Source organism: Neorhizobium sp. 05N33, from assembly GCF_056397445.1.
The window spans coordinates 224,346-278,551 of record NZ_JBFTNK010000003.1; the positions used below are offsets into that span (position 1 = coordinate 224,346).

59 protein-coding genes and 1 pseudogene (2 of these 60 cut by a window edge) are annotated in these 54,206 nt (G+C 61.8%); 35 read left to right on the top strand and 25 right to left on the bottom strand.

Features of this window, described 5'->3' with window-relative positions; genetic code table 11:
- On the top strand, nt 1–89 hold the 3' portion of the coding sequence (locus AC1DLT_RS09845; protein ID WP_038545412.1) for a glutathione peroxidase. 454 nt of this gene lie to the left of the window's left edge; only the last 89 of its 543 coding nucleotides appear in the window; its start codon lies beyond the left edge, outside the window; the stop codon is at nt 87–89.
- Nucleotides 90–127: 38 nt separating this feature from the next.
- On the opposite strand, the gene AC1DLT_RS09850 is transcribed toward AC1DLT_RS09845, so the two are convergent.
- From AC1DLT_RS09850 to AC1DLT_RS09865, 4 genes are all read right to left on the bottom strand, one after another.
- The gene (locus AC1DLT_RS09850; protein WP_172724028.1) at nt 128–490 is read right to left on the bottom strand and encodes an HVO_A0114 family putative DNA-binding protein; all 363 of its coding nucleotides are present in this window, start codon (nt 488–490) and stop codon (nt 128–130) included.
- Entirely contained in the window at nt 487–774 is a 288-nt protein-coding gene (locus AC1DLT_RS09855) for a toxin-antitoxin system TumE family protein (protein ID WP_247135840.1), read from the bottom strand. Before AC1DLT_RS09855 ends, AC1DLT_RS09850 begins: the two co-directional genes overlap by 4 nt.
- Before the next feature lie 74 nt (nt 775–848).
- The gene (locus AC1DLT_RS09860; RefSeq protein ID WP_247030989.1) at nt 849–1,616 is read right to left on the bottom strand and encodes a TerC family protein; all 768 of its coding nucleotides are present in this window, start codon (nt 1,614–1,616) and stop codon (nt 849–851) included.
- 98 nt (nt 1,617–1,714) lie between these two features.
- Nucleotides 1,715–2,416, bottom strand: coding sequence for a TetR/AcrR family transcriptional regulator (locus AC1DLT_RS09865; protein ID WP_038545406.1), 702 nt, complete (start codon nt 2,414–2,416; stop codon nt 1,715–1,717).
- A 134-nt stretch (nt 2,417–2,550) separates the two neighbouring features.
- Here AC1DLT_RS09865 and AC1DLT_RS09870 point away from each other — a divergent pair, with 134 nt between their 5' ends.
- From AC1DLT_RS09870 to AC1DLT_RS09925, 12 genes are all read left to right on the top strand, one after another.
- Nucleotides 2,551–3,765 (top strand): HlyD family secretion protein, encoded by a 1,215-nt coding sequence (locus AC1DLT_RS09870; RefSeq protein ID WP_477486913.1) that lies wholly within the window; start codon nt 2,551–2,553, stop codon nt 3,763–3,765.
- 21 nt (nt 3,766–3,786) lie between these two features.
- On the top strand, nt 3,787–5,379 hold the full coding sequence (locus AC1DLT_RS09875) for a DHA2 family efflux MFS transporter permease subunit (protein ID WP_477486629.1): 1,593 nt from the start codon (nt 3,787–3,789) through the stop codon (nt 5,377–5,379).
- Nucleotides 5,380–5,522: 143 nt separating this feature from the next.
- Nucleotides 5,523–6,563 carry a LacI family DNA-binding transcriptional regulator gene (locus AC1DLT_RS09880; RefSeq protein WP_477486630.1) on the top strand — a complete coding sequence of 347 codons (1,041 nt, stop codon included), beginning with the start codon at nt 5,523–5,525 and terminating at the stop codon, nt 6,561–6,563.
- 25 nt (nt 6,564–6,588) lie between these two features.
- Nucleotides 6,589–8,043, top strand: a complete 1,455-nt coding sequence (gene xylB, locus AC1DLT_RS09885; RefSeq protein WP_477486631.1) for a xylulokinase — start codon at nt 6,589–6,591, stop codon at nt 8,041–8,043.
- 199 nt (nt 8,044–8,242) lie between these two features.
- Nucleotides 8,243–9,553, top strand: a complete 1,311-nt coding sequence (gene xylA, locus AC1DLT_RS09890; RefSeq protein WP_477486632.1) for a xylose isomerase — start codon at nt 8,243–8,245, stop codon at nt 9,551–9,553.
- A 381-nt stretch (nt 9,554–9,934) separates the two neighbouring features.
- Complete coding sequence (locus AC1DLT_RS09895) at nt 9,935–11,458, top strand: sugar ABC transporter ATP-binding protein (protein ID WP_477486633.1); 1,524 nt, start codon at nt 9,935–9,937, stop codon at nt 11,456–11,458.
- Complete coding sequence (locus AC1DLT_RS09900) at nt 11,458–12,459, top strand: ABC transporter permease (RefSeq protein WP_477486634.1); 1,002 nt, start codon at nt 11,458–11,460, stop codon at nt 12,457–12,459. The genes AC1DLT_RS09895 and AC1DLT_RS09900 overlap by 1 nt, the downstream gene beginning before the upstream one ends.
- 102 nt (nt 12,460–12,561) lie before the next feature.
- The gene (locus AC1DLT_RS09905) at nt 12,562–13,512 is read left to right on the top strand and encodes a substrate-binding domain-containing protein (RefSeq protein WP_477483296.1); all 951 of its coding nucleotides are present in this window, start codon (nt 12,562–12,564) and stop codon (nt 13,510–13,512) included.
- Nucleotides 13,513–13,729: 217 nt separating this feature from the next.
- Entirely contained in the window at nt 13,730–14,782 is a 1,053-nt protein-coding gene (locus AC1DLT_RS09910) for a sugar phosphate isomerase/epimerase family protein (protein WP_038545383.1), read from the top strand.
- A 212-nt stretch (nt 14,783–14,994) separates the two neighbouring features.
- The gene (locus AC1DLT_RS09915) at nt 14,995–15,222 is read left to right on the top strand and encodes a DUF4160 domain-containing protein (protein WP_247039332.1); all 228 of its coding nucleotides are present in this window, start codon (nt 14,995–14,997) and stop codon (nt 15,220–15,222) included.
- Nucleotides 15,215–15,628 carry a DUF2442 domain-containing protein gene (locus AC1DLT_RS09920; RefSeq protein WP_247039333.1) on the top strand — a complete coding sequence of 138 codons (414 nt, stop codon included), beginning with the start codon at nt 15,215–15,217 and terminating at the stop codon, nt 15,626–15,628. The genes AC1DLT_RS09915 and AC1DLT_RS09920 overlap by 8 nt, the downstream gene beginning before the upstream one ends.
- A 46-nt stretch (nt 15,629–15,674) precedes the next feature.
- Nucleotides 15,675–16,847 (top strand): Gfo/Idh/MocA family protein, encoded by a 1,173-nt coding sequence (locus tag AC1DLT_RS09925; RefSeq protein WP_038545375.1) that lies wholly within the window; start codon nt 15,675–15,677, stop codon nt 16,845–16,847.
- Nucleotides 16,848–17,032: 185 nt separating this feature from the next.
- Here AC1DLT_RS09925 and AC1DLT_RS09930 read toward each other — a convergent pair whose 3' ends face one another.
- The gene (locus AC1DLT_RS09930) at nt 17,033–17,593 is read right to left on the bottom strand and encodes a hypothetical protein (RefSeq protein WP_477486635.1); all 561 of its coding nucleotides are present in this window, start codon (nt 17,591–17,593) and stop codon (nt 17,033–17,035) included.
- Between the two features lie 307 nt (nt 17,594–17,900).
- On the opposite strand from AC1DLT_RS09930, the gene AC1DLT_RS09935 reads away from it, so the two are divergent.
- From AC1DLT_RS09935 to AC1DLT_RS09965, 7 genes are all read left to right on the top strand, one after another.
- Nucleotides 17,901–19,304, top strand: coding sequence for a GH1 family beta-glucosidase (locus AC1DLT_RS09935; RefSeq protein ID WP_477486914.1), 1,404 nt, complete (start codon nt 17,901–17,903; stop codon nt 19,302–19,304).
- Between the two features lie 318 nt (nt 19,305–19,622).
- Nucleotides 19,623–20,663 carry a methionine ABC transporter ATP-binding protein gene (locus tag AC1DLT_RS09940; protein WP_038549616.1) on the top strand — a complete coding sequence of 347 codons (1,041 nt, stop codon included), beginning with the start codon at nt 19,623–19,625 and terminating at the stop codon, nt 20,661–20,663.
- Nucleotides 20,653–21,321 carry a methionine ABC transporter permease gene (locus tag AC1DLT_RS09945; RefSeq protein WP_038545365.1) on the top strand — a complete coding sequence of 223 codons (669 nt, stop codon included), beginning with the start codon at nt 20,653–20,655 and terminating at the stop codon, nt 21,319–21,321. The genes AC1DLT_RS09940 and AC1DLT_RS09945 overlap by 11 nt, the downstream gene beginning before the upstream one ends.
- A gap of 74 nt (nt 21,322–21,395) precedes the next feature.
- Entirely contained in the window at nt 21,396–22,172 is a 777-nt protein-coding gene (locus tag AC1DLT_RS09950) for a MetQ/NlpA family ABC transporter substrate-binding protein (RefSeq protein WP_038545362.1), read from the top strand.
- 116 nt (nt 22,173–22,288) lie between these two features.
- Nucleotides 22,289–24,487, top strand: coding sequence for a bifunctional diguanylate cyclase/phosphodiesterase (locus tag AC1DLT_RS09955; RefSeq protein ID WP_477486636.1), 2,199 nt, complete (start codon nt 22,289–22,291; stop codon nt 24,485–24,487).
- Nucleotides 24,488–24,667: 180 nt separating this feature from the next.
- On the top strand, nt 24,668–25,402 hold the full coding sequence (locus tag AC1DLT_RS09960; RefSeq protein ID WP_477486637.1) for a phosphotransferase enzyme family protein: 735 nt from the start codon (nt 24,668–24,670) through the stop codon (nt 25,400–25,402).
- 151 nt (nt 25,403–25,553) lie between these two features.
- A complete protein-coding gene (locus AC1DLT_RS09965) occupies nt 25,554–25,793 on the top strand; it encodes a hypothetical protein (protein WP_477486638.1) in 240 nt (79 codons plus the stop codon).
- Between the two features lie 59 nt (nt 25,794–25,852).
- Here the strand turns inward: AC1DLT_RS09965 and trhO are convergent, their stop codons facing one another.
- The 3 genes from trhO to AC1DLT_RS09980 are packed head-to-tail and all read right to left on the bottom strand — an operon-like array spanning nt 25,853 to nt 28,291.
- Nucleotides 25,853–26,794, bottom strand: a complete 942-nt coding sequence (trhO, locus tag AC1DLT_RS09970) for an oxygen-dependent tRNA uridine(34) hydroxylase TrhO (protein WP_477486639.1) — start codon at nt 26,792–26,794, stop codon at nt 25,853–25,855.
- A 38-nt stretch (nt 26,795–26,832) separates the two neighbouring features.
- Nucleotides 26,833–27,819, bottom strand: a complete 987-nt coding sequence (locus tag AC1DLT_RS09975; protein ID WP_038545348.1) for a CHAD domain-containing protein — start codon at nt 27,817–27,819, stop codon at nt 26,833–26,835.
- Entirely contained in the window at nt 27,794–28,291 is a 498-nt protein-coding gene (locus AC1DLT_RS09980) for a CYTH domain-containing protein (protein WP_477486640.1), read from the bottom strand. The genes AC1DLT_RS09975 and AC1DLT_RS09980 overlap by 26 nt, the downstream gene beginning before the upstream one ends.
- A 164-nt stretch (nt 28,292–28,455) precedes the next feature.
- On the opposite strand from AC1DLT_RS09980, the gene AC1DLT_RS09985 reads away from it, so the two are divergent.
- Nucleotides 28,456–29,094, top strand: coding sequence for a 2-dehydro-3-deoxy-phosphogluconate aldolase (locus AC1DLT_RS09985; protein WP_477486641.1), 639 nt, complete (start codon nt 28,456–28,458; stop codon nt 29,092–29,094).
- Nucleotides 29,095–29,182: 88 nt separating this feature from the next.
- Nucleotides 29,183–29,899, top strand: coding sequence for a tellurite resistance TerB family protein (locus tag AC1DLT_RS09990; protein WP_247135860.1), 717 nt, complete (start codon nt 29,183–29,185; stop codon nt 29,897–29,899).
- Between the two features lie 102 nt (nt 29,900–30,001).
- Here AC1DLT_RS09990 and AC1DLT_RS09995 read toward each other — a convergent pair whose 3' ends face one another.
- On the bottom strand, nt 30,002–30,502 hold the full coding sequence (locus AC1DLT_RS09995; protein ID WP_477486642.1) for a YbjQ family protein: 501 nt from the start codon (nt 30,500–30,502) through the stop codon (nt 30,002–30,004).
- Nucleotides 30,503–30,644: 142 nt separating this feature from the next.
- Between AC1DLT_RS09995 and AC1DLT_RS10000 the strand changes: the two genes are divergently transcribed.
- From AC1DLT_RS10000 to AC1DLT_RS10010, 3 genes are all read left to right on the top strand, one after another.
- The gene (locus AC1DLT_RS10000; RefSeq protein ID WP_477486643.1) at nt 30,645–31,355 is read left to right on the top strand and encodes a GNAT family N-acetyltransferase; all 711 of its coding nucleotides are present in this window, start codon (nt 30,645–30,647) and stop codon (nt 31,353–31,355) included.
- Nucleotides 31,352–31,558, top strand: a complete 207-nt coding sequence (locus AC1DLT_RS10005) for a hypothetical protein (RefSeq protein ID WP_046604504.1) — start codon at nt 31,352–31,354, stop codon at nt 31,556–31,558. Before AC1DLT_RS10000 ends, AC1DLT_RS10005 begins: the two co-directional genes overlap by 4 nt.
- A gap of 128 nt (nt 31,559–31,686) precedes the next feature.
- Nucleotides 31,687–32,772: an acyltransferase family protein gene (locus tag AC1DLT_RS10010; RefSeq protein ID WP_051899810.1), complete on the top strand. Its 1,086-nt coding sequence runs from the start codon at nt 31,687–31,689 to the stop codon at nt 32,770–32,772.
- Between the two features lie 14 nt (nt 32,773–32,786).
- Here the strand turns inward: AC1DLT_RS10010 and AC1DLT_RS10015 are convergent, their stop codons facing one another.
- The 3 genes from AC1DLT_RS10015 to AC1DLT_RS10025 form a co-directional block, all read right to left on the bottom strand.
- Entirely contained in the window at nt 32,787–33,842 is a 1,056-nt protein-coding gene (locus tag AC1DLT_RS10015; protein ID WP_477483285.1) for a nickel/cobalt transporter, read from the bottom strand.
- Nucleotides 33,836–34,480 (bottom strand): DUF1007 family protein, encoded by a 645-nt coding sequence (locus tag AC1DLT_RS10020; protein ID WP_477486644.1) that lies wholly within the window; start codon nt 34,478–34,480, stop codon nt 33,836–33,838. The genes AC1DLT_RS10015 and AC1DLT_RS10020 overlap by 7 nt, the downstream gene beginning before the upstream one ends.
- Nucleotides 34,481–34,705: 225 nt before the next feature.
- Nucleotides 34,706–35,356 carry a LysE family translocator gene (locus AC1DLT_RS10025; protein ID WP_038545324.1) on the bottom strand — a complete coding sequence of 217 codons (651 nt, stop codon included), beginning with the start codon at nt 35,354–35,356 and terminating at the stop codon, nt 34,706–34,708.
- Nucleotides 35,357–35,464: 108 nt separating this feature from the next.
- On the opposite strand from AC1DLT_RS10025, the pseudogene AC1DLT_RS10030 reads away from it, so the two are divergent.
- Nucleotides 35,465–35,774: pseudogene (locus AC1DLT_RS10030) on the top strand (transposase); the annotation flags it as partial.
- On the opposite strand, the gene AC1DLT_RS10035 reads toward AC1DLT_RS10030, so the two are convergent.
- Together AC1DLT_RS10035 and AC1DLT_RS10040 are read right to left on the bottom strand one after the other, a co-directional pair.
- Nucleotides 35,771–36,946 carry a glycosyltransferase gene (locus AC1DLT_RS10035; RefSeq protein WP_247135867.1) on the bottom strand — a complete coding sequence of 392 codons (1,176 nt, stop codon included), beginning with the start codon at nt 36,944–36,946 and terminating at the stop codon, nt 35,771–35,773. The pseudogene AC1DLT_RS10030 and the gene AC1DLT_RS10035 sit on opposite strands and share 4 nt — an antisense overlap.
- A 157-nt stretch (nt 36,947–37,103) precedes the next feature.
- On the bottom strand, nt 37,104–37,997 hold the full coding sequence (locus AC1DLT_RS10040) for a LysR family transcriptional regulator (RefSeq protein ID WP_037077328.1): 894 nt from the start codon (nt 37,995–37,997) through the stop codon (nt 37,104–37,106).
- Between the two features lie 527 nt (nt 37,998–38,524).
- On the opposite strand from AC1DLT_RS10040, the gene odc2 reads away from it, so the two are divergent.
- The 3 genes from odc2 to AC1DLT_RS10055 all read left to right on the top strand — a co-directional run bounded on the left by odc2 (nt 38,525) and on the right by AC1DLT_RS10055 (nt 41,297).
- Nucleotides 38,525–39,658, top strand: a complete 1,134-nt coding sequence (gene odc2 / locus AC1DLT_RS10045) for an ornithine/lysine decarboxylase (RefSeq protein ID WP_037078156.1) — start codon at nt 38,525–38,527, stop codon at nt 39,656–39,658.
- A gap of 121 nt (nt 39,659–39,779) precedes the next feature.
- Entirely contained in the window at nt 39,780–40,349 is a 570-nt protein-coding gene (locus AC1DLT_RS10050; protein ID WP_038545317.1) for a GNAT family N-acetyltransferase, read from the top strand.
- Nucleotides 40,350–40,607: 258 nt separating this feature from the next.
- The gene (locus AC1DLT_RS10055) at nt 40,608–41,297 is read left to right on the top strand and encodes an OmpW/AlkL family protein (RefSeq protein ID WP_247033644.1); all 690 of its coding nucleotides are present in this window, start codon (nt 40,608–40,610) and stop codon (nt 41,295–41,297) included.
- A 169-nt stretch (nt 41,298–41,466) separates the two neighbouring features.
- On the opposite strand, the gene AC1DLT_RS10060 is transcribed toward AC1DLT_RS10055, so the two are convergent.
- Both AC1DLT_RS10060 and AC1DLT_RS10065 read right to left on the bottom strand, forming a co-directional pair.
- Nucleotides 41,467–41,685, bottom strand: coding sequence for a tautomerase family protein (locus AC1DLT_RS10060; protein ID WP_477486645.1), 219 nt, complete (start codon nt 41,683–41,685; stop codon nt 41,467–41,469).
- 33 nt (nt 41,686–41,718) lie between these two features.
- Complete coding sequence (locus tag AC1DLT_RS10065) at nt 41,719–42,459, bottom strand: SDR family oxidoreductase (protein ID WP_477486646.1); 741 nt, start codon at nt 42,457–42,459, stop codon at nt 41,719–41,721.
- Nucleotides 42,460–42,559: 100 nt separating this feature from the next.
- On the opposite strand from AC1DLT_RS10065, the gene AC1DLT_RS10070 reads away from it, so the two are divergent.
- Nucleotides 42,560–43,453 carry a LysR family transcriptional regulator gene (locus AC1DLT_RS10070; RefSeq protein WP_477486647.1) on the top strand — a complete coding sequence of 298 codons (894 nt, stop codon included), beginning with the start codon at nt 42,560–42,562 and terminating at the stop codon, nt 43,451–43,453.
- A 6-nt stretch (nt 43,454–43,459) separates the two neighbouring features.
- Here the strand turns inward: AC1DLT_RS10070 and AC1DLT_RS10075 are convergent, their stop codons facing one another.
- Both AC1DLT_RS10075 and AC1DLT_RS10080 read right to left on the bottom strand, forming a co-directional pair.
- A complete protein-coding gene (locus AC1DLT_RS10075; protein WP_247033649.1) occupies nt 43,460–43,699 on the bottom strand; it encodes a hypothetical protein in 240 nt (79 codons plus the stop codon).
- On the bottom strand, nt 43,699–43,965 hold the full coding sequence (locus tag AC1DLT_RS10080) for a hypothetical protein (protein ID WP_037077316.1): 267 nt from the start codon (nt 43,963–43,965) through the stop codon (nt 43,699–43,701). Before AC1DLT_RS10080 ends, AC1DLT_RS10075 begins: the two co-directional genes overlap by 1 nt.
- Before the next feature lie 422 nt (nt 43,966–44,387).
- Between AC1DLT_RS10080 and AC1DLT_RS10085 the strand changes: the two genes are divergently transcribed.
- Together AC1DLT_RS10085 and AC1DLT_RS10090 are read left to right on the top strand one after the other, a co-directional pair.
- A complete protein-coding gene (locus AC1DLT_RS10085; RefSeq protein WP_477486648.1) occupies nt 44,388–45,419 on the top strand; it encodes a serine hydrolase domain-containing protein in 1,032 nt (343 codons plus the stop codon).
- A gap of 89 nt (nt 45,420–45,508) precedes the next feature.
- On the top strand, nt 45,509–46,666 hold the full coding sequence (locus AC1DLT_RS10090) for a GGDEF domain-containing protein (RefSeq protein ID WP_477486649.1): 1,158 nt from the start codon (nt 45,509–45,511) through the stop codon (nt 46,664–46,666).
- 399 nt (nt 46,667–47,065) lie between these two features.
- On the opposite strand, the gene AC1DLT_RS10095 is transcribed toward AC1DLT_RS10090, so the two are convergent.
- The 5 genes from AC1DLT_RS10095 to AC1DLT_RS10115 form a co-directional block, all read right to left on the bottom strand.
- Nucleotides 47,066–48,052: a WD40 repeat domain-containing protein gene (locus AC1DLT_RS10095; protein WP_247135875.1), complete on the bottom strand. Its 987-nt coding sequence runs from the start codon at nt 48,050–48,052 to the stop codon at nt 47,066–47,068.
- Nucleotides 48,052–49,173: a CobW family GTP-binding protein gene (locus AC1DLT_RS10100; RefSeq protein ID WP_477486650.1), complete on the bottom strand. Its 1,122-nt coding sequence runs from the start codon at nt 49,171–49,173 to the stop codon at nt 48,052–48,054. The genes AC1DLT_RS10095 and AC1DLT_RS10100 overlap by 1 nt, the downstream gene beginning before the upstream one ends.
- 142 nt (nt 49,174–49,315) lie before the next feature.
- A complete protein-coding gene (locus tag AC1DLT_RS10105) occupies nt 49,316–49,714 on the bottom strand; it encodes a type II toxin-antitoxin system VapC family toxin (protein WP_477486651.1) in 399 nt (132 codons plus the stop codon).
- Nucleotides 49,711–49,968 carry a type II toxin-antitoxin system Phd/YefM family antitoxin gene (locus AC1DLT_RS10110; protein WP_038589646.1) on the bottom strand — a complete coding sequence of 86 codons (258 nt, stop codon included), beginning with the start codon at nt 49,966–49,968 and terminating at the stop codon, nt 49,711–49,713. The genes AC1DLT_RS10105 and AC1DLT_RS10110 overlap by 4 nt, the downstream gene beginning before the upstream one ends.
- 57 nt (nt 49,969–50,025) lie before the next feature.
- A complete protein-coding gene (locus AC1DLT_RS10115; RefSeq protein ID WP_477486652.1) occupies nt 50,026–50,823 on the bottom strand; it encodes a creatininase family protein in 798 nt (265 codons plus the stop codon).
- 83 nt (nt 50,824–50,906) lie between these two features.
- On the opposite strand from AC1DLT_RS10115, the gene AC1DLT_RS10120 reads away from it, so the two are divergent.
- Nucleotides 50,907–51,407, top strand: coding sequence for a MarR family winged helix-turn-helix transcriptional regulator (locus AC1DLT_RS10120; RefSeq protein ID WP_247033657.1), 501 nt, complete (start codon nt 50,907–50,909; stop codon nt 51,405–51,407).
- Nucleotides 51,408–51,517: 110 nt separating this feature from the next.
- A complete protein-coding gene (locus AC1DLT_RS10125) occupies nt 51,518–52,540 on the top strand; it encodes a LacI family DNA-binding transcriptional regulator (protein WP_038545280.1) in 1,023 nt (340 codons plus the stop codon).
- On the opposite strand, the gene AC1DLT_RS10130 is transcribed toward AC1DLT_RS10125, so the two are convergent.
- Nucleotides 52,537–53,607, bottom strand: a complete 1,071-nt coding sequence (locus tag AC1DLT_RS10130) for an FUSC family protein (protein ID WP_477486653.1) — start codon at nt 53,605–53,607, stop codon at nt 52,537–52,539. The genes AC1DLT_RS10125 and AC1DLT_RS10130 overlap by 4 nt on opposite strands.
- Nucleotides 53,608–53,665: 58 nt before the next feature.
- On the opposite strand from AC1DLT_RS10130, the gene AC1DLT_RS10135 reads away from it, so the two are divergent.
- Nucleotides 53,666–54,118, top strand: coding sequence for a MarR family winged helix-turn-helix transcriptional regulator (locus AC1DLT_RS10135; RefSeq protein WP_477486654.1), 453 nt, complete (start codon nt 53,666–53,668; stop codon nt 54,116–54,118).
- 49 nt (nt 54,119–54,167) lie between these two features.
- Here the strand turns inward: AC1DLT_RS10135 and AC1DLT_RS10140 are convergent, their stop codons facing one another.
- Nucleotides 54,168–54,206: the 3' portion of a gamma-glutamyl-gamma-aminobutyrate hydrolase family protein gene (locus AC1DLT_RS10140; RefSeq protein WP_477486655.1), read on the bottom strand. Its footprint extends 735 nt past the window's final position; the window shows 39 of its 774 coding nt (coding positions 736–774); its start codon lies off the right edge, out of view; its stop codon occupies nt 54,168–54,170.

Below are 54,206 nucleotides of genomic sequence, written 5' to 3' on the forward strand. Positions count from 1 at the left end.
GCGAGATCAAGGCCCGCTTCGCGCCCGATGTCGACGCGCAGGACAGCCGGCTGGTCGAGGCGGTCGAAAGGGAACTGGCGAAGAGCTGAGCGGCCCGGCAAAGCCGGAGCAATTCTTTGCCTTCCAACTAGGCCGCTTCAGTGATCGCCATTTCTGCCGTGATGCGATCCCAGGGAACCTTGACCAGACCCTCCGCGGTCTTTTCGATTAGACCGACCTCGGCCAGGGCGACCACGTCGGCATGGACCCCGCGATAATCCCGCTTCAGGGAATGAGCGAGCTGGCGGATCGAGGAGGTGCCAGCCGCTTTCAGGGCGCGCAGAAGCCGCCAGCGATTGGCGGTCAGCACCTTTAAGAGAAGATCCATGCTTTCGAAGGCAATCTCGCCCGGCTGCAGGCTGAAATCGCCGGCGTCGATCCGCGCTCCAGCCCTTGTCGCGTTTTCGAAAAACGCGTCCATATTAGAAACGTGAATCCGAACTTCGCTCATACCTTCAACTCCCGGCGGACATCGTCTTCGAAATCCCCGATCATCCGTTCGAGGCTCTCGAAACGATAGGGTTCCTCATGATCGCGATAATGGCGGTGATCGCCTTTCCCAAATTCGTTGTCGTAGCCAATAATTCGCTCTCCCGGGCGTCCGAAGAAAAGCGAATATTTCAATCCATGTGGACGTTCCGCGTTGGGATCCGGAAGCTGCCAGACCTTCATCTGGATGATCCTTCCATCATCCAGATGAAATTTCCGATCCATGATTAAGGTCGCTCGCGCCATTTGATGCTTTATCTAGCATATGCTGAATATGGCATCAAGGCGATGCTCGACTTGACGGAAGGGAAACGTCACCATCAGTGCAGCGTCGTCCCGCTGCCCTTTTTCTTCTTGCGGGCGTTGCGCGCCACCATGTTGAGCACCTCGACGCCGGCGGAAAAGGCCATGGCGGCGTAGATATAGCCCTTGGGCACGTGCACGCCAAAACCTTCGACGATCAGGGTGCCGCCGATCATCAGCAAAAAGGCGAGCGCCAGCATGACGATGGTCGGGTTCTTCTCGATGAAATTGGCAAGCGGAGTGGCGGCGATCAGCATCACCGTGACGGCGGCGATGACGGCGACGACCATGATCGGCAGGTGAGGGGTCATGCCGACGGCGGTGATAATGCTGTCGATCGAGAAGACGAGATCGAGCAGCAGGATCTGGCCGATTGCAGATGCGAAGCTCATCTTGAGCACGTCCTTGCCGGCGCCGACCAGGTCTTCCTTGTGGTCGTCGACATCGACGGAGTGGTGGATTTCCTTGGTCGCCTTCCAGACAAGGAAAAGGCCGCCGGCGATCAGGATCAGGTCCTTCCAGGAGAAACCATGGCCGAAGGCCTCGAAGATCGGGTTGGTAAGCTGGACGATCCAGGCGACGGTGCCGAGCAGGGCGAGACGCATGACGAGCGCCAGGCCGATGCCGATCCTGCGGGCGCGTTCGCGGCTTTCGGGTGGCAGCTTGTTGGTGAGGATCGAGATGAAGATCAGGTTGTCGATGCCGAGCACGACTTCCATGACGACGAGGGTGACGAGCGCCACCCAGGCGGCCGGATCCTGAACCAGCGCGACGATATCCTGCATCAACATTCCCTTCTTTCAATCGCAAGGCGTAATTGCCGTCCCGATTTAAGGACTGGAGATGCAAAGACAAGAGGAGGTTGCGTTACAACCTCCTGAAATCAGGCATGTTCTTTGGTTTTTGTCGTCACGGAAGCGTTATGCAGGCCGTAGGCTGCCATGAATACCCGGATCGCCCCCGTAACAGCACGGTCGATTTCGCGGAAGGGCGGCACGTCATCGAGATCGCCAAACAGGCGGAACTTGAAAAATGTGCCGCTCGACATATCGATGAACTGACGCGCCGCCAGGTCCGTATCCTCGATCTTCAGATTGCCGAGCGCGATATGACGCTTAAGGAAATCCTCAAGAACTGTGCGTACGTTTTGAGACGGTGAGTTGAAGAAGTGATGACAGATGTTTGGAAGACGATCGACGACGCCGATGACGGTGCGCATCGCGCCGATCACCTGCGGAGAGGTGATATGGGTCACAAATCCCATCCCGAAGCGGTAGAGACCGTCCTCGACTTCCTCACTGCCTGCGAGGATGTCGCGCATACGCAGGGTGATCCGCTCGCGTTCGCGCGCCACGATCGCCCCGAACAGGTCTTCCTTGTTCTGGAAGTAAACGTAGATCGTGCCTTTAGAAACGCCCGCCTCGCGGGTGATGTCGTTCATGCTCGCCGCGTCGAAGCCGAGCTTCATAAAGACGCTCTTTGCCCCGTCGATAATCTGTTCGCGTTTCGCCGGGTCTTCGCCCGCTGCGAAACGTCCGGCGGCAATCGGATCGTTTTTTTCCAGTTTCCTTGTCTGCCTGGCCATTTCGATGCCCTTTTTTAACCTTTTCGAACCGAGCGGTTCGATTGCTCTTGATATGTGTCATCGAAAGGTCTAAGTCAAGGTCGCTGAACCGATCGGTTCGATGAAATAAGACGCTCCCAAGACGGTATATGAAGATGACGGCCTCTCACAATACCGGCGCATTGCGCGCCGTGACGACGGAAAATGTCGACCTTTCGGAGGCTGAAGCCCGCAAGGCTTCGCCTGCGGCTGAACAGCCTGCGGCTGCCGAGGCGATTGCGGCCCCGGCCGCTGCCAAAGCGCCGGAAAAGAAGAAGCGCCGCGGTCTCCTGCTGCCGATCATCGCGCTTGCCCTCCTTGGTGGCGCCGGCTGGTACGGCTATAACTGGTGGATCGACGGCCGGTTCCTGGTTTCGACGGACGATGCGTATGTCGAAGGCGATATCGCGGTCATCTCGCCGAAGGTTTCCGGTTACGTCGCCAAGGTGAACGTCGTCGAGAACCAGGCCGTCAAGGCCGGCGATTCGCTCGTCACGCTGGACGACGGCGACTACCAGCTCGCACTTCGCAAGGCGCAGGCCGCCATAGAATCCGCCAATCTCGCAGTGTTGCGGATCGACGCGCAGATCGTCGGCGGCGAAGCGGCGCTGAAGCAGTCCCAGGCCCAGCAAGGCGCTCTCGAAGCTGCTGTCCGCGGCGCCGAGATCATCCAGAAGCGCGCGACGAGCCTGCAGGCAAGCGCCGTCGGCACCGCCGCCGCGCTCGACAGCGCCCAGATTGCGCTCGAACAGGCCCGCGCCAATCTCGTCGCCGGCCAGGCCGCGGTTGCCTCGGCTCAGGCCAATATCGGCCTTCTGCATGCGCAGCGCGACGAAGCGGTCAACACGATCCGCACCCAGGAGCTCGCCCGCGACCAGGCCCAGCGCGATCTGAACTTCACGGTCCTGAAGGCGCCTTATGACGGCGTCATCGGCAATCTCTCTGTCCAGACGGGCGATCTCGTCTCGACGGGCAAGCGGCTCGCGTCGTTGGTGCCGCTGACCGAGCTCTATATCGAGGCGAATTTCAAGGAAACTCAGCTTGGCCATCTGCAGCCGGGTTCCAAGGTTCGCGTGCATGTCGATGCCTATGACGATCACAACATCACCGGCACGGTCGTGTCGATCGCGCCGGCTTCCGGTGCCGTCTTCTCGATGCTGCCGCCGGAAAATGCGACCGGCAACTTCACCAAGGTCGTGCAGCGCGTTCCGGTGCGCATCTCGATCCCCAAGGAAGACCTGGAGCGTCAGCATCTTCGCGCCGGCCTGAGTGTCGTCGTCGACGTCGACACCCGCACTGCGCCTGGCATCGGCGCTGTCGCTGCCAAGTAAAGAGAACCAAGGAGAGCGGCCATGGCAGGAGCAACAGCCACGGCGGGCGCATCCCCTATGGCGATGCCCGCCGACCAGCCGATGGACAGACGCAAGCTCATCGCCTTCTTCGCGATGGTCTTCGGCATGTTCATGTCGATCCTCGACATCCAGATCGTCTCGGCTTCGCTCGCGGAAATCCAGGCCGGCCTTTCCGCCGGTTCGGATGAAATCGCCTGGGTGCAGACCTCCTACCTGATCGCCGAAGTGATCATGATCCCGCTGTCGGGAACGCTGGCGCGTATCATCTCGACGCGCTACCTCTTCGCCATCTGTGCCGCGGGCTTTACGCTGTCCAGCATCCTTTGCGCCACCGCGACGAATATCGACCAGATGATCGTCTACCGCGCCATCCAGGGCTTCATCGGCGGCGGCATGATCCCCTCTGTCTTCGCTGCGGCCTTCACCATCTTCCCGCCGTCGAAGCGCAGCATCGTGTCGCCGATCATCGGACTTGTCGCGACGCTCGCGCCAACCATCGGCCCGACGGTCGGCGGGTACCTTTCCAATTCCTTCTCCTGGCATTGGCTGTTCCTGGTCAACGTCATCCCCGGCATCATCGTGACGGCCGTCACCTTTACGCTGATCGACTTCGACAAGCCGCAGCTTCAACTGATGAAGAAATTCGACTGGTGGGGGCTTGCTTCCATGGGTGTCTTCCTCGGCGCGCTGGAATACGTGCTGGAAGAGGGCAACAACAAGGACTGGTTCAGCGACGACAAGATCGTCGTCGGTGCGGTCCTGGTCACTGTTGGTGCGGTGGTGTTCTTCTGGCGGGCCTTCAAGGTCGAGTTCCCGATCGTCGATCTCCGAGCATTCAGCAACGCCAATTTCGCCTTCGGATCGCTGTTCTCCTTCATCATGGGCGTCGGGCTTTACGGGCTCACCTATCTCTATCCGCTTTATCTCGGCCGCATCCGTCATTACGATTCGCTGATGATCGGCGAGACCATGTTCGTCTCGGGTATCGCCATGTTCGTCTCCGCGCCGCTCGTCGGGAGGCTATCGAGCAGCGTGGACCTGCGCATCCTGATGGCGGTCGGTTTCGGCGCCTTCGCGATGGGCACCTACCTGATGACCGGCATTACCGCCGACTGGGATTTCTACGAACTGCTTCTGCCGCAGATCCTGCGCGGGTTCGGGATGATGATGTGCATGGTGCCGATCAGCAATATCGCGCTCGGAACGCTCACACCGCAACGTATCCAGGGCGCTTCCGGTCTCTTCAACCTGACGCGTAATCTCGGCGGCGCGGTCGGTCTTGCGATCATCAATACGGCTTTGACCCAGCGCTCCGACGAGCATTATGCCCGGCTTTCGGAGCATGTGAACTACGGCAATCCGGCTGCGCTGAGTTGGCTCGACAACGTCGGCGCCAATTACAATGCCTTGGGTCTCGACGGCGGCGCCGTGGCGCTCCAGAAGATCTCCGGCATCATCACCCAACAGGCCCTGCTGCTGTCCTTCATGGATGTGTTCTTCATCCTGACGGCGCTGTTCGGAAGCCTGATCTTCTTTGTCTTCCTCATCGCCAAGCCAGGCCGCCCCGCGGGCGCCGGTGGCGGCGGGCATTAAATTCCAGCATTCCACCGCCGGGAAGAGGGCCGCCACACACGTGACGGCCTTTTTCTTTGGCGTCCAGCGTTGTTGAAACACGTACCTCAAATTTTGATTTACGTACCTCAGAATTTCCGCTAACACGGTCGGCGGAGGAATTCATGAAGCCCACAGTTCATGACATCGCAAAGATTGCGGGCGTCAGCCTTGCGACCGTCGACCGGGTTCTCAACGGCCGGCCGGGCGTGCGTTCCGTCACCCGCGGCAAGGTGGAGGAGGCAATCGCCTCGCTCGGTTATGTGCGCGATCTCGCCGCCGCCAACCTTGCCAAAAGCCGGACCTATTCCTTCGTCTTCATCCTGCCGGCCAACGACAATTCCTTCATGATCGGCCTCACAGAGGAGGTGCGCGGCGCGGTCGCCCGGTCCAGCTTCGAGCGCACCGATATCCGCATCGTCGACGTACCGCCCTTCGACCCTGACGCGCTGGTAGCAGCCCTTGAGGCCGTGCTTGCCGAAAAACCGGCGGGCGTTGCCTTCGTTGCGATCGACGCGCCGGAAGTCCGCACGGCCGCCGAGCACCTGCGTCAGGCCGGCATCCCGATGGTGACCTTGGTCTCCGACCTGCCGGATTCCTCCCGCGACCATTATGCCGGCATCGACAATATTGCAGCCGGCCGCACTGCGGGCAGCCTGATGGGGCGTTTCCTCAACGGGCCTTCCCTCGGCGAACGAGGGGCGACCGTCGCGGTGCTCGCCGGTTCCATGCTGGTGCGCGACCATCGAGAGCGGCTGGAAGGTTTTTCGACCGTGATCGCCCAAGCCTATCCGAACGTCCGTATCCTGCCCGTCCTCGAGGGCCGCGACGATCCGGTGCTCGCCGAGACGATGATCGCGGAGGCGCTGCGTCGTAATGCGGACATCGCCGGCATCTACAGTCTCGGTGCCGGCAACCGCGGCCTCATCCGCGCGCTGCAGGCGGCGCACGGCCCCAGCCGGCCGCTCGTTATCGCGCACGAACTGACCGCCTCGACCCGCGCAGCACTTGCCGACGGCACCATTGACGCGGTGCTGAACCAGGATGCGGGCCACGAAGTCAGAAGCGCCATCCGAGTGCTGAAGGCCAAGGCGGACGGCCTGCCGGTGCTCGCCGCCCAGGAACGCATCCGTATCGACATATTCTTGAAAGACAATCTGCCCTGAAGGGCGGAGCATTAGGAGAAACACCATGTATCTCGGTCTCGATCTCGGCACTTCGGGCGTCAAGGCGATGCTGATCGACGGCGATCAGAAGATCATCGGTTCGGCGAGCGGCTCGCTCGACGTCTCGCGTCCACATTCGGGCTGGTCGGAGCAGGATCCGGCGCACTGGATCCGCGCCACCGAAGAGGCTGTCGCCGGCCTCAAGGCAAAATTCCCGAAGGAACTCGCGGCGGTGAAGGGCATCGGCCTTTCCGGCCAGATGCACGGCGCGACGCTGCTGGACAGCGAAGACAAGGTGCTACGCCCCTGCATCCTCTGGAACGATACCCGTTCGCATCAGGAAGCCGCAGCCCTCGATGCGAACCCGATTTTCCGCAAGCTCACCGGCAATATCGTCTTCCCAGGCTTCACTGCTCCGAAGCTCGTCTGGGTCGCCAAAAACGAACCCGAGATTTTCGCGAAGGTCGCCAAGGTGCTGCTGCCGAAGGATTACCTGCGCCTGTGGCTGGCCGGCGAGCATATTTCGGAAATGTCGGATTCGGCCGGCACGTCCTGGCTCGATACCGGCGCCCGCAAGTGGTCGTCCGAACTGCTTTCCGCCACGGGCCTTACCGAAAGCCAGATGCCGTCGCTGGTCGAGGGAACTGAGCAGGCCGGCAAGCTGCGCGGCGAGCTCTCCTACAAATGGGGCATGGGCGAGGGCGTCGTGATTGCCGGCGGGGCAGGGGACAATGCGGCGTCGGCCTGCGGCATGGGCACGGTGGCGGAAGGCCAGGCCTTCGTGTCGCTCGGCACGTCCGGCGTGCTGTTTGCCGCCAACGCCTCCTATCTGCCGAAGCCGGAAAGCGCGGTGCATGCCTTCTGCCACGCGCTGCCGAAAACCTGGCACCAGATGGGCGTCATCCTGTCGGCGACCGACGCGCTCAACTGGTATTCGCTCATCACCGGCAAGACCGCCGCCGAGCTCACTCAGGAACTCGGCGATACGCTGAAGGCTCCCTCCAGCGTCACCTTCCTGCCCTATCTCTCCGGCGAACGCACGCCGCATAACGATGCGGCCATCCGCGGCGCCTTCATCGGCCTCGAACACGAAAGCAGCCGGTCGGTGCTGACCCAGGCGGTCCTGGAAGGGGTGACCTTTGCGATCAGGGACAATCTCGAAGCCCTGAAATCCGCCGGCACCTCGATTTCCCGCGTTACCGCCATCGGCGGCGGTTCGCGCTCGCGCTATTGGCTGCAGTCGATCGCCACGTCTCTCGGCGTGCCGGTGGATATTCCAGCTGACGGCGATTTCGGCGCGGCCTTCGGTGCTGCGCGCCTAGGCCTCATCGCCGCCACCGGCGCCGACCCGCTTTCCGTCTGCTCGGCACCGAAAACCGACGAGACCATCGAACCGGTCGCAGCACTCTCGGAAGCATACGACACAGCATACGCCCGCTACCGGGCGCTCTATCCGGCGATCAAGTCGCTGGCGCATTGAATATGCTTACACATGGAGGTGCGTTGAAAGACCCCTCCCCAACCCCTCCCCACAAGGGGGAGGGGCTTTATTGCCCCGAATTCCGCTTTTCCGATTAGGCAGGGCGGTGCCACCAGCGTTCTCCCCCCTTGTGGGGGAGATGCCGGCAGGCAGAAGGGGATCTTTGTCGCTCTCAAATACTCGATAGGAGGAAACGACCATGAGCACAGGCTTTTTCGGAGACATCCAGAAAATCAAATACGAAGGCCCGGACAGCACCAATCCGCTGGCCTTCCGCTTCTACAACCCGGATGAGATGATCGCGGGCAAGCGCATGGAGGATCATCTTCGGTTCGCCGTCGCCTACTGGCACTCGTTCACCTGGCCGGGCGGCGACCCCTTCGGCGGTCAGACTTTCCAGCGCCCGTGGTTCTCGGACACGATGGAAGCGGCGAAGATGAAGGCCGATGTGGCGTTCGAATTCTTCTCTCTGCTCGGTACTCCATTCTATTGCTTCCACGACGCCGACGTGCGTCCGGAAGGCAATAATTTCGCCGAGAACACGAAGAATCTCAACGAGATCGTCGACTATTTCGAGAAGAAGCAGGCCGAGACTGGCACCAAGCTCCTCTGGGGCACGGCGAACATGTTCTCGAACCGTCGCTACATGTCGGGCGCCGCCACCAACCCGGACCCGGATGTCTTTGCCTTTGCGGCGGCGACCGTGAAGACCTGCCTCGATGCTACCAAGAAGCTCGGCGGCGCCAACTATGTGCTGTGGGGTGGCCGTGAAGGCTACGAAACGCTGCTCAATACCGATCTGTCGCGCGAGCTCGACCAGATGGGCCGTTTCCTCAACCTGGTGGTCGAATACAAGTACAAGATCGGCTTTAAAGGCACGATCCTGATCGAGCCGAAACCGCAGGAACCGACCAAGCACCAATACGATTACGACGTCGCGACCGTCTACGCCTTCCTGCAGAAGCATGGGCTGGACAAGGAAGTGAAGGTCAATATCGAGCAGGGCCATGCGATCCTCGCCGGCCATTCCTTCGAGCACGAACTGGCGATGGCGAACGCGTTCGGCATTTTCGGCTCGATCGACATGAACCGCAACGACTACCAGTCCGGCTGGGATACCGACCAGTTCCCCAATAATGTGCCGGAAATGGCGCTGGCCTATTACCAGGTTTTGGCCGGCGGCGGTTTCGTCAACGGCGGCACCAATTTCGACGCAAAGCTGCGTCGCCAGTCGCTCGATCCCCAGGACCTGCTGATCGGCCATATCGGCGGCATGGATTGCTGCGCCCGTGGCCTCAAGGCGGCGGCGAAGATGCTCGACGACGGCGCACTCAAGAAGCCGCTCGACGAACGCTACGCCAAGTGGGACAGCCCGGAATACCAGAAGATGCTGCGCGGCGAATACAAGCTCGACGACATCGCCTCCTGGGTTGAAAAGCAGGACATCAACCCGGAACCGAAGTCCGGCCGCCAGGAATACCTGGAAAACGTCGTCAATCGTTACGTTTGATGCCTTTGCGTTTGATGGGCTTGCTCCGCCCCTCACCCTAACCCTCTCCCCGCTTGCGGGGAGAGGGGACGTGCCACGAGCGGCGTTGGAGAGTGAACGGGTACGGAGCGGCATATCCCTTCTCCCCGCAGGCGGGGAGAAGGTGGCGGCAGCCGGATGAGGGGCGGGACGCTGCCGTCGTCAACCGGAAGATGATCTGCACAAAACCTTCCTGCACGTCCCCGCTTGACTTACGGAAATCTGCTTTACGTACCTCAGAATCTGGGCTAGCGTTCTCATGGGAGGAGCTTGGGTGCAGATTATCATATACAGGCGTGCTGTCGGTAACGCAGCGGTTCGCTGTCGGGCCGCGCGTTGCCTTATGGTCATGGGTGCTGTGCGATGAGTTCTGCGGAGGCGAGCCCCGCCGTGCCGCTCTTCGAAGCGACCGGCCTTTCCAAGACATTCGGCATCGTCGAGGTCCTCAAGGACATCAATCTCACCGTCCGCGCCGGCGAGGTTCACGCGATCATCGGCGAGAACGGCGCCGGCAAATCGACCTTGATGAAGATCATCGCCGGCAATCAGCCGCCGACCCGCGGTGAGATGAGGATAGACGGCGAGACCGTCACCTTTTCCGGTCCGGTCGATGCGGAACATCGCGGCATCGTGCTGGTGCACCAGGAAATCCTGCTGGCGCCGGACCTGACGGTCGCCCAGAACATCTATCTCGGCCGCGAGCTGCACAAGGGCGTTTTCATCGACGACCGCGCCATGAACGAGGGCGCCGCAAAAGCGGTCCGAGGGCTCGGCAGCGACATCGACCCGAACACCATCGTCAGCCGCCTGTCGATCGCCCAGCGCCAGCTGGTGCAGATCGCCCGCGTGCTGCTCGTGCCGCACCGGATCGTCATCTTCGACGAGCCGACGGCGTCGCTGACGCCGCACGAGACCGATGCGCTGCTGAAGGTCATCCGGCAGATCCGCGCCAAGGGTGTCGGCGTCCTCTACATTTCCCACCGTCTGCCCGAGGTGAAGGAGATTGCCGACCGGGTGACGGTGCTGCGCGACGGAAGGCTTGTCGCCAGCCATGACGTCAGCGAGTTGCAGTCCGCCGACATGGCGCGGCTGATGGTCGGTCGCGATGTCGCAAAACTCTATCCGGACCGCCACGCAGCCGAGGCGCGCGAGACGGTGCTCGAAGTCGAGCATCTCAACGTTCCCGGTTATGTGCAGGATGCCTCGTTCCAGCTGAAAAAGGGCGAGATCCTCGGTTTTGCCGGCCTCGTTGGCGCCGGCCGCACCGAGTTGATGGAGGGCATGGTCGGCCTTCGTACCAGCCGCGGCGTGGTCCGCCATCTCGGCAAGCCGGTCAATTTCAAGGATGTGCATGCGAGCCTCAAGGCCGGCATCGTCTATCTGTCCGAAGACCGCAAGGGCAAGGGCCTGCTGCTCACCAAGGACCTGATCGTCAACCTGACGCTCGCCTCGCTCGGCAAGTTCATCGGCGCACTGCAGATCGACCGCAAGCGCGAAAGCGCCGCACTCGACAAGGCGATCCGCGATTTCGACATTCGAACCGGCCGCAAGGACATCCTCGCCGGCCAGCTATCCGGCGGCAACCAGCAGAAGCTGCTGCTCGCCAAGATGATGCTGCTCGATCCGTCGATCGTCATCATCGACGAGCCGACGCGCGGCATCGATATCGGCAACAAGGAACAGATCTACAAATTCATCGCCAAGCTGGCAGAGGAGGGGCGTTCGATCATTGTCGTTTCCTCCGAAATGCCGGAACTGATCGGCATCTGCGACCGCATCCTCGTCATGCGCTCCGGCCGGATCGTCGGCGAGGTGACGGGGGACCATATGAACGAAAACGAAATCGTCGTGCTGGCGACAGGCGCCACTAAAGAGGAGGCCGCGTGATGGCGAATGTCGCTACCGAGACGGCCAAGACGCCGAAGACCTCCAAGGACTGGGACATGGCGGCGATCGCGCCCTTCATCGCGCTCACCCTTCTGCTGGTGCTCGGCTATTTCGCCAACCCGAATTTCATGACGTCCGCCAACCTGTTGAACGTCGTGACGCGCAGTTCCTTCATCGCAGTCATCGCGCTCGGCGCGACCTATGTGATCACGTCGGGCGGTCTCGACCTTTCGGTCGGCGCGATGCTCGCCTTCGTCGCCAGCCTGATGATCCTGTTCCTGAATTCGGGAACGGTCGCCGATCCGGCGCTGGCGCTGGTTGCCGGAATGGCGCTGGCGATCGCGATCGGCGCCGCCTGCGGGCTCGCCAACGGCCTGATCACCACAATTGGCAGGATCGAGCCCTTCATCGCCACGCTCGGCACGATGGGCATCTATCGCGGCCTCACCACCTGGCTCAGCCAGGGGGGCGCCATCACCGTGCGCGACCGCGATATTCTGGTGCTTTACCGGCCGGTCTATTCTGGCTCGCTCGTCGGCGTGCCGATCCCGATCATCGTCATCTTCGTTACCGCCGCCATCGCCGCCTTCGTGCTTTACCGCACCCGTTACGGCCGACATGTCACCGCGGTCGGCTCGAACGAGGACGTAGCCCGTTATTCCGGCATTTCGATCAACCGGGTGCGCACCATCACCTATGTCATCCAGGGGCTCTGCGTCGCAGTCGCCGTGCTGCTCTACGTGCCGCGCCTCGGCTCGACGTCCGCCACGACCGGCAGCTTCTGGGAACTGCAGGCGATTACCGCCGTCGTCGTCGGCGGAACGGCACTCCGGGGCGGGGTCGGCCGCATCTGGGGCACGATCTGCGGCGCCTTCATTCTGGAAATCGTCGGCAACATCATGCTGTTGTCCAATTTCGTCAGCGAATACCTGATTGGCGCCATCCAGGGCGCGATCATCATCATCGCCATGCTGGTTCAAAGGTCGCTGATGCGGAGGTAGGCCGCTGAAGCGGATTTGGGTCACGACGTAAATTGACCGGGCTGATGGGTCGCGCCCGGTCCTGAAATACTAAAGACCCTGATATTGTGGGAGAGAGAAACAATGCGCAGACAAATTTTGGGACTGGCCGTGGCGTCGCTGGCACTTCTTGCCGGCACTGCCTTCGCACAGGACAAGAAGGTGACGATCGGCGTTTCCATTCCGGCCGCCGACCACGGCTGGACCGCCGGCGTCGTGTTCCATGCCGAACGCGTCGCCAAGCTGCTGATGAAGGAACATCCGGGCCTCAACGTCATCGTCAAGACCTCGCCGGATGCAGCAAGCCAGGCGAACGCCGTGCAGGATCTCGCGGTCCAGGGTCTCGACGCGCTGGTCATTCTGCCGTCCGATCCGGATCCGCTGGTCAACGCCATCCAGCAGGTCAAGGACAAGGGTACGTTCGTCGCGCTCGTTGACCGCGCGCCCTCCGTCAACGACAGCACCATCCGTGACCTCTATGTGGCCGGCAACAACCCGGCGCTCGGTCAGGTCGCCGGCGAATATATCAAGAAGACCACGCCGGAGGCACAGGTCGTCGTCATCCGCGGCCTGCCGATCCCGATCGACCAGCAGCGCCAGGACGGTTTCGACAAGGGCATTGCCGGCTCCAAGGTGAAGGTGCTCGATCGCCAGTTTGGCAACTGGAACCGCGACGACGCGTTCAAGGTCATGCAGGACTTCCTGACCAAGCACCAGAAGATCGACGTGGTCTGGTGCCAGGACGACGACATGGCAGTCGGCGTTCTCGAAGCCATCGCCCAAGCCAAGCGCACTGATATCAAGTATATCGTGGCCGGCGCCGGCTCCAAGGACATGGTCAAGAAGGTCATGGACGGCGACAAGATGGTTCCGGTCGACGTTCTCTATCCGCCGGCAATGGTGGCGACCGCCATGGAACTCACTGCCGGCAATTTCTACGACAAGGTCCCGGTCAGCGGCACCTACATCCTCGACGCCACACTGGTGACGAAGGACAATGCCAAGAACTTCTACTTCCCGGATTCGCCGTTCTGATAATCAACACGGCCGTGCCCGCCTTTATTTTTTGGCGGACACGGCCATAACCTCACCCTCATTCCTGTGCTTGTCACAGGAATCCAGCCACGGCGCGTCTGCGCCGTGAAAAGGCTCTTCCGCGCCCAAGGACTTGGGCGCACTGGATTCCTGTGACAAGCACAGGAATGAGGGAGGAGGAGAAATCCAGGCACGCCATGTTCGAAGAGGAAAAACCATGAAGACGATCAAGGGCCCGGCCATCTTTCTCGGCCAGTTCGCGGGCGATGCGGCACCGTTCAATACCTGGGACGGGATCACCAAATGGGCGGCCGACAAGGGTTACGTCGGCGTGCAGGTGCCGACCTGGGCAGGCCAGCTCATCGACCTCAAAAAGGCTGCGACCTCCAAGGATTATTGCGATGAATTTGCCGGCGTGGCCCGCGCCAACGGCGTCGAGGTGACGGAGCTTTCCACTCATCTCCAGGGCCAGCTCGTCGCCGTGCATCCGGCCTATGACGAGGGATTCGACGGGTTTGCAGCGCCCGAGGTGCGCGGCAATCCGAAAGCACGCCAGGCCTGGGCGGTCGAGCAGGTGAAGATGGCGCTGACGGCGTCGAAGCACCTCGGCATCAAGGCGCATGCGACCTTTTCCGGTGCGCTCGCCTGGCCCTATATGTATCCGTGGCCGCAGCGACCGGCCGGCCTGGTCGAGACCGCTTTCGACGAGCTTGCCAAGCGCTGGACGCCGATCCTCGACCATGCCGATTCCTGCGGCGTCGACGTGTGCTACGAGATCCATCCCGGCGAAGACCTGCATGACGGCGTCACCTTCGAAATGTTCCTGGAACGGGTGAAAAACCATCCGCGCGCCAACATGCTCTACGACCCGTCGCATTACGTGCTGCAATGCCTCGATTATCTCGACAACATCGACATCTACAAGGACCGGATCAAGATGTTCCACGTCAAGGACGCGGAATTCAACCCCACCGGTCGGCAGGGCGTCTATGGCGGCTACCAGGGCTGGGTCGGCCGCGCCGGCCGCTTCCGCTCGCCCGGCGACGGCCAGGTGGACTTCGGTTCGATCTTTTCGAAAATGGCCGCCAACGATTTCGACGGCTGGGCCGTGGTCGAATGGGAATGCGCGCTGAAGAACTCCGAGGACGGAGCCCGCGAAGGCGCCGAATTCGTAAAGGCGCACATCATCCGCGTCACCGAAAAGGCATTTGACGACTTTGCCAGCGGCGGGACGGATGAAGCGGCGAACAGGCGGATGCTGGGGCTTTGAGCGACAACGCTCCGCGGGCGCTGCCTCTCACCCTAACCTTCTCCCCGTTTTGACGGGGAGAAGGGACGTGCCCCATAAGGCCGAGGCACCGAGAGGCGGCGTCTTGCGTCCTTCTTCCCGCGAGCGGGGAGAAGGTAGCGGCAGCCCGGTGAGCGGACAATCTTTTGTGAGGAGACAAGCTTGAGATACCTAACAAGTTGGGTTATTGATCTATGGTCACCGTCCTGCGGCAGCACGGCCTGCGGTTTATCATCTACACGGCGGACCATGAGCCCCCTCATGTGCATGTCTATGGCGACGGCGAAGCGCGGATCGATATCGAGACACTGAAGGTCCTGACCCAGGGCGGGATGTCCGACCGAGACGTTCGCCGAGCTGCCGAGGTTATCGCGGCCAACCGGCAGTTATTCCTGGAGACGTGGAGAAAGTACCATGGTTGAGATCACGGATGCCGAACTCACCCAGGCAAAACGACGGTGGGAAACGGAGCGGGCACAAAGGCCCGTTCCAGTCTCCGTGCGGTTCGATTCTGCTTCCGGCCGTATCGTCGTGGAGTTCGCCAACGGGGCCGCTTTCATGGTCCCCGCCCGTTCTCTCGAAGGCCTGGCGGAGGCAACGAATGAACAACTGGCCGAAGTCGAACTTCTCGGGGAAACCGGCCTGCATTGGGAAAGCCTCGATGTGGACTATTCGATTTCTGGTCTCATGAGCGGCGTCTTCGGCAGCCGGACCTTCATGGAGGCACAACGCCGCGGCGGACAATCCAAGTCGCCGTCAAAAATTGCCGCAAGCCGCGCCAACGGCGCCAAGGGCGGCAGGCCCCGCAAGGCTGCAAAGAACTCGTGACTGCCCGGCAGTCGCCACATATTTAATCTTTTCGAGGAGAAACATCATGGCAATCGAAGGCAAGGACGAACAGGCGCGGGAGCCGCGCATCCGGCTCGGCATGGTCGGCGGCGGGGCGGGGGCGTTCATCGGGGCGGTGCACCGCATGGCGGCGAGGCTGGACGACCAGTTCGACCTGGTCGCCGGCGCGCTCTCGTCGACGCCGGAAAAGGCGATCGCGTCGGGCCGCGACCTCGGTCTCGATCCGTCGCGCACCTACGGTTCCTACAAGGAGATGGCGATCCGCGAAGCGCGGCTGAAGGACGGCATCGAGGCGGTGTCGATCGTCACCCCGAACCACGTGCATTACGAGGCTGCCAAGGAATTTTTGAAGCGCGGCATCCACGTCATCTGCGACAAGCCGCTGACGTCCAATCTTGCTGACGCCAAGAAGATGAAGAAGGCGGCCGACGAGAGCGGTGCGCTGTTTATCCTCACCCACAATTATACCGGCTATCCGATGGTGCGGCAGGCCCGCGAAATGGTCGCAAACGGCGATCTCGGAAAGATCCGCGTGGTGCAGGTCGAATATCCGCAGGATTGGCTGACCGAGGCGGTCGAGCAGACGGGTGCCAAGCAGGCCGTCTGGCGCACCGATCCGGCCCAGTCGGGTGCCGGTGGTTCGACTGGCGATATCGGCACGCATGCCTATAACCTCGCCGCCTTCATCACCGGCCTGACGCTCGAAAGTCTCGCCGCCGATCTCGACAGTTTTGTCGAAGGCCGCCGTCTCGACGACAACGCCCATGTGATGTTGCGCTACGAGGGCGGCGCCAAGGGCATGCTCTGGTGCAGCCAGGTGGCGCCCGGCCACGAGAACGGTCTGAAGATCCGCGTCTACGGAACCAAAGGCGGCATCGAATGGGTGCAGGCGGATCCGAACTATCTGTGGTTCACGCCGTTCGGCGAACCGAAGCGCCTGATCACCCGCAACGGCGCCGGTTCGGGTGCCGCGGCAGGACGCGTCAGCCGCATTCCGTCCGGCCATCCGGAAGGTTATCTCGAAGCGTTTGCGACCATCTATACGGAAGCCGCCCGCGCCATCAACGCCGCCAGACAAGGCGTCGCTGTGGACAAGGCGGTGATCTACCCGACCGTCGACGATGGCGTGAAGGGGGTGGCGTTCGTCGAGGCGTGCGTGGCGTCCTCGAAGAAGAACGGGGCGTGGGTGAAGCTTTAGGGTTTCATAAAAAAAGCTCGTGCCGACTTAGTCGGCACGAGCGCGTCTTTTACCAAGGATCTCGAATAGTGACCCTAGCCAAGCAACCCTATTAGATTTTGGTCTGTGTGCGAAGCATTGTATTCTCCTGATTATCCTGACCAAATCGCTGCTTATAATATAGTGATTGATCGTTAATTTTCCAGTTAAAAAATCCGATCGGGCAGTAGTTGAAGTTCGATCGAGTCGCTGATGGCCAGGCCTAATTGGAGAACGACCCGGATGTCTGCGACAATGTCAAACATCACCTCTTCGCGCCCCTGTTGCGAGATGCGGGTAAAGGACTCCTTGTCAACAGCACTCACGTCTATCGCCAAATCAGCAAGTTTTCCATAAAATTCCACGATGTTCTTAATCATGACATCCGGAAGGTCTTGAAGAACTTCCGTCCGAGAATTGTAAATAACTGAAAAATAACTGAACGTAAGGAATGGCCTATTTCGTTTATTTAATGCCATGAATTGGTTTATTTCGAAGCTCGATGGTATTCCATTGGCCGCCCGTTCAAGGCTTCTAACATTAAGCTTTATTTCTTCCGCGAGCGCCTTAATAAAACTCTTTCTTGCTTGCCTCTTTTTCTTTCGTTCAATGTAGGAATTGATGAGCAGTCCTGCAAGAAACAACGCAAGCGTAACGAAAAGACCCAAATCAATTTTTGAAGAAATGCACATCCCGAGAAAAGGGTAACATTCCGGTGGCAAGGGCATCGGGCAATCTCCGTTAGATACTCTACCATAGGTTATCTATTTTGGTTGGTATATATATCTTTTGAGATGTGGTCGCCGGTGCTTGGGTTTTGGTAAATAACGTCTCGGAGGCATCCGATTGCCGATGATCAATTCGCTGCCGGAAGTAAGTCGTTCTCGAAAAGAGCAGGACGCGGGCTGCGATCCTGCAACGTTTCAGAATTCTCATCTGTACAACTGCGTCCCGCTTGGTTAAACCGCCGCGAAAGGTGGTCCGGCAGACCCCTCGCGCAACAGATATGGCGGCATCCTCATGACCGATCCCAAGATGAGCAATCCCCAGCCTCGCGATCTTAAAACGCCCAAAGCCGAAAAATTCGCGGTCGGGTTTCCCGGTGATTTCCTCTGGGGCGTCGCGACGGCTTCCTATCAGATCGAAGGGTCCACCAAGGCGGATGGCCGCAAGCCCTCGATCTGGGATGCGTTCTCGAAGATGCCGGGCCGCGTCTATCAGGGGCACAACGGCGATGTCGCCTGCGATCATTATAATCGCTGGGAAGAGGACCTCGATCTCATAAAGGAGATGGGCGTCGAAGCCTATCGGTTCTCGATCGCCTGGCCGCGGATCATCCCGGACGGCACCGGGCGGATCAACGAGAAGGGGCTGGATTTCTACGATCGCCTCATCGACGGCTGTAAGGCGCGCGGCATCAAGACCTATGCGACGCTCTACCATTGGGACCTGCCGCTTTCGCTGATGGGCGAGGGGGGCTGGGCGGCGCGCTCGACGGCCTATGCCTTCCAGCGTTACGCCAAGGTGGTGATGGCGCGGCTCGGCGACCGGCTCGATGCGGTGGCCACCTTCAACGAGCCGTGGTGCATCGTCTGGCTCAGCCATCTCTACGGCATCCATGCGCCGGGCGAGAAGAACATGCAGGCGGCGCTCGCCGCCATGCACCACGTCAATCTCGCGCACGGCCTCGGCGTCGAGGCGATCCGGCATGTGACGCCGGACGTGCCGGTCGGTACCGTCATCAACGCCGCATCGATCATCGCCGGCTCCGACAGCTCGGCCGATTTCGCAGCTGCCGAGCGCGCCCACCAGTTCCACAACGGCGCCTTCTTCGATCCGGTCTTCAAGGGTGAATATCCGCAGCAATTCCTGGAAGCGCTCGGAGACCGCATGCCGGTCGTCGAAGACGGCGACCTGAAGGTCATCAGCCAGAAGCTCGATTGGTGGGGCCTCAACTACTACAAACCGGACCGCGTCCATGACGAGCCCGCGCGCAGCGGCGATTTCCCCTGGACGATAGAGGCCCGGCCCGCCAGCGACGTCAAGACGGATATCGGCTGGGAAGTCTATGCGCCGGGCCTCAAGCTGCTGGTCGAGGATCTCTATCGCCGCTACGACCTGCCGGACTGCTACATCACCGAGAACGGCGCCTGCTACAATATGGAGCCGGTGGACGGCGAGGTGGATGACCAGCCGCGTCTGGACTATTATGTCCAGCACCTCTCGGTGGTCGCCGACCTTATCAAGGACGGTTACCCGATGAAGGGCTATTTCGCCTGGAGCCTGATGGACAATTTCGAATGGGCGGAAGGCTACCGCATGCGGTTCGGCCTCGTGCATGTAAATTACGAGACCCAGGAACGGACGATCAAGAAGAGCGGCAAGTGGTACCGCGAGCTCGCCTCGTTATTCCCGAAGGGCAACCATAAACAGGGCTGATTTCGCAAGTGCGAGAAGATTTTTTCTGCTTTGTGAGATAATTGAAAAAAAATCCCTGTCAAACGCGGGCGCGTCGGGGCATTTATGCGGTATTGAAAAGGCCGCTCCGGCCTTACAAATTGCCCTTTGAGAAAACCGACCAAGATGCTCCGGAAAGTCGCCTGTCATCGAATGTGCCGCTCCGTCCTATAGCTGGACCGCGATGAAATATCCGGTGTTCCGTCGCCGGGATGATCCGACTTAAATCTGAGAGCTGAAATGACATTCCTTCACACTGCGGTCGAAACCGCGCCGTCTCCCTTGGCTGCCGAAACGCCGATGGTGGCGTTCGAGGCGGTAACCAAGCGGTTCGGCGGTGCCGACGACAAGAGCCAGTTCACCGCGCTCGACGGCATCGATCTGTCGGTCGCGCGTGGCGCGATCACCGGCATCATCGGCCGTTCGGGCGCCGGCAAATCGACGCTGATCCGCCTCGTCAATGGGCTCGAAAAGGCGACCTCCGGCCGCGTCGTCGTCGATGGTGTCGAGGTGGGCGGTCTGTCGGAAACCGGGCTGCGGGATCTGCGCCGCCAGGTCGGCATGATCTTCCAGCACTTCAACCTTCTGTCCTCGCGCACCGCCTTCGAAAACGTCGCCCTGCCGCTCGAGATCGCCGGCCTTTCCGCCAGGGAGATCCGCGACAAGGTCGCGCCGCTGATTGACCTCGTCGGCCTTGGCGACAAGTCGGACCGCTATCCCGCCGAACTCTCCGGTGGCCAGAAGCAGCGCATCGGCATTGCCCGGGCCCTCGCCACCTCACCGAAACTGCTGCTTTCGGACGAGGCGACCTCGGCGCTCGACCCGGAAACCACGCAGTCGATCCTGGCGCTGCTGAAGCGCATCAATGCCGAGCTTGGCCTCACGGTGCTTCTGATCACCCACGAGATGGAGGTGGTGAAGACCATCGCCTCGGACGTGGCGGTGATCGACCGCGGCAAGATCGTCGAGGCCGGCCGCACCTTCGACGTCTTCACCGGCGCCAAGCATGAGACGACCCGCTCGCTTCTGTCGGCGGCACTCGGCACCAACCTGCCGGAATGGATCCGCTCGAACCTGAAGCCGCAGCCGTCCGCCGGCGACCGGGTGCTGGTGCGGCTGATCTTCTTCGGGTCGACGGCCTTTCAGCCGCTGACCGCCCGGCTGGTCACCGAACTCGGCGCCGATGTCAACATCCTCGCCGGCACGATCGAGGAAATCGCCGGCGAACCCTACGGCTCGCTGGTCGTCGCGTATCCGGCCGATCCTGCCGTCACGGAACGCGCCGAGCGCTTCTATGCCGCAACCGGTCTTTCCACGGAGGTGCTCGGTTATGTCGCCTGACATGCTCTTCAACCTGCTTCTGAAAGCGATTGGCCAGACGCTGCAGATGGTCGCGGTCGCCGGCCTGATCGGCGCACTGATCGGCCTGCCGATCGGCGTGTTCCTGGCAACCAGCGGCAAGGGCGAGCTTTTCCCCGCACCGGCCTTGAACCGCATCATCGGGGCGATCGTCAATGCGGCGCGCTCGACGCCGTTCATCATCCTCGTCGTGGCGATCATCCCATTCACGCGCCTCGTCACCGGTACCTCGATCGGCACCTATGCGGCGATCGTGCCGCTGACGGTGGCGACCATTCCCTTCGTCGCCCGCCTTGCCGAAGCGGCGATCCGCGAAGTGGACAAGGGCCTGATCGAGGCTGCCCGCGCCATGGGTGCGACGCCGCTGCAGATCGTCTTCAAGGTGCTGCTCGCCGAGGCCAGGCCGGGCCTGACGCTGGCGTTGACGCTTACCCTCGTCAGCCTGGTCGGTTATTCCGCCATGGTCGGCGCGGTCGGCGGCGGGGGGCTCGGCGATCTCGGCATCCGCTACGGCTACCAGCGCTTCATGCCGGATGTGATGTTTGCCGTCGTCGTGGTGCTGATCGTGCTGGTCCAGGCGATCCAGAGCGCTGGCGACGCGCTCGCCCGCCGCTTCGACAAGCGCAACCGCCAGACCTGAAATCATTCCGAAAGCCAGCCTCCCAAGACATACCAAGAAGACTGGCGCATATAAGCAAACCCAAGGAGACACTTATGAAGAAGCTCATCATCGCCGCGGCACTCGCCGCCTTCGCTGCTGCTCCGGCGCTTGCCGAAGACATCAAGATCGGCGTCACCCCCGGCCCGCATGCCCAGATCATGGAAAAGGTGAAGGAAGTCGCGGCCACCAAGGGCCTCAACATCCAGATTCTCGAATTCTCCGATTACGTCGTGCCGAACCAGGCGCTGGCCGATGGCGAGCTCAACGCTAATTCCTTCCAGCACCAGCCCTATCTCGACAATCAGGTCAAGGATCGCAAGTTCGACATCGTCAGCGTCGCGCAGACCGTCAACTTCCCGATGGGCGTCTATTCCAAGAAGGTGAAGAGCCTCGCCGACCTGAAGCAGGGCGCCACCGTCGCCATCCCCAACGACCCGACCAATGGCGGCCGCGCGCTGCTCATCCTCGCCGACCAGGGCCTGATCAAGGTCAATGCCGCAAAAGGCCTGAAGATCGGCCCCGCCGACGTTACCGAAAACGCGAAGAAGATCGAGTTCGCCGAACTCGACGCCGCCCAGCTGCCGCGTTCGCTCGACGACGTCGATGCGTCGGTCATCAACACCAATTACGCATTGGAAGCCGGCCTCAACCCGAAGACCGATCCGATCGCCAAGGAAGGCGAAAAGGCCCCTTACATCAACGTCATCGCCGTCAAGTCCAAGGACAAGGATGCGGCCTGGGTCAAGACGCTCGTGGAAGCCTATCACAGCGCTCCGGTGAAGGATTTCGTCAACACCCAGTTCAAGGGCGCCGTCATCGCCGCCTGGTAATATCGAGTTTTCGAAAATTCTTGAAGGCCGGTGCTCAAGTGTGAGCGCCGGCCTTCTTCTTTTAACCCTATCTGAAGGAATACCCGCGAAAGATGTAGGACTCCATGAGGTCTTCGATGCGGCTTCTTCCGTCTCGCTTTCGCCGCTCCGCAACACTTGGCCGTCGCTCTGCCGTGACGTCGATGCTGCTTGTCTTCGCGGTGGTCGTGGTGCTGGTGACGATCTTCATCCTGACCGCTATCGACCGCATCGCCGATTACGCCAATCGTCTCGATGAGGGGCGCTCGCAGGAAACGACATCAGGCGCGATCCAGACGTTCCGGGAGCAGCTGCACGCGACGCTGAACGATTACGCTGCCTGGGACGACGCCGCCCAAGCGGTCTATGCGGATGATCAGGCCTGGGTCGCCAGCAACTATGGCGACATGACCGCCAACAGCGATCTCTTCGACATTGCCGTCGTCATGGACATGAACCAGAACGTGCTGATGGCCTATCAGGACGGCGCGCCCGTCAACTGGTCGCCGCGTGACTATTTCGACACTTCGCTCTGGACGCTGTTCGACAAGGCGAGTTCCGCCGGCGCCGAAAGCGTGCCGGAGGCAGTCAGTTTCGTCCAGACCAAAAAGGGTGTCGCGGCCGTCGGGGTAGCGCTGATCCGGCAGAAATCGGGACAGCTCGATCAGCCGGTCGCAAACCGCCGCTTCCTGGTCTTCGCCCGGCATCTGGACGAGGCCAAGGTTCGGAAGCTCTCCGAAACCTACGTCCTCGACGGGCTTCGTTTCGCGAGCGCCTCCGATGCCGTTTTGAACATGGTGGAGATCCGCAATATCCACGGCAGGGTGCTGCAGCGGCTCGTCTGGCATCCCCGCAGGCCGGGCGACATGGGTTACGCTCAGGTCCGGCCGCTGGTCTATTGCGCGCTTGCGATGGTCGGCCTGTTCTTCCTCCTCCTCTTCGTCAGCGGCAGCAATACGCTCAATCGGCTGACGGCGGACGAGGCGGCGGCGCGGCATCTGGCCATGAGCGACCGGTTGAGTGGGCTCCTCAACCGCGCCGGCTTCTTTGCCGCGCTCGATGCCCTGGTGGTGCAGAGCCGCCGCAGCAACCATGATGTGGCGCTGCTCTATCTCGATCTCGACGGCTTCAAGGAAGTCAACGACGCCTATGGCCACGGCACCGGCGACAAGCTGATCCGCGGTGTCGCGGCAGGCCTCAAGACACTGGTCGGCGATACGGCGACCCTTGCCCGCGTCGGTGGCGACGAATTCGCCATCGCGCTGGCCAGCACGGACATTGGAAGGGTCGTGGATACGCTGAGCGACCGCATTCTCGGTTTCTTCGACGAACCCTTCGTGATCGGCGAACGGGTCGCGACGATCGGCACCTGTATCGGCGTCGCCGTTTCGCCACGCGGCAAGGTCTCCGGCGAGGAATTGGTGCGGCGTTCCGACATGGCGATGTATCACGCCAAGGAAACTGGCCGGGGCCGGACCGAATATTATCAGCCGGAAATGGATGCCGAGCGCGAAGAGCGCAACATGCTGGAAATCGATCTCAGGATCGCCATCGAGCGCCGCGAACTGACCATCGTCTATCAGCCTGTGGTGGACGCCCGGACCTGGCGGATCATCGGCATCGAGGCGCTGGCCCGCTGGAACCGCACCGGTTACGGCCCGGTACCGCCCGACATCTTCATCCCGATCGCCGAATCGACCGGGCTCATCGACCAGCTCGGCCTGTTCGTGCTCCACCGCGCCTGCGAGACGCTGACGCTGTGGCCGGAGCTGAAGCTCGCGGTCAACATCTCGCCCGGCCAGTTCCGCGATCCGGCATTTGCCCTGCATGTCGCCTCGGTGTTCCGCAAGACCGCAACCGATCCCTCACGCATCACGCTCGAAATGACCGAGGGTTATTTCATTCAGAGCCCGGAACGCGCCCGGGCCGCTCTTGCCAAGCTGAAGCAGCTCGGCGTCAAGATCGCGCTCGACGATTTCGGTGCCGGCTTTTCAAGCGTCGGTTACCTGCGCCAGTTCGGCTTCGACCGGATGAAGATAGACAAGTCGCTGGTGCACGCGCTGGAAGAGGGCGGCCGCGCCGTCGATCTTCTTCAGGCGACCGTAGCGCTCGCCCGCTCGCTGGAAATCCCGGTCACGGCCGAGGGCGTCGAAACGGAGGCACAGGCGTTGCAACTGCGCCTGACCGGCTGCGACGAGCTGCAGGGCTATCTGTTCGGCAAGCCGATGTCGTCGGAACAGATCGACATCATCTACCGCGGCAACCGCCTGCCGGGCGGGATGAGCGGGGCGGCGTAGGCCGGCCCTTCAGTTACCGGGCAGTTCCGTTTGTGCGGCAAAATCTGCGGAACTACGTAGCAATGCGGCAAGTCCTTCCGGGAATAAAATTGGCCGGGTTGCGTCGATTGCCGACATAGTGACATCGTAAACTCTTGCTATTTCTCCCTCAACTTAATCACGGTCGCCAAGGTATAACCAATGGGATGGGAAGCCCTCGGCCAATGGGGTGAAGACGCGGTTCGCATCGAACCGCTCGCTGGCGGATCTGCCAACGATGTGTGGAGCGTTCGCATCCACGGGCAGATCGCGGTTGCTCGTCTCGGCTCCAGGAGCGACGCTGATCTCGCATGGGAAACCGACCTGCTCCAATACCTCGACCGTGAAGGTATGACCGTTCCTGCACCGATCCCGACGACTGACGGTCGCCTGTTCGCGGACGGTCTGGTGGTGATGAAATACATGGAGGGCGGACCGCCCGAGACCAAGTCCGACTGGCGTCGCGTGGCCGACGTACTTCGCGAGTTGCATCGGTTGACACAAGGCTGGCCGCAGCGCCCAGGCTGGCGATCCTCGACCGACCTCCTGCATGCCGAAACCGGAACGAGGATCAACCTTACCGCGATGCCGCCTGAGGGCGTTATTCGATGTCGAGCAGCGTGGGGCCGGCTCATCGGGCGCCGGACCTGCGTTGTCCACGGCAACCCGAACAACCCCGGCAACATCCGCGTGACCGCAGATCGGGTCGCGCTGATCGACTGGGATGAGTCACATGTCGATGTCCCCGACCTTGACCTGGTACTGCCCGACAACGCCGCCGATCTCGACGATGGCGCGCATGACATCGCCGCGCAAGCGTCAGCCGCATGGGAAGCCGCCGTCTGCTGGCAGGACGAGTACGCGGTCAAGCGACTTGCCGAAGTGCGAGCGGTCTGAAAAGTTTTTGCGGGCCGACGGCCGTATCCATTCAGGAACCTCCGGCGGCTGCGTTGCGCCAATGGTTCTATCAATAACATTTGATCGGCAGTTGACGCGGGGACCTGAGGGTCAATTTATTTCGCTATCTTCCGAGTTAGGAAACAGAGCGATGACCTATCTATTCGTTTTTGTCCTTTTGCTTGGCTGTGGTCTTGCAAGTGCGCTTGGCCCTAAAAGGGATACGCGTGGTGCAAATCTCGAAAGAGCGGTGAGTGACGCGCGCGAAAGTCTCAATCATGTCATCTCTAAACGCGACGCAATGCGAACGGAACTCAAAGTCCTCGCCCTTCTTGTCTGGTGGGTCGCAATGGTTGCACTGTTGATATCGCTCTTTGACGGGTTTTGGTGAAGTATTGGGCAGGCGGCAGCCACGATCCGCTCGCGCCAGCCCGTCTGGCGCGGGCGACCTTACCCGCCGATATGCCTGACACCACGCTTTTTGGCGAGCGCGATCTGGAGCTGGCGCTGGCGGTAGCGATCGCGGTCGTCCTCGGTGCGGGTCGGATAGCAGGTCGAGCAGGAGACGCCTTCCTCGTAATGGGGCGAGCTCACTTCTTCAGCGGTGATCGGGCTGCGGCAGGCGTGGCAGAGCTTGTGGTTGCCTTCCTTCAAGCCGTGCTCCACGGAAACGCGCTCGTCGAAGACGAAGCAGGCGCCTTCCCACAGGCTTTCCTCTGCTGGCACTTCCTCAAGATATTTCAGGATGCCGCCCTTCAAGTGGAAAACCTCGTCGAAGCCCTGTTCCTTCATGAAGGCGGTGGCCTTCTCGCAGCGGATTCCGCCGGTGCAGTACATGGCGATCTTCGGCTTGTTGTGGAGGCCGGGGTTGTTCTTCACCCAGTCGGGAAACTCGCGAAAGGTCTTGGTCTGCGGATCGACGGCGCCCTTGAAGATGCCGATTGCCGTTTCGTAATCGTTGCGGGTGTCGATGACGATGGTTTCCGGATCGGAGATCAGTGCGTTCCAGTCCTTCGCCTCGACATAGGTGCCGACGATGCGCTTGGGGTCGATATCCTCGACGCCCATGGTGACGATTTCCTTCTTCGGCCGCACCTTCATGCGCAGGAAGGGCATCTTCGACGCACGGCTTTCCTTGTGCTCGAGGCCTGCGAATTCCGGCTGGGCGCGCAGATAGGCGAGAAGCCCTGATATCGCCGCGTCGGAACCGGCAACCGTGCCGTTGATCCCCTCGCGGGCGATCAGCAGCGTGCCCTTGATGCCATTTTCGTCGCAGAAGGCCTGCAGGGAGTCGCGAAAGCTCTCGTAGCGGTCGAAACGCGCAAAATGATAGAGCGCGGCGACGAGCCAGGCGCCCGTCGCTTCCGGTTGAGCCTCCGGGCGGGTTTGCATGATGTTTTCGGTCATGGCGCTGAAATACAGTTTCCGGGCTATCCGCGCAACGCGGTTTCTTTCTCGTGGGCTTCGTGGGCCCTGTGCAGCTTTGCCGCACGACGTTCCTTGCGCGGCGTCGTGGCTGCCTTTTCCCATAGCAGCGCGATCAACCCGCTTTCCGTCTCGGCGCTGTCGGCGAACACCTCGTGGGCCGCTTCCAGCGCCTCGTGCCGCAGCGCCTGCTGGCGGGTGATGATGGCGCCGAGCACCCGGGCCAGCGTATCGCTGTCGCCGAACAGTTCGGGGCTTTCGTTGACGAGCCCGGTCAGCACCGAAAGATCGTGTTCGTGGCCGAGCAGATCGACCAGGGCCTTCGCCTGTTGCTGCTTGGCGAGCATCGCGGAAGGCCAGATCGCCCCGAGCAGCGACAAGTGCATCCAGTAGGTCTGGCCGCATTTGCGCAGCCCGTGATAGGTCTCCGCATCGCCGTGTTCCTCGCAGCCGGCGAGCGCGCCGAGCGCCTTCTCGCGCTGGTCCTTCCAGGCCTTGGCGAGCCGCTTGGCCGTCTTGTGCGGATCATTGTCGAGATCGAGGTCGTCGAGAGCTGCGATCGCCGCGCGGCAGGTGTCGACCGCGGCCGCCATCTTGGCCGGCAGGTCGTGTTCCTCCGAGGCGATCCGATCGCGCCGTTCGGTCAGCGCCTTGGAGGCGGTGGTGAGGGCGGAAAGTTCTTCGGGGGAGCCGGCATGGCCGGCGAGATAGTCGACCGTCTCGACCAGCGCGGTCGCGTCGCGCACCGCCGACAGCGTCTGCGCCATGTCGCGGATGCGGGTGTTTTCCTGCCGGCGGAACGTTTTTGCGTCCGGCTGTACCAACCGGTAGAGGGCGCGCACCCGCTTGAAGCGTTTTCGCGCGTCGTGGACCGCTTCGTGTTGGCCGTCCGGCTGGTCTTCGAGCAGCCGGATCGCGTGGGAAAGCTGGCTTTCCGCAACCGACCGGAACTCGTCGGTGAAGGATTTAGCGGGCCGCAGACGGTACGCCATGACACAATTCTCCGCTCAAATCTTCGGTCGCCATCACCATGTTTGAATATCGCCGGTCGCCGGTGATCTCCTCGCCGATCCAGTCCGGGATGTCGGGCAGGGCGCCTTCGTCCTCGATCTCGACCTCGGCGACGACCAAACCCTTGTAGGCTCCGTCATAGACATCCACTTCCCAGGTATAACCCCCGTGCCGGACCTCGTGGCGGGTCTTTTCGAGTACGATGCCGACGGCGGCGTTCGCCATCTCCTCGGCATCGGCCAGTGGAATTTCGTATTCGAATTCGTCGCGGGCCAGCAGTTCGCGGCCGATCTTGATGGTCAGCTTGGCGCGCTTGCCGTCCATGATCCGCACCCGCACCGAGCGGTCGTCGCCGGATGCGACATAGGCCTGCAGGAAATCGGAGGATGATGAGACCTCCGAGCGCCAGCCGTCGCTCTTCACCAGAAATTTCCGTTCGATTTCCTTGGCCATGCTCCACCCGCCGCCTCGGGAACTTCCACAATTGTTGCAACCCTAGTGCAAACTCCGCGCCCCGCAAACCCGTTCGACGTCGGAGGCCTGTTTTTTCTCGACAATGGCGGGCTTGAGGGGTATCTCGACCTCAAAGTTTCAATCGTTTCAGCGGAGACCTTACCATGACCGGCAAGACGGAAAAGCTGCTTTCCATCCTGAAACTGCAGCCGGTGGTACCGGTGCTGATCGTCGATGACGCGAAATCTGCTGTGGGCCTGGCACGGGCGCTGGTCGCCGGCGGGCTGAGGGCGATCGAGATCACCATGCGCACGCCGGCAGCCCTCGATGCTGTCAGGGCGGTGGCCGACGAAGTCGAAGGCGCCAATGTCGGCGCCGGCACGATCCTCAATGCCCGCGACTACGAGGCGGCCGTCAAGGCGGGCTCGACCTTCATCGTCTCGCCCGGCGTGACCCCCGGTGTACTGTCCGCCGCCAAGGATTCTCCCGTGCCGCTGCTGCCGGGTGCTGCGACCGCCAGCGAAGTGATGACGCTGCGCGAGGCCGGCTATGAGGTGCTGAAATTTTTCCCCGCCGAACAGGCCGGCGGCGCCGCTTACCTGAAGGCGCTGTCCTCGCCGCTCGCCGGCACGCTGTTCTGCCCGACCGGCGGCATCTCGCTGAAGAACGCCAACGACTATCTGTCGCTGCCGAACGTCATCTGCGTCGGCGGCTCCTGGGTCGCGCCCAAAGAGCTGGTCTCGGCTGGCGATTGGGCCGGCATCACCAAGCTCGCTTCGGAAGCGGCGGCGCTGAAGGCGTAGCCGCGACACCAGGCCGCTCGCAACCGGCCTTTGTAATTTGGCGGTCGAATTCCTATGTCTCCCCGGAAACACAACAGGGAGATGTGCGATGTTCGACGCGAAGAAGCTTCTCGATCAATTTCTGGGGTCGCAGATTCCAGGCATGTCGGGAGGAAGTGTGAGGGACCGGGCAGGGCAGGCGACCCAGCTTGCCAAGAACAACCCGCTCGCCACCGGCGCGATTCTTGCGGCCGTCCTCGGCACCAAGACCGGCCGCAACATCGCCGGTAATGTCGCTGCGGTCGGCGGCATCGCGGCGATCGCCGGCCTCGGTTATCTCGCCTACAAGAACTATCAGTCCGGCAAATCGCCCGAAGCCGTGCCGCAGCCCGCACCGCAGGCCGACAAGCCGCTCCTGACGCCGCCTGCCGATTCCCCCTTCCATCCGCAGTCTTCCGATCTCACCAACGATTTCGCGCTGACGCTCGTGCGGGCGATGATCGCCGCCGCCAAGGCCGACGGCCATATCGACGCCGGCGAGCGCGCCAACATCATGGACAAGGTGCATGCGGTCGATCTCGGCGCCGAGGCGGAAGCCTTCATCGAGAACGAACTCGCCAATCCGGTCGATATCGACGACCTCGTCGCTGCCGCCCGGACTGAAGAGCAGAAGGTCGAGATCTACGCCGCTTCGCGCCTGACCATCGATCCGGACACCCGCGCCGAACGCGGCTATCTCGATCTGCTCGCCGGCCGCCTCGGGTTGGACGACGCGCTGATCGAGCATATCGACGCCACCGTTTCCGCCGCGAAGGTCAAAGCGTAAGGCGAGCCAGCCGTATGTCGTCAAACGGCTGCGCATCTTTCCGGTCTCGGTCCGCCTGATGGGTTAGGGAACAGGAATGCGCGGCCGCCCGGCAGACTGCCGTCAGTCGGCGAGCTTGACGGCTGTACCGGTCGCCGCAACAAACAGGATGCCGCCGCCCCCTGCCATCGATAATTCACTGAAATCGATCTTGATCGCGATGATCGCGTCGGCATTCAGGCGGATCGCTTCGCGGCGAAGCTCGATCATGCAGACGGTCCGGGCGTCGCGAACGGCGGATTGCACCGTCTTGCTGCGGCCACCGAAGAAATCGCGAAAATTGTTGGCGATGTCCTTGAATATGCTGAGGCCCAGCGCCGTCTCGGCGCCAACGACATCGACGATGCTGTCGATCCGTCGGCCGGGAATTTCGCTCCCCGTCGTGATGATGATCTTCGCAAGGGCCGGATCATTCAGGTCTTCCGGGGAAATGATGCCGTTCTCGATCTTCTTGTATGCCGAAGCCATGCTTTCGGCTTCTGTCTTGGCGCGGCAGTCGCGGCAGATGCCGCCCCTGAGATCCGCGAACCCGAATTCCCGATTGCATGAGGTGCAGACCGCCATTGGACAACTCCCATGATGATCCTCGAAGGGAAGCAGACAGCGAGGATTGTGTCCATCTCAAAGTGCGGCGGCAGCCGTTGCCGTCCCGGTTGCCTTTCCCCTGCCGCTGGCCTAAGCCACTGGCACGGTAGAAGAGGCTGATATGCGCGATCTGAAGAACTACAAAGTTGCCGCCCCCGCTCCAGTCACCCTCAAGGGGCGGTTCGTGACGCTCGAACCCTATGACAGGGACAGCCACCTCCAGGCACTGTGGGACGGGCTCGGTGGCGCTGATGGCATCAATCCGCTTCTCAAATATTTCCCGAACGACGATTTTGCCGATGTGAACGCGTTTGGCGACTGGCTGGAGAACGCCCGTGTCCATTCGAACTTCGTGACGCTCGTCTCGCGCGACAATGCGAGCGGCAAGGTGGTCGGCATGGCAAGCTACATGCGGCCGGACCCGAAGAACGGCGTCATCGAAGTCGGCTCGGTCGCGCATGGCGCGTCCATGAAGCGGTCGCCGCTGTCGACCGAAGTGCATTACCTGATGGCGAAGCATGTTTTCGAAGGGCTCGATTACCGTCGCTACGAATGGAAATGCCATAACGACAACGAACCGAGCAAGACGACGGCGCGCCGCTACGGCTTCACCTTCGAGGGCGTCTTCCGCCAGCATCTCATCTCCAAGGGGGCCAATCGCGACACCGCCTGGTTCTCGATGATCGACACGGAATGGCCGCTGCTGAAGGCCGCGTTCGAAGCATGGCTTTCGCCCGACAATTTCGAGGCGGATGGCACCCAGAAACGGCGGCTCGAAGATATCCGCGCCGAGCTTGCCAAGGGAGCCGATGCCAAGGGAGCCAGCGCATGACGCCAGAAGCAAAGTCGCAGGCGATTGCCGCGGCGGTGATCCTCACAGGCATCGGGCTGGTGATCTACTTCCTGCCGACGATCGTCATGTGGATTGCGCAATTTTCTCCGGTGCTCGCCGTCGTCATCGGCTCCATGCTGTTGCTCGGTTTCTTCGCGATCTTCTGGCTGAGGGCACGCTACCAGCGCAATCGCGGCCGCTGACCATCTCCGCCTTCGGGCGGGCGCAGTCCTAAGGCGTAGCCGCCTAGCCTGATGGCCGGATTGTGCAGTGTTCCCAACCCTGTAAGCTGCCTCGGTAGCCTGGTTTCCAGGTCCTGGGGGGTGCTGCGATGGCGGTGGGCGAAATCAGGTCGATGACGGGTATTCGCGGGGCGGCGGCCGTGTTCGTGATGGTCTACCATTTCGAGCTCGACAGGGTTCCGTCGGACGGGGCGTTCTCGACCTTCCTCAACCACGGCTACCTGTCGGTCGACCTGTTTTTCATCCTCAGCGGCTTCGTCATGGCGCATGTCTACGGGCCATCGTTCCTGTCGGGCGCGTTCCGGTTCGGCGACTTCCTGTGGCATCGCATCGCCAGGGTCTACCCGCTCTATCTCGCCGTGACGCTGGCGTTCATCGCGCTCGCCTTCCTCAAATCCTCCGAGCTCGATATCGGGCCGGACGTGTTCATCTCGAATGTCCTGATGCTGCAGTCGCTCGGCAACTGGCCGAGCATCGATCCGCCGGCGTGGTCGGTGAGCGCCGAAATGCTGGTCTACCTGCTGTTCCCGGTGATCGGCCTGTTGTGTCTGAAGTCGAGCCGCATGGCAGCGCTGCTGCTCGGCATCGGCGCGATCCTCGCGATCCTGATCCTGACGCTTGCCGCCTCCCTCCATTATATCGGGTCGACGATTTCCAAGGGCCTGCTCGATCTCATCGCCGCACCCTTCACCCTGATCCGCTGCCTTGCAGGCTTCACGCTCGGCCAACTGGTCTGGCGGCTGCACAACGATCCGGCCGTCGCCGCGTTCGCGGCGCGCACGCCGGTGCAGATCGGTGTCGGGCTTCTGGCCCTGGTCGCGCTCACTCAGCCGGATTGGGATTTTGCGATCTATCTGCTGATCATCTCGCTGCTCTTCTGCCTCAGCACCGATCGCGGGCTGTTCGCGGATTTCTTCGCCTCCCCGCCGATGCATTTCCTCGGCGACATCTCCTTTGCCGTCTATCTCACCCACTACCGGGCGCTCGGCGTCTGGGCCATGGTGGAGGGGAGGCTCGGCAATGCGGGCTTCGTGCTCCGTAACGTGGTTGCGACGGTGGTGACGAGCATGGTGGTGATCGGCGTGTCATGGCTGTTGCATGTGGCAATCGAGCGGCCCTGCCGGCAATTGATGCGCAAGGGCAGCCCGGCCATGGTGCGTAAACGCGCGGCCTGAAAGGGGCAGCGGCGTTACACCTGCAGCGCAGCGCCGAGCAGCGACAACCCGACCAGCAGCACGAACAGTGCGCCGCCGATCTCGATCGCATGGGAGATCCGCCGTCCCGTGCGCGAGCCGGGACCGGCGAAGCGGACCGCGAGATCCTTGGCGGTGACGGCAAGTGTCGCGAGAATGGTGACGGTGATCGCCGTGCCGATCGACATGGCGAGAACCGACAGCACACCGCCGAGATAGAGGCTGTTCAAAAGCGCAAAGCTCATCACCAGGATCGCGCCCGAGCAGGGTCTGAGGCCGACGGCAATGATCGCCGACCAGGCCTCGTGCAGGCTGAAATCCTTCGACTTCAGCAGGGCGGGATCGGGCATGTGGCTGACGCCGCAAGTCTCGCAATAATCGCCGGTTCCCTGATAGTCGTGATCGTCGATTTCGACCGCCTGGAAATTCAGCCCGGTCGGGCCGCGCCCGTTACCGGCGGGGACTGCGACGGGCATGCTGACGACGCGCATCCGCAGCGCCCGGATCTTTTTCACCAGCAGCCAGGCGCCAAACAGCGCGACCATGGCGAAGCTGGCAATCTCCATTGCCTGGGTCGCCGCCGTCATGGTGATGCCCGAGCCGCGCAGGAGGAGATAGGCCGCGCCGACCAGCAGCACCGCCACCAGGCCCTGTAGCAGCGCGGAGATGAAGGAGATGACGACGCCGCGCCGGAGTTCGATCTCGTTGGCGATCATGTAGGAGGAGATCACCGCCTTGCCGTGGCCAGGACCTGCGGCGTGGAAGACGCCATAGGCGAACGACAGCCCGATCAGGCCGGAGAGCGCCCAGGGATCCCCGCGCATCGCCTTCAGCGAACCGGTCAGCGCCCGGTAGAAGGACTGCTGGTAAAAATTGATCCAGGCGAAAAACGGACCGAGCGGTCCGCCGACCGAGAACGAGGGCTCGGCCGAACCGACGCCGAGCGGCGATTGCGCATGCGCCGACCCCACCGTCAGGATGCCGACCGCCGCAACAGCGAGAAGGGCAGGAATGACGACGGAAGGGGAGAGGGCGCCGCGGGTCTTCAGCATGTCAGTTCCAGTCGGGTGGCGAAAAGTTTCGACATGTCGGTGCCGGTCGGATCGTTGAAGAAGGCATCGGTCAGCGACGTGGTATTCTGGGAGATCACTTCGTCGGGGTCGGGGCGCACCACCTTGTGCTGGCAATGGGCAAAGCCGTCGCCCTTGACGATCAGGTCGCCGTCGGTCGGGAAGTCGATCGAGGTGTACATGGAAGGATCGTAGATACCAAAGGCCAGCCGGCCCTTGAGCGGCACCGGTTTTTCGGGCTTCACCGCAAACAGGACCAGAAGCTGGTTGCCGTCGAGCGAGACGTGGATCACGTCCGGCTTCTGCACCCCGATATTGGCGCCGTTGACGGTGATCGTCGTAAAATAGTGATAGTCGGCCAGCGACTTGCGCATCACCTCGCCGAGCGCCGCGAGCTCCTTGGCGTCGAGCTTCAGGTCGGTATTCTTGTCGAAATCGAGCAGCACGCTGGATGAAAAGACCTCATCGAAGCGCCAGACATTGTGCAACTCCGCGACATTGCCGTTGGTGCCGGCCACCACTTCGAGCCGCGCCTCGGCAAAGATATGCGGATGGGCGAGTGCGGGGAGCGGAACGCAGGCAGCCGCCAACGTGGCAATGGTCAAGACTCGATATCGCATTCGCCCTGTGGCTCCCGGTTCGTCCGCCCCCTTGCAGTGCAGCGCAAATGAGACGGAATTTCGACTCGAACGGGGCTCAAGTCTAGGGTCACGCACTCTCCTTGCTCTCGTCAAACTCGTTTCAGCCAAAATCCGGATGCGTTTTATAAGTCGGGGATCTAAAGCGTGCCGCGATCCTTCGGATGGCTGGCTGTTTAGGATGACTTCCAGGGGAAGACGGGTGGCCTATTTCTTATGATTGCCAGCAAAAGCGGCCGTCAAGCCAAGGCCGATATACACGAAACCACTAACCCAGCGTTCAGCCTTCAGATATACGGGACTGCGCTTCAGCCATTTGCCAGCCGTGGCGGCGGCAAGTGCATAGGAGCTGTCCGTCAGAATGCCAATCGCTGTGTAAACAATCCCGAGAAAAGCGATCTGCATTGCCACATGGCCACGGTTGACCTCAACGAACTGAGGCAAGAAAGCCAGAAAGAACAGCGCTGTCTTCGGATTGAGGAGGTTAACGATAAAGCCCTCACGAAAGAGGCGCATGCGGCTTCGCGTCGGTAAACCGCCTTCGACGTTGGGAATGTCCGAGGGGCCGAAAAGCTTCTTGAGGCCAAGCCAGATAAGATAGGCCGCGCCGGCATACTTCACTACGCTGAAGGCTAGCGCGGATGACGCCAGGAGCGCCGACAACCCCACGGCGGCGGCGACGACATGAACAAGCGTGGCCGTATGGATGCCAAGGATCGAAACGAGCCCGGCAGAGCGACCCTGCTCGACCGAGCGCGCGAAGATGTAAAGAACTGCCGGTCCCGGCACGAGAAGCAGCACCAGTGTGGCGCTGACGAACAGGCTGAGATTCGTTGCGCCGGGAATCACTAAATCCATGATTGTCTTGCCCCGTTTCTATTGCACTAACAATAGCATTGGGCTGCCGCCAATGCGAGGTCGTTTTCTGCTTGGGTGCTTTTATGCTTTCAGGATCGAGATCGTTGACTCGGCCGCTCCCGAGGCGGACTCACGACCAAAATTCATGCGGCCGTCGACGGGCAAGGCCTTCCGATCCGGCTGAGCCTGACCGCTGGGCAAAGCCATGACGGACAAGCTGCCGACGATCTGCTCGACCAAACCATATTTCAGCACATGGCTGTACCGTGAGCGAAACGTCATCGAACGCTTCTTCTCTAAGCTGAAGCACTTCCGCAGGGTTGCCACCCGATACGACAAGATAGCCGAGAACTTTCTCGCGATGGTCCAACTTGCCTCGATCCGCCTGTGGCTCCGAGTTTATGAGTTTACGGCCTAGTGCCTGGTCAGATTTTCCAGATGCTCCATGCGTTTGCGGAACTGGCTCTCGAAATCCCAGCCCTGGGCGAACTGGAGCGCGTTTTCGGCCCGCTCCAGAATGGATGCGCGGTCTTTGTCGAGGGCGGCCAATCGATCGGCCATCGCCCTGATATCGCCGAGCGGGGCGATCCAGCCGGCTTTCGATTCGATCATCAGCGCCGACCACATTTCGTTGTCGTAACCGGCGATCGGAACGCCGCAGCCCATCGTCTCGATATAGGTGCAGGAGGGATCGGACTGTCTGTGGCAGCTGAGGAAGATATCCGCACCGGTTCGCGTCAGCGGTACGAGTTCCTGCTCGAAATCGACCGGATCCTTGAGGAAGACACAGTCCTGAAGCCAATGCTTGTGGATGTCGGCGTTGATCGCGGCGGAAAGGCTTCCCTCGCCGTAGATCGTCAGGGTGAAATCGACGCCCCTCTCGTCAAGCAGCCTGGCGATCGGAACGAGGTCCTGCACGCCCTTCATCGGTTCGAGCCGTCCCGAATGAATGAGCCGCAACGGCTCGCCGTTCTGGAGATGCCGTTTTCGCGCGCTCATCTCCTGCGGCGTCGCGAACATTGCCGGCTTCATGCGGTTGTCGAGGTAGAGGAGCTGGCTGCCGCCCATGTCGTGATAGGCCGCGTGGGCGGGATAACCGTTCGCCTGGATGCCGCGGGCGGCGCGGAAGGCGCGCTTGCGCTTGTATTCCTGCATCACCGTCCAGGCCATGCCGTAGATTTTCCGCGGCAGGCTGCGGGTGTCGTCGAGCGAGATGATCTGCAGCCGGGTCTGATGGGTGTATTCGATCGAGTAGACCACCGCGCTCTTCGCTTGCCGGATTACCGCCGGCGGCAGCAGGTCCAGATAGGAATCTCCCGATAACAGCGCGAGGTCGAAGTCGGCGAGATGGTCTGCCGAGACCCGTTCCTCCGGCTCTAGAATCCGCACCCGGAAATCGAGGTCGCCGATATCGTAGCGACCGCCGAAAGGTATGTCGGTCGCACCGCGGCGGATGAAGCAGGTGACCGGCCCGGACCAGTGCTGCACATGCAGGGCCATGCCGGAAACGAACTTCTTGTCGAGCACCAGCTTGCCGTTTTCGGCCTCGATCACCGGCGCCGACACGAACATCGCCAGGCTTTTCTGCATGGACCTCGATCCTCCGCGATGCCGGGACTTTCGCACGCTGAGCCGCACTATGCGGATCGAAGCCAAGCTCAAGCAAGCCGGCCAATAGGTCGACCAGCCGGGGAGGCGTTACCTCATTCGCCGTAGGGACCGGCGAGGCGCCGGGCAGCCGGATCGATCAATGCTGGCGGCGGAACCAGGTGGAGAGGAAGTCGACGAAGCTCCTGACCTTGGCCGGCAGGTAGCGGCGATGCGGATAGACCGCATAGATGCCGCGGTCCTTGGCAATATAATCGTCGAACAGCGTCACCAGTTCGCCCGACTGGATCGAGGCATTGGCGATGAAATCGGGGATGATCGCGACGCCGAGGCCCGCGCGGGCGGCACGCAACGTCGCCTGCGGGCTGTTGATCTCGACCGGGCCGCTGACGGCGACAGAAATGGTCGAGCCGTCCTTGTCGGTGAAGCGCACATTGTTGTGCCAGCGGGAATTGGTGTCGATGATGAACGGGACGCGGTTCAGGTCCTGCGGGTGTTCGAGCGGGCCGTATTTCGCGACGAAATCGGCGGTCGCCACCGTATAGACCCGGAAATCGGAGAGCTTGCGGGCGATCAGGCCGGAATCTTCCAGCTTGGTGATTCGGATCGCCAGGTCGAAATTTTCCTCGATCAGGTCCACGAACCGGTCCTCGGCAACGATTTCCAGCGACACTTCGGTGTGGCTCTTGGCGAAATCGATCAGCGACTGGCCGACCTCCGCATCGACGAAGGTGCGAGGTACGGAAACGCGCAGGCGCCCCTTCAAATCGGCGTTGTTCTCGCGCACCAGGTCGGCGAGATTGTCGATTTCCTTGAGGATGTCGGCGGCGGTCCGGTAATAGGTGTGCCCGGCCTCGGTCATCGAGAACTGGCGGGTGGTGCGATTGAGCAGCAGGGCGCCCAGATCGTCTTCCAGCTCGCGCACATATTTCGACAGCAGCGCCTTCGACCGCCCGGTCCGCCGGGCTGCGGCTGAAAAGCCTTCTGCTTCAACCACATCGATGAAGGCCCGCATGCGGGTGAGAGTGTCCAAATGTCGCCCCTTTTAGTCTGGTCGATCCTAGTTGGGATTTAGCACGGAATTGTGCAATGCGAAATTTTGGTGAGGGGCAAAAAAACTCTTGATTATGACCGCGAATATTCTTATCTCCCGGTCAGCCCAAAGTCGCACGTGCCCGTGGGTGTCCGCCGACCCTCTATTTGGTGAGGTCATCGGTAAGGTACCTGGAACTAACCCCTCCAGTCGCTATTCCGGCCATCCGGGAAATGCGAGGACATCTGAAGCAACGACGGTGCGGGCCTTTTTGTTCTCTCCCTGCTTTCCATCAGCGGGGGTTACTGAAGAGGCACACCATCATTGCCGGAAGTGCGGTAGGGACCTCCCTCCAATCCATGGCAGACAAAGCCGGATCATTGTTCGTGGCAGAGCGTTGATCCACTTATCGCGCGTTTGAGCGTGTTCACGGTACCGGTGTCTCCACCAACCGGGCTGAACGCATTCTCATCCGTCCTTTGTCCTCCGGTTCGCAGCCGGAGCTTTGAGATTTGAAGGGACTGACCATGACCACTGCTCGCATCCTTGACTTCATCAAGACCCAGCGTCCCGAAGGACCGTTTCTTGTTGTCGATCTCGACGTCGTGCGCGACAATTTCAACGCCTTCCGTCATGCCCTGCCGGACAGCGCGATCTATTACGCGGTCAAGGCCAACCCGGAACCGGCAATCCTGAAGCTGCTTGCTTCGATGGGTTCCAATTTCGATTGCGCGTCGGTCGCCGAAATCCAGATGGCACTCGACGCCGGTGCTTCCGCCGACCGCATTTCCTTTGGCAACACGATCAAGAAGGAACGCGACATCGCCCGCGCCTTCGCGCTCGGCGTTGGCCTCTATGCCGTCGACAGCCATGAGGAAGTCGAGAAGATTTCCCGCGCCGCCCCCGGTGCGAAGGTATTCTGCCGCGTGCTGACCGATGGCGAAGGCGCCGAATGGCCGCTTTCCCGCAAGTTCGGTTGCGTGCCGCAGATGGCCGTCGACGTGCTCGTCTACGCGCACCAGATGGGTCTCGAATCCTACGGCGTGTCCTTCCATGTCGGCTCGCAGATGACCAAGGTCGATGCCTGGGATGCGGCTCTTGCCGATGCCAAGCGCGTCTTCGGTTCGCTCGCAAAGCAGGGCATCGTTCTGCAGATGGTCAACATGGGCGGTGGTTTTCCGACCAAGTACCTGCGCGACGTGCCGAAGGCCGAAGAATACGGCAAGGCGATCTTCGCTTCGCTGCGCAAGTATTTCGGCAACAACCTGCCGAAGACGATCATCGAGCCGGGTCGCGGCATGGTCGGCAATGCGGGCGTCATCAAGGCTGAAGTCGTCCTCGTGTCGAAGAAGTCGGACAACGACAATCACCGATGGGTCTTCCTCGACATCGGCAAGTTCGGCGGTCTCGCCGAAACCATGGACGAGGCCATCCGCTACCCGATCCGCACCGAGCGGGACGGCGACGAGATGGAACCCTGCGTTCTCGCCGGCCCGACCTGCGACAGCGCCGACGTGATGTACGAGAAGAACATGTATCCGCTGCCGGTGACGCTCACCATCGGCGACGAGGTTCTGATCGAAGGCACCGGCGCCTATACGACGACCTACTCGGCCGTCGCCTTCAACGGCTTCGACCCCCTGAAGGCGTACGTCATCTAAGGCGGCTTTGCCTGCCTGACTGGCGTCATCCAATACCGCCGGCCCCGTAACCAGCCGGGGCGGCAAATTCACAATTCCTCTTCATCGCCGCTGATAACGGTATTGGGTACGGGAGGCCACGATGGCCGCTGTTCTTGATTCTGTGCGCGCATTCTTTGCGCCCAACTCCACTTTCGCCATCGACGCCGAAACTCCGGCTGACGTGGTCGCCCGCGAAACCCTGCTCGACCGCGCCATGGGCCCGGATCGCCGCAAAAAATCGTCGGAAAAGATCCGCCGCAACCGCGTGCCGGCCGAAGGCCTCGCCATCGTCGCCCGTGACGGCGCCGGCCACGTGATCGGCACCGTGCGGCTTTGGAACATCGAAGCCGGCATCTCCTCGGAAGGCCAGGCGATCGATGCGCTGCTGCTCGGCCCGCTCGCGGTCGATTGCGCTTACGAAGGCAAGGGCATAGGTGCTGCGCTGATGCGTGCGGCGATCACCGAGGCCCACAAGCGCGGCCATGGCGCGATCCTGCTCGTCGGCGATGCGGCCTATTATGAACGGTTCGGCTTCTTCGCCGACAAGACCCGGCATCTCGTCATGCCCGGCCCCTTCGAGCGTTCGCGTTTCCTGGCGCTCGAACTCAAGGCCGGCTGGCTTGAAGGTGCCGCTGGCATGATCGTCGCCAACGGGCGCAAGCTGGCCTGACAAAGGCCGAGTTTTCGACCAAGGCATTCAGCACTCAAGGCCTCGCGCCCCGACGATCTGCCCAGACCCCGTCTCCCCTTGGGAGCACTCCCGTGGGAGCGCCCCCAAGGGGAGGCGGGGTTTTTCGTGCGACAAATTCTCCCTTTCAGGCCGCCGCCGTGCATCCGCCGGCCGCGGTTGATCCGGATCAATCCGACTCTCGCAGCCGGCTCCTAAGCCTCTCCTCGCAAGATCGATATACAATCAAGGAGAGCTTACATGAACACGAGCGGGGCACGGCATCTGAGATGGATCGCGGGCGCGGGTGCGGCTTTTTTCGCATTCGGGGCGGCAGCGGCGGATCTGACGCCGGCATCCGTCGCCCCGGTGGCGCAGGAGGCCGCTACCGGCCAGAGCCCCTGGCAGATTCGCGTGCGCGGCTTGGGCGTCATCACTGAGAACCGCGGCTCGGTCAACGGCGTGCCGGGTTCGGACCTGTCCTTTTCCGATTCGGTCATCCCCGAACTCGATATCAGCTACTTCTTCACCGACAATATCGCCGCCGAACTGGTCCTCGGCACGACCTATGCGAATATCAAGGAGGACGGTGCCGTCGGCGTGCCGGTCGGCCGCGCCTGGCTGCTGCCGCCGACGCTGACGCTGCAATACCACTTCACCGATTTCGGCGCCTTCAAGCCCTATGTCGGTGCCGGCGTCAATTATTCGCTCTTCTACAACCAGTCGGAAAAGCCGGGCTTCCACAATCTCGACGTCGAGAACCATGTCGGCGCTGCCCTGCAGGTCGGCTTCGACTACATGATCGACCAGCATTGGGGCGTGAACTTCGACGTGAAGAAGATCTTCATGGAGACCGACTGGAAGGCTGATCATGACGTCCTCGGGCCGCTGAGCGGCAAGGCAAAGATCAATCCCTGGCTGATCGGCACAGGCGTTACCTACCGGTTCTAGAAAAACCAACGAGGGCGGTAGGGACGGGGCCGGCGCCAGAACAGGTGGCGCCGGCCTTTGTTTTTAGGGCTTCAACGCATGCAGAGCGGCGGTGTCGCGTCGACAACGAATATTAGCCAGTCACTCCCGCCCGGTGGGGGACCAGGTGAGAGCGTGAGCGTCCGATTTCTCAAGCGCCGTCTTTGGCGCGATAGGCATCCGGGATCACGAAAATCTCGTCGGCGCGGCCGTATCCGCCGTCCTTGACCTCCTCGATCAGCACCATTGTGTGGGGCCGTGCGGCCTCGCTCAGGTATTCGACCAGCATCTCGGTGGTGCGGTGGACGATCTCTTGCTTCTGGGCCTTGCTGAGCGCAGCTTCGGGCGTCTTGATGTTCACGAATGGCATCGGGTTTTCCTTCAGGTTTGGTGTTTCGGGATTTCAGATCATGCCGCCGTTGGCGCGCAGCACCTGGCCGTTGACCCAGCCGCCGTCCGGGCCGGCGAGGAAGGAGACGACGGAGGCGATGTCCTGCGGCTGGCCGAGGCGGCTGAGCGGGATGGTCTTGACGATGTTCCGGACCAGTTCGTCGGACTTGCCGGTCATGAACATTTCGGTTTCGACGGGGCCTGGAGCGACCGCGTTGACGGTAATCCCGCGCCGGCCAAGTTCCTTGGAGGCAACGTGGGTCATCGCTTCGACGGCCGCCTTGGTGGCGGCATAACCGCCATAGGCCGGGCCGTAGACGCCGACGACGCTCGACGAGAAGTTGATGATGCGGCCGCCGTCGCGCAGCCGCTTGCCTGCCTCTCGGATGCCGCGGAACGTGCCCATCAGGTTCGTGGCAAGCTGAAATTCGAAAGTCTCGTCGTCCATCTCGGCGAGCGGAGCAAGCCGCATCACACCGGCATTGTTGACGAGGATGTCGGCACCGCCAAAGCTCTGTTCGGCAGCGTCGAACAGGGTTGCGGCAGCGGTCGGGCTGCCGACATCCGCCTGCACCGCGACCGCCTTGCCGCCGCCCGCTTCGATCTGCGCCACCACCTCGTCGGCGGCCTGCCGGCTGCTCGCATAGTTCACGACGACGGCGATGCCGTCTTCAGCGAGGCGGAGCGCGATGGCTCTGCCGATGCCTTTCGAGGCGCCGGTAACGATCGCGACGCGTTGTCCGTTGTTGGTCATGAGATCTCTCCTTGGTTGGTGGACAGGAGATATTGCTGACACCGAACAAGAACAATTGCCGATGAATTGACATCAGAATTCGCCTGTGGTGAACAAGGCCATGGATCGCCTCGACCGCATGCAGCTCTTTGTCCGGATTGTCGAACGGCGCAGTTTTTCGGCTGCCGCCACGGATTTGGGTCTTGCGCGTTCGACCGTCACCGAAGCGGTCAAGCAACTCGAGGAGGGGATCGGCACGCGGCTGCTGGAGCGGACGACGCGCTATGTCACTCCGACGCTGGACGGTCGGGCCTTCTACGAGCGCTGCCTCGCGATCCTCGCCGAGGTGGACGAAGCGGAAAACATCTTTCGCGATGCACAGCCGCGCGGCCTGCTGCGGGTCGATGCGCACGGGTTTCTGACCCGCACCTTCCTTTTGCCGCGCCTTCACGAGTTTCTTGACCGCTATCCGCTGCTGGACCTGCAGATCGGCCAGGGCGACCGGCTGGTGGATCTCGTTCGCGAGGGCGTGGACTGCGTCATCCGGGCAGGCGAGATCGACGACAGCGGGCTGATCATGCGCAGGCTCGGAACCATCACCGAAATCACCTGCGCCAGCCGCGCCTATGTCGAGAAACACGGGCTTCCGAAGTCACCGGATGGGCTGGAAGGGCATTTGGCCATCGGCTTCCTGTCGTCGCGCACCGGCCAGATCATGCCGCTCGAATTCATGGTCGGGGAGGAGGTGCGCCACGTCACCCTTCCAAGCCGGCTGACGGTCAACAATTCCGATACGATGGTCGATCTCGCCCGCCGCGGTTTTGGCCTCATGCAGGCGCCGCGCTATCGCCTGCAGCGGGATATCGACGAGGGCGTGCTCGTCGAGGTGCTTGCCGATTTCCCGCCGTCACCGACACCGCTTTCGGCGCTCTATCCGCAGAACCGCCAACTTTCGCCGCGGGTGCGCGTCTTCCTCGACTGGATCGTCAAGGTGTTTGCCGAAGCGGGACTTTGAGGTGTCTTACGGCCGATAGATCGCCTGCAGCCTGGAAAGATCGGCGATCTTCAGTTCGACCGGATCCATGTCGTCGCGCGAAGGCTTGAACCACGCGACCGCCTCCTGGATGTGCCGGCCATAGGGTTCCGGATACATGCTCAGCCCCATGACCCACTGGCGGACGATTTCGCGGTCCATGCGGCCCGAGGCATAGCGGTCGTGCATGGTCTTGGCGGATGTGGTGAGGTCTTCGACATTCTTCATCAATGTACCGCGGGATTGGGTTCGGGTTCGCCGAAGAAGGAGCGGATGCCGTCGCGCTCGACGGTCGCCAGGAACTCGTCGAAGGCTTCGCGGTCGGTCGGAAACGGCTCTTCCCAGGTGGTGACGTCGTCCTCTTCGGTGATGACTTCCAGCGTCCAGTCGCCCTGGGTGCCGGCAGGGCGGTAGATATCGACCAGCACGGTAATGCCGTCGTCGGTGAATTCGCCGGCGAGTTCGGAATGTTCAGTCTTGGGTGCCTTGGCCATGTCGTATCCGATCGTATAAACCGCTGTCCCCGGCGCTGCGGGTCCGGTCCCAGGAGGGAGAATCGGGCACGCAACGATTAAGACGGTCGGGATGGTCCAATACACTGCTTTCTGTTTTCGCTCCACCGTGGATGAGAATGGCTTTTCGGGAATGGGGTGTCGCGGCTGTCGCTTTGCCCCTCATCCGCCTGCCGGCACCTTCTCCCCGCACGCGGGGAGAAGGACATATGCCGCGACGTCGCGGTTTCCCTCGCCCCGCTTGCGGGGAGAGGGTGCGCCGAGCGAAGCGGAGGCGGGGTGAGGGGCAAGCCGCGTATTCGGTTGTCCATGCGCGGAGGAAGGAGCTTCACACTCCATCATCTCTGCGTGAATCCACCCTTTCCGCCATAGTCTTGGCCGCCTGGCCGTCCTAGCTTCGCTGCATGATCACACGCCGCGCAACCCTCCTGTCCCTGCCATTCGCTCTGACTGCGGCCCGCAGCCTTGCCCAGGGCGCGCCCCAGGCACCTGTGCCGCAGCCGCCCTTGACGCTCGATACCGCGCTCGGCGGTGCGGCGGAACTGGAGCCCTTGAAGGTCGTTCTGGTCGCCCGTGGTGGCGAGATGCTTGCCGAGCAGGCGTTCAACGGTCATTCGCTGGACGCCTCCACCAATATCAAGTCGGCCTCGAAGTCGATCATCTCGGCTTTGACAGGCATCGCCATCGACCGCCGGCTGCTCGAAGGTCCGGACCAGAAGATCGCGCCGATCCTGAAGGCTGACCTGCCGGCAGATCCGGATCCGCGCATCCACGCGATCACCATCGGTAACCTGCTTTCGATGCAGGCCGGGCTCGGGCGGCTGTCGGGGCCGAACTACGGCCGCTGGGTTGCGAGCCGCAACTGGGTGCAGTTCGCGCTCGCACAGCCGTTCGACGACGATCCCGGCGGTTCGATGCTCTATTCCACCGCCTCGACGCATCTGCTCTCGGCGATCCTCACCAAAGTCGCCAAGAAATCGACGCTGGCGCTGGCGCGCGAATGGCTGGAGCCGGTCGACGGTTTCCGGATCGGGTCCTGGGAACGAGACCGGCAAGGCATCTATTTCGGTGGCAACCAGATGGCAATGACCGCCCGCTCGCTACTGGCCTTCGGAGAACTCTACCGCCGCGGCGGCAAGACGAAGGACGGCCGCCAGGTCGTCTCGAAGGACTGGATCGACCAGTCCTGGACGCCGCGCACCAATTCGCGCTTTTCCGGCGACGGTTACGGATACGGCTGGTTCCTGCGCAATATCGGCGGAGAGGAGGTCAAGTTCGGCTGGGGTTATGGCGGGCAGATGCTCTATATCGTGCCGTCGCTCGGCGTCACCGTGGTGATGACGTCAGACGAAAGCGGCCCCTCAGCCCGCAGCGGTTATCGCGACGACCTGCACAACGTGCTCGCGGAAATCATCGGCGCCGTCCGCGTCGTTTGAAGCCAGTTCGTATAAACTTGAACGACCGGACAAACCGAATCGTAACCGCCCAACGCTATTATGCCCCGCGTCGCCATTGGGGGTGTTTCATGCTGGATCTGCGGACGATTTATATCGTCTCGGCTATGACCTGCTCGGTCCTGGGCATCGTCCAGATGATCGCCTATTCCAGCGGCCGGTTCGAACGCTGGCTGTTCTGGTGGAGCGCCAGCGGCATCGTCATCGGAGCCGGCCTGTTCAGCGTCGGCTTGCGAAGCGTGTTGCCGGACGTCGTCTCGGTCCTGATCGGCAACAACCTGATCCTAGTTGGCTATCTGCTGCTGATCGTCTCCGTCCGGCTTTTCGGCGGCCGTCCGGCGCGCTGGGGTCTGAGCTGGCTGATCCTTGCCATTCTTTCGACGCCGCTGATCCTCTTGTGGCGGGACGACACCAGCACCGCACCGCGCATCGCCATCTTCTCGCTCGTCTGCGCCCTCGGCGATCTCCTGGTGATGCTGGAGGGTATTCGCCTCGCGCGACAGGAAAGGCTGCGGTCGGCATGGCTGGTCGCTGCGATCTACATGCCGACTGCCGCCATCTTTGCAGCGCGCGCCCTTCTGGCGGTGACGGGCTGGATCGGCGAAGGCGGCCTGTTTGCCCCTGGCAACGGCGCCGATGCCTGGCTTGGGCTCTGGGCGGCGCCCTTCCTGGCATTGCGAAGCATCGTCATCAATCTGATGGCGGCCGAACGGGCGGGAAACAAGCTCACCTATCTGGCGGATCGCGACGCCCTAACCGGCGTGCTCAACCGCGGCGGGCTCATGCGTTCCTATGCTGGTCTCGAGCCGGGCCCGATCGCCCTGATGCTGATCGACGTCGACCGTTTCAAGCAGCTCAACGACACGCATGGTCATGCGGTGGGCGACGAGGTGCTGCGTCGGTTCGCCTCTTCGGCATCCCCGCACCTGCGCAGCCGCGATCTCTTCGCGCGCCAAGGCGGCGATGAATTCGTGATTGTGCTGAAGGGATGCCCGGTCGAAAAGGCCGTCGAGACCGCCCAGAATATCCGCGCCGCCTTTGCCTGTTCACTCGCCGAAATGGCGGACCTTGTCGTGCAACCGACACTCAGCATCGGCGTGGCGACCGAAATATGCGGCCCCGGCGATCTCGAAACCCTGCTGCAGCGGGCCGACCAGGCGCTTTACGCGCGCAAGCGCAACGGCCGCGACGGCATCGATACGTTCGAGGAAGACCGCCACGCGGCGTGAAGGGGGACAATTTCGCCGCGCCGATCAGAAATTCTCTTTTCGTTTGAAGCACATCTTCAACGGAATGGTTCCGCAGCATCCCCGCCTGCACGGGCGCGGTTATAGTGGTCGCGTCATAGGGCAGGGGCCGGGTCGCGAACCGGGTCGCATCCCACGGAGAGCATCCGGCGTCCGGTGATGGTCGTAAAGGTGAGGAAGGCGCCGTCAGGGCGCCGACCGTCGAAAGGTTCAAGTTTCGGATCCAGACCATCCGTTACCCGCCTTTCGGGAAAAACCGGAGCGATCGGGCAGGCAGCACGGCCTGACACCCATACCACTTCATATACGCTGCCTGCCCATCCCACATGGACCAGGCCGCGGCGGAGATTTCTCCGCCGCGGTTATTCGTGCTGCAAGCTTTCAGGCTGCGATATCGATGACGCCGCAATCACCGGCATCGGAGGAGAAGGCGACGAGCTTGCCGCTGGCGCTCCAGCTCAATCCAGTTATGCCGCCCTTGCCGGGCCGGCGTAGAAGCGCTTCCTTTGCGTCGGCAAGCCTCACGCCAAGGATCATGCCGTCGATGAAACCGATGGCGAGCACTTCCTCGGCCGGATGGAAGGCCACCGATGTGACCATGATATTGGCGCGGGTGCCGAGTTCCTGTGGAGCCTTGCCCATCGGGCCGTCCTTTGCCGAAAACGGCCAGACGATCGCGGCCGGCGCGCCCGACGAGGCAAGCCACTTGCCCTTCGGCGACCAGGAGAGCGATTTCACCTTGGCGGGATAACCGGTCATCCGCATGTGGCGATTTTCGCCCGGCTTGCCGTCGAGCTTCCAGCCGTGCAGCGCGTTTTCCTGCATGGTCGTCACCAGGAAGCGACCATCCGGCGAGAAGGTGACGGCGTTGTGGGCGCCCTTCCATTCGAGATCGACCGGCGGCGCATTGGTGCCGACCCAGTGCAGCGAGACGCCGTTGTAACGGGCAGCGGCGATCCTGAGACCTTTACCCGCAAAGGCGAGGCCTTCGACGCTGCGCTCTTCGGGAAATTCCTTCAGCGTGCCGTCGCTCTGCTTCACGAAGCTCGATTTCCCATGCGCATAGGCGACCGCATTCTGCGGGCCGCCGGCGACGACGCTGATCCACTTGCGCGGCGCTTCGGCGATCAGGGTCGCTTCGCCATTGCTGCCGATGCGCATCACCTTGCCGTCCTCGCCGCCGGTCAGCAGCGTGGCGCTGAAGGGGTCGCGGATGCAGGTCAGCAGACCCTGATGGGCCTCCGTGACTTTCTCGCCGCCATCCAGGCGGTGGATCGTGCCGGCGGCGGTGGCGAAGAATGGAACGTCGCCGAGGAAATGCGCGGCGACGACATGGCCTTCGAGATCAAGCGGTGCAACAGTCGGCATTACGCAGCAACGGCCTCGCACGCGCGAAAGCTCTTCTCGATCTTGTCGACATCGAGATCGCGGCCGATGAAGACGAGGCGCGATTCGCGCTTTTCGCCGTCTTTCCACGGCCGCTGGTGATCGCCTTCGACGATCATGTGGACGCCCTGCACGACATAACGTTCCTCGTCGCCCTTGAAGGCGATGATGCCCTTCAGGCGCAGGATGCTCGGGCCGTCCGTCTGGGTGATCTTCTGGATCCAGGGGAAGAACCGTTCCGGGTTCATCTCGCCGCCGCGCAGCGAGATCGACTTCACCGTCACGTCATGGATCGGCGACATTTCGCCGTGGTGATGGTGGTGGTGATCATGGCCGTGATGATCGTGATCATGGTCATGTGCATGATGGTCGTGGTCATGATGATGGTGGTCATGCCCATGGTCATGGTCGCAATCCGGGCCGCAGACATGGTCGTCATGGCCGTGGTCGAGGAAATGCGGATCGTTTTCGAGCGCGCGTTCCAGGTTGAAGGCGCCCTGGTCGAGCACGCGGGCGAGATCGACGCCGGAGCGGCTGGTCTTGTAGACGCGCGCAGTCGGGTTGATGGCGCGGACGACGTCTTCGATGATCGCCAGTTCTTCCGGGGTGACGAGATCGGTCTTGTTGATGACGACGACATCGGCAAAGGCGATCTGGTCTTCGGCTTCGCGACTGTCCTTCAGGCGCAGCGGCAGGTGTTTTGCATCGACGAGTGCGACGACCGCATCGAGCTCGGTCTTGGCGCGCACGTCGTCATCCATGAAGAAGGTCTGGGCGACCGGCACCGGATCGGCAAGGCCGGTGGTTTCGACGATGATGCCGTCGAAGCGGCCCGGGCGGCGCATCAGTCCCTCGACGACGCGGATCAGGTCGCCGCGCACGGTGCAGCAGACGCAGCCATTGTTCATTTCGTAGATCTCTTCGTCCGACTCGACGATCAGGTCGTTGTCGATGCCGATCTCGCCGAACTCGTTGACGATGACCGCGTATTTCTTGCCATGGCTTTCGGAGAGAATGCGGTTGAGGAGCGTCGTCTTGCCGGCGCCGAGATAACCGGTGAGCACGGTGACGGGAACGGGCTTCAGGGTGGCTGTTTCGGTCATGAAAACCTCGAGGACTTGAGAGCGCCCGATCGGCGCGGAAGCTTTGTTCGTCTCATATAAGGGCAAGCCGGGACGAGTTCAAAGGGTTTGTATGTTATAAGATCACATCGGAATTGCGACCGATGCCGGGTGATCTTGTTGCTCACGCTGACGGCGTCGCGATTGCGGAAACCACGTCCGTTCTGGCGAAGTCCTGTCCGACATAGAGAAGCGGACAATTGAATTCCTTGGCCGTCGCATAAGCGAAGCAATCGCCGAAATTGAGCGAAGCCTTGTGAAAGCCTTTGCCGAACAGAGCGTAAGCGGCCGCAGCCCGTTCTGCTCTTACAACATCCAGTTCGATGATGGTAATGGGAAGCTGGTCAATCAGGTTGGTAAGACCAGCCAGGCATTTCTTTCCACGAGCCACGATCAGTGCTTCGGTGAGAGTGGCGGCGTTGAGGAGGACCTTCGATTCCCTCGTGAGCATCTCTTGGCAGTCAAAGGCACCAATTTCATTCTTGACGATGGCGATCAACGCTGACGTGTCGACCACAATCATGCCGGCAGGCCATCGTCACCATAGAGAAAATCCTGGCTTCGCTCCGCGGGTACGTCGTTGCCATCGGGTGCAGGCGCCATTGCTCTGATCTCTTCGATCAGCGCTCTGCGTTGATCACGCGTCAGTTCCGGCTCAATGGGTACAAGCCTTGCAATCTTATGACCTCTTCGCGTGAGAACAACATCTTCTCCAGCCTCCGCGCGATGAAGGAGTTCAGTCAGACTTGCTTTGGCTTCACTCACTGAAATTTCCACGATGTGCTCCGTTGGACCAATTAGATAGTCCAACTATACGCTCGTCATGCCGTCGATTCAACTATCCTTTAATGTTCCCACATCAAACCGCGCCACATCCTCCAGCAGCTCGATAATCCCCTTCACAGCATGCGCGACCAGCATCTCACCGCGTTCCGCCGTCGCCGCAGCCGCGTTGCCGGCGACGCCCTTGGAGTTGAGGTCGGACATCTTCCAGCCGAAGGCGTGCGGGCCGTAGGCGCGCAGATGTCTGAAGTCGCGGGAAAAGTCCGATTGGCGGGACGGGAAGTTTTCGGCCCTGGCCATATCGACCTTATCCGGATGGAGCGCCAGCATCACGGACGTCTCGATGTCTCCGCCGTGGATGTCGACGGCCTTGTCTTCCGGGGCGATCCAGCCGGCAGGCTGCCCGAAGCGGGTCCAGCTTGTGGCGACGACCAGCATGCCAAACCGCACCCGGGCCTCGGTCGCGACGATGGTCATGAGCGGCGAATTGCCGCCATGGGCGTTGAGCAGCACCAGCTTGCCGATGCCCTTGGCGTGAAGGTCGGCGGCAATGCCGAGCCAGCGGTAAACGGCTTCATCGAAGCCAAGCGTCTTCGTACCGGCGACATCCATATGCTCAATCGAATAGCCAATCGGCTCCGTGGGCAGGAACGTCACCGGCAGGTGGGCAGGCAGGGCAGGGATCAGGCGGGCGACGAGGCCCTCGGCGATGAGCGTGTCGGTCTCGAACGGCAGGTGCGGTCCGTGCTGCTCGTGGGCGCCGAGCGGCAGGACGGCGATCCAGTCTCGCCTTTCTGTGGACGCAAGTGTCGTATCATTGTCATGATAGCGTGGCGAAGGGTGCGACATCTGGCGGTGGTTTCCCGGTTTCGATATGGATAGCGCGCCACAGATATAACGGCTACTTCTTTAGGGCAAAACGGGCGGAGCGAATGAGCAAGAAGAAGGGCGATAAAAAAGCCAAGTCCGGCAAGAAGAAGGAACTGGAAGGCCTTTCGGCCACCGACCTTGCGCCGGCGATCACCCAGGCCGCCCGCTCCATGCGTACAGCACTCAGCCGCAGCCTCGGCGAAAGCGGGCTTTATGCCGGCCAGGACGGCGTCATCCTGATCCTTGCGGAAGAAGACGGCATGACCCCCGGCCAGCTCGCCATCCGGCTCGGCGTCAAGGCCCCGACCATGACCCGCACGATCGGCCGCATGGAAGCTCAGGGATTTCTCGAACGCCGCGCCGACGGCACCGACGGGCGTCTTACCAAGGTGCATCTGACGGAAGCCGGATTGCAGACCGTCGAACAGATCGGCCGCTCGGTTTCCGAGTGCGGTTCGATCGCCGCAAAAGGCCTCTCCGACAAGGAGATCCGCACGCTCCTTAAGCTCCTCAAGACCATCGAACAAAATCTTCAGTCGGAGTCCTCCGACGACAGGGGCTGATTTCCCTCCAGATTTTCTGCCGTCACAGGATTGTCGCACGGAATTAAATTGTTTATTTAAAGTTTAATTCGAGCATCGGATAGCGATGCCGGCCATTGCGGGTGGGGGAAATGGCGCAAAAGATTAAGTTGTCGACGATTGGCGAAAGCCTTGGTCTTTCAACTGCCACGATATCGCTTGCTCTGCGCGACAGCCCGCTTGTGGCAGCCGATACCCGGGAAAAAATCAAGGAACAGGCAAGAGCCCTCGGTTATATCTACAACCGCCGGGCCGCCAGCCTGCGCACGTCGCGCTCCGGCATTATCGGCGTGGTCGTGCACGACATCATGAACCCGTTCTACGGGGAGATCCTCAAAGCGATCGAAAGCGAGCTCGACCGCAGCCGCCATACCTTCATCCTTTCCAACCATTACGATTCGGTCGAAAAGCAGCGCACCTTCATCGAAACCCTGCTGCAGCTCGGTGGTGACGGGGTGATCATGTCGCCGGCGATCGGCACGCCGATCGAGGATATGAGGCTTGCCGAGGAGAACGGCATGCCGGCCATCCTCGTTGCCCGTTCGATGGAAGGCGTCGAACTGCCGACCTATCGCGGCGACGACAGCTACGGCATCTCGCTTGCTACCAATCATCTGATTGGCCTCGGGCATCGGGTGATCGCGATGATCGGCGGCACGGATCAGACGTCGACCGGCCGAGACCGCTACCAGGGGTATGTCAATGCGCTGCGCAAGGCGGGCATCGAGGTCGATCCGAACCTGCGCATCCCCGGCCCGCGTTCGAAGCAGGGCGGGTTCGAGGCGGCGGTGCATTTCCTCTCCCTGCCGCAGAAGCCGACGGCTGCGGTCTGCTGGAACGATCTGGTGGCGATCGGCCTGATGAACGGTGTCGCCCGCGCCGGGCTGTTGCCCGGCCACGATATCTCCGTCACCGGTTACGACGATCTGGAAGAGGCGTCGATCGCGACGCCGGCGCTGACGACGGTGTGGAACGGCCAGACGGAAGTCGGCCGGCTTGCGGCGCGCGCTCTGCTCGACCGCCTTGCCGGCAGCCACGAGCCGGACGGCATCCATCTGATCAAGCCGGAAATGCGCATCCGCCAGTCGACCGGGGTGCACCGGCCAAGGGTTTAGGCCGCGACGGGTGCCGCCGTCTCCGGCCACAGAAAGATCGCCACCCGATTGACGAACAGCACCAGGCATGCGGCGAAGACGGTGGCGTAGAGCCGGTCCCATAATGTGGCGGCCGTCAGAACTTGATCGGCTGTGCCCATGGCCATCATCATCAGCGGCGTCATGACGATCGAATAGGCGAGATAGTTCCTGGCCCGCAGGAATGGTCGGCAGCCGCCAAGAACGGCGATGCTGAGCACATCCGCCCAGGCGGGCAGAGCAAGGAATGAAAGCAGGCCTGCGCAGCAGACGCCGAAGATGACACCGATCACCCTTTGCGTCGTCTTCCGCGGCATGCGCTCCGGCCGGCGCTCGACCAGCAGCACAAGCGTCAGCGCCGCCCAGTGAACGTCGTGGGAGGGAAAAAGCGCGTGCGCGAACAAAACAGCGCCGAGACTGAGGACCAGCCGGATCGGATATTGCCAGCCGGCCCATTCTCCCAGCGAGCGCTTCAGCCGATTGAACTTTTGCCTGGCAGTCGGGACACGGCTGGCTTCGATCGGCTTTTCTTCAGGCTTGCGGATGCGATCGACGACGGCGGACATGCCGATATGCAGGATCGCCGCGAAGAGTGCGCCGCTCATGACGACGGCAAAGATCAGCAGCGGATCGGCACTCGTCGTCGCCACGATGCCGCCCACCATGATGAGATAGAAGACGAACCGCATCGACGCGGCCACCATCGCCCGGTCGAACCCGCCGACGATGCCGGCGATCCCCGCCAGCGAAAGCATCGCCACTTGGCCGGCCATGCCCAGGCGGCCGATGAGGCAGGCAAGTCCTGCCGCAAGCGCCAGTGTCGCGAAGGCGGCACCCGCACTGCCGGCTTGCACCCTCAACTTGCCATGCGCTACGGTTCCGCTCATCGCCATGCCGCCGACGAGGCCGAGGCCCATGTGATGGCCCTTTGCGACCAGCAGCGCCGGCACGGCCATGGCAAGCGCCGAAACGACGATCTCGATCGCCGTCACTTCTTTTTCCGTCGACCAGCGAAAGGCTTCGGCAACGTGATTGAATGTCTTTTCCATCCGCCATCCCTCGGGCTCGCGATTGAGCAATGGCATAATAATACGCAATGCGTATCATATGTCCAGTGACGACGCCTCGACGCTGATCGTTCGCAGTGTGCTGCTGCTCGGCCGCCGGCTGCGCGCCGCGCGAGCGGAAGGCTCGGTCAGTCTGTCGACGATCGCCATGCTCGCCACGCTCCATCGGTTGGGGCCGATGCCGGCGTGGCGCCTTGCGCTGGAGGAGCGGCTGCAGCCGCAATCAGTCACCCGCATCGTCGCGGCGATGGAACGCGACGGCCTCATCAGCCGCAGTCGCAACGGGCAGGACCGCCGCGAAATCGAGTTGGCACTGACGCCTCACGGTCGCACGGTTCTTTCCGAGGATATCCGCGCCCGCCGCGCCTGGCTGGAAAAGGCAATCGAAGCCTGCCTCAGCCCGGAAGAGCGCGAAACGCTGATCGAGGCTTCGCAGATCATGCTGAAGCTTGCTTATGTGGAGGCGGGGGAAGGGCCGGGAGACGAGGGGTAGGTTTCCCGATATCCTGCTTGGCCGGCATCAGGCCGCGACGTCGCGAGCGTCAAGCCGCCACGTTGGTCAGCGTCCTGCGGGCCGCATA

Coding starts and splice junctions, on each gene's coding strand:
- AC1DLT_RS10115 (WP_477486652.1), bottom strand. CDS start 50,823: ATGTCGCACCCTTCGCCACGCTATCATGACAATGATACGACACTTGCG.
- AC1DLT_RS10130 (WP_477486653.1), bottom strand. CDS start 53,607: ATGGAAAAGACATTCAATCACGTTGCCGAAGCCTTTCGCTGGTCGACG.
- xylB (WP_477486631.1), top strand. CDS start 6,589: ATGTATCTCGGTCTCGATCTCGGCACTTCGGGCGTCAAGGCGATGCTG.
- AC1DLT_RS09965 (WP_477486638.1), top strand. CDS start 25,554: ATGACCTATCTATTCGTTTTTGTCCTTTTGCTTGGCTGTGGTCTTGCA.
- AC1DLT_RS10100 (WP_477486650.1), bottom strand. CDS start 49,173: ATGACCGAAACAGCCACCCTGAAGCCCGTTCCCGTCACCGTGCTCACC.
- AC1DLT_RS09875 (WP_477486629.1), top strand. CDS start 3,787: ATGGCAGGAGCAACAGCCACGGCGGGCGCATCCCCTATGGCGATGCCC.
- xylA (WP_477486632.1), top strand. CDS start 8,243: ATGAGCACAGGCTTTTTCGGAGACATCCAGAAAATCAAATACGAAGGC.
- AC1DLT_RS10010 (WP_051899810.1), top strand. CDS start 31,687: ATGGCGGTGGGCGAAATCAGGTCGATGACGGGTATTCGCGGGGCGGCG.
- AC1DLT_RS09990 (WP_247135860.1), top strand. CDS start 29,183: ATGTTCGACGCGAAGAAGCTTCTCGATCAATTTCTGGGGTCGCAGATT.
- AC1DLT_RS09935 (WP_477486914.1), top strand. CDS start 17,901: ATGAGCAATCCCCAGCCTCGCGATCTTAAAACGCCCAAAGCCGAAAAA.
- AC1DLT_RS09925 (WP_038545375.1), top strand. CDS start 15,675: ATGGCAATCGAAGGCAAGGACGAACAGGCGCGGGAGCCGCGCATCCGG.
- AC1DLT_RS09930 (WP_477486635.1), bottom strand. CDS start 17,593: ATGCCCTTGCCACCGGAATGTTACCCTTTTCTCGGGATGTGCATTTCT.
- AC1DLT_RS09895 (WP_477486633.1), top strand. CDS start 9,935: ATGAGTTCTGCGGAGGCGAGCCCCGCCGTGCCGCTCTTCGAAGCGACC.
- AC1DLT_RS09955 (WP_477486636.1), top strand. CDS start 22,289: ATGCGGCTTCTTCCGTCTCGCTTTCGCCGCTCCGCAACACTTGGCCGT.
- AC1DLT_RS10025 (WP_038545324.1), bottom strand. CDS start 35,356: ATGGATTTAGTGATTCCCGGCGCAACGAATCTCAGCCTGTTCGTCAGC.
- AC1DLT_RS10090 (WP_477486649.1), top strand. CDS start 45,509: ATGCTGGATCTGCGGACGATTTATATCGTCTCGGCTATGACCTGCTCG.
- AC1DLT_RS09980 (WP_477486640.1), bottom strand. CDS start 28,291: ATGGCCAAGGAAATCGAACGGAAATTTCTGGTGAAGAGCGACGGCTGG.
- AC1DLT_RS09915 (WP_247039332.1), top strand. CDS start 14,995: ATGGTCACCGTCCTGCGGCAGCACGGCCTGCGGTTTATCATCTACACG.
- AC1DLT_RS09905 (WP_477483296.1), top strand. CDS start 12,562: ATGCGCAGACAAATTTTGGGACTGGCCGTGGCGTCGCTGGCACTTCTT.
- AC1DLT_RS09850 (WP_172724028.1), bottom strand. CDS start 490: ATGAGCGAAGTTCGGATTCACGTTTCTAATATGGACGCGTTTTTCGAA.
- AC1DLT_RS10105 (WP_477486651.1), bottom strand. CDS start 49,714: ATGATTGTGGTCGACACGTCAGCGTTGATCGCCATCGTCAAGAATGAA.
- AC1DLT_RS10065 (WP_477486646.1), bottom strand. CDS start 42,459: ATGACCAACAACGGACAACGCGTCGCGATCGTTACCGGCGCCTCGAAA.
- AC1DLT_RS09880 (WP_477486630.1), top strand. CDS start 5,523: ATGAAGCCCACAGTTCATGACATCGCAAAGATTGCGGGCGTCAGCCTT.
- AC1DLT_RS10070 (WP_477486647.1), top strand. CDS start 42,560: ATGGATCGCCTCGACCGCATGCAGCTCTTTGTCCGGATTGTCGAACGG.
- AC1DLT_RS09960 (WP_477486637.1), top strand. CDS start 24,668: ATGGGATGGGAAGCCCTCGGCCAATGGGGTGAAGACGCGGTTCGCATC.
- AC1DLT_RS09995 (WP_477486642.1), bottom strand. CDS start 30,502: ATGGCGGTCTGCACCTCATGCAATCGGGAATTCGGGTTCGCGGATCTC.
- AC1DLT_RS10050 (WP_038545317.1), top strand. CDS start 39,780: ATGGCCGCTGTTCTTGATTCTGTGCGCGCATTCTTTGCGCCCAACTCC.
- odc2 (WP_037078156.1), top strand. CDS start 38,525: ATGACCACTGCTCGCATCCTTGACTTCATCAAGACCCAGCGTCCCGAA.
- AC1DLT_RS09860 (WP_247030989.1), bottom strand. CDS start 1,616: ATGCAGGATATCGTCGCGCTGGTTCAGGATCCGGCCGCCTGGGTGGCG.
- AC1DLT_RS10075 (WP_247033649.1), bottom strand. CDS start 43,699: ATGAAGAATGTCGAAGACCTCACCACATCCGCCAAGACCATGCACGAC.
- AC1DLT_RS10000 (WP_477486643.1), top strand. CDS start 30,645: ATGCGCGATCTGAAGAACTACAAAGTTGCCGCCCCCGCTCCAGTCACC.
- AC1DLT_RS10135 (WP_477486654.1), top strand. CDS start 53,666: ATGTCCAGTGACGACGCCTCGACGCTGATCGTTCGCAGTGTGCTGCTG.
- AC1DLT_RS10055 (WP_247033644.1), top strand. CDS start 40,608: ATGAACACGAGCGGGGCACGGCATCTGAGATGGATCGCGGGCGCGGGT.
- AC1DLT_RS09920 (WP_247039333.1), top strand. CDS start 15,215: ATGGTTGAGATCACGGATGCCGAACTCACCCAGGCAAAACGACGGTGG.
- AC1DLT_RS09975 (WP_038545348.1), bottom strand. CDS start 27,819: ATGGCGTACCGTCTGCGGCCCGCTAAATCCTTCACCGACGAGTTCCGG.
- AC1DLT_RS10125 (WP_038545280.1), top strand. CDS start 51,518: ATGGCGCAAAAGATTAAGTTGTCGACGATTGGCGAAAGCCTTGGTCTT.
- AC1DLT_RS09865 (WP_038545406.1), bottom strand. CDS start 2,416: ATGGCCAGGCAGACAAGGAAACTGGAAAAAAACGATCCGATTGCCGCC.
- AC1DLT_RS10005 (WP_046604504.1), top strand. CDS start 31,352: ATGACGCCAGAAGCAAAGTCGCAGGCGATTGCCGCGGCGGTGATCCTC.
- AC1DLT_RS09855 (WP_247135840.1), bottom strand. CDS start 774: ATGGCGCGAGCGACCTTAATCATGGATCGGAAATTTCATCTGGATGAT.
- AC1DLT_RS09945 (WP_038545365.1), top strand. CDS start 20,653: ATGTCGCCTGACATGCTCTTCAACCTGCTTCTGAAAGCGATTGGCCAG.
- AC1DLT_RS09910 (WP_038545383.1), top strand. CDS start 13,730: ATGAAGACGATCAAGGGCCCGGCCATCTTTCTCGGCCAGTTCGCGGGC.
- AC1DLT_RS10120 (WP_247033657.1), top strand. CDS start 50,907: ATGAGCAAGAAGAAGGGCGATAAAAAAGCCAAGTCCGGCAAGAAGAAG.
- trhO (WP_477486639.1), bottom strand. CDS start 26,794: ATGCAAACCCGCCCGGAGGCTCAACCGGAAGCGACGGGCGCCTGGCTC.
- AC1DLT_RS10060 (WP_477486645.1), bottom strand. CDS start 41,685: ATGCCATTCGTGAACATCAAGACGCCCGAAGCTGCGCTCAGCAAGGCC.
- AC1DLT_RS10095 (WP_247135875.1), bottom strand. CDS start 48,052: ATGCCGACTGTTGCACCGCTTGATCTCGAAGGCCATGTCGTCGCCGCG.
- AC1DLT_RS09985 (WP_477486641.1), top strand. CDS start 28,456: ATGACCGGCAAGACGGAAAAGCTGCTTTCCATCCTGAAACTGCAGCCG.
- AC1DLT_RS10080 (WP_037077316.1), bottom strand. CDS start 43,965: ATGGCCAAGGCACCCAAGACTGAACATTCCGAACTCGCCGGCGAATTC.
- AC1DLT_RS09940 (WP_038549616.1), top strand. CDS start 19,623: ATGGTGGCGTTCGAGGCGGTAACCAAGCGGTTCGGCGGTGCCGACGAC.
- AC1DLT_RS10085 (WP_477486648.1), top strand. CDS start 44,388: ATGATCACACGCCGCGCAACCCTCCTGTCCCTGCCATTCGCTCTGACT.
- AC1DLT_RS09870 (WP_477486913.1), top strand. CDS start 2,551: ATGACGGCCTCTCACAATACCGGCGCATTGCGCGCCGTGACGACGGAA.
- AC1DLT_RS10015 (WP_477483285.1), bottom strand. CDS start 33,842: ATGCTGAAGACCCGCGGCGCCCTCTCCCCTTCCGTCGTCATTCCTGCC.
- AC1DLT_RS09900 (WP_477486634.1), top strand. CDS start 11,458: ATGGCGAATGTCGCTACCGAGACGGCCAAGACGCCGAAGACCTCCAAG.
- AC1DLT_RS10020 (WP_477486644.1), bottom strand. CDS start 34,480: ATGCGATATCGAGTCTTGACCATTGCCACGTTGGCGGCTGCCTGCGTT.
- AC1DLT_RS10035 (WP_247135867.1), bottom strand. CDS start 36,946: ATGCAGAAAAGCCTGGCGATGTTCGTGTCGGCGCCGGTGATCGAGGCC.
- AC1DLT_RS09950 (WP_038545362.1), top strand. CDS start 21,396: ATGAAGAAGCTCATCATCGCCGCGGCACTCGCCGCCTTCGCTGCTGCT.